Source organism: Curtobacterium sp. MEB011, from assembly GCF_030209655.1.
GTDB lineage: Bacteria > Actinomycetota > Actinomycetes > Actinomycetales > Microbacteriaceae > Curtobacterium > Curtobacterium poinsettiae.
Window position 1 is genome coordinate 223,903 of record NZ_JARVRN010000007.1, and the last position, 57,671, is coordinate 281,573.

Sequence of the window (57,671 nt, forward strand, 5' to 3'; positions counted from 1 at the left end):
GCCCTTCGCGAGAAGCAGGAGTCCGCGGCCTGATCAGGCTCGCGTTCATCAACCACACGTACTAGCTAGTAGTAGGAGAAAATCATGGCGAAGCTTTCGCAGGACGAGCTCATCGAGGCCTTCAAGGAGCTCACGCTCATCGAGCTCTCGGACTTCGTGAAGAAGTTCGAAGAGGTCTTCGAGGTCACCGCTGCTGCCCCGGCCGCTGCTGCCGCTCCGGCCGCCGCTGCCCCGGCCGAGGCCGCTGAGGAGAAGACCGAGTTCGACGTCATCCTCAAGTCCGCTGGTGACAAGAAGATCCAGGTCATCAAGGAGGTCCGTGGCCTGACGTCGCTCGGCCTCGGTGAGGCCAAGGCGCTCGTCGAGACCGCCGACGCCAAGATCCTCGAGGGTGCGAACAAGGAGACCGCCGACAAGGCGAAGGCGACCCTCGAGGCCGCTGGCGCCACGATCGAGCTCGCGTAGTCTCGACCGTTCCGGTCACGAAGGCCGCTGCCCCTCGGGGTGGCGGCCTTCGTCGTGTGCGGGGTGGGGGCTGTGTGCGGCACCTTTCGCCGAGACTCGGCTGAGCGGACACTTTGCCAGCCGCTGGAGCGGGAAGTTGTCCGTTGAGCCGAGACTCGATTTTCGCCGATGCTGCTCACGGAGTGATCAACACCCCGTGCGAACGGAGCAGCGCACGGAACCGGTCGAGGCTCTCGAGGTGCCACCAGGTCACTCGGATGACGGACCGAACTTCTCGGTGGGTACGGATGCGGTCCTCCCGGCGCTTCTCCTGCCAGAGGACCTCGCTGGGATCGCGACCTGCGAGCATCTCGCGGTCGACGTACTTCTGCTTGCCATCGAACTCGACGACGACTCCGGCGTCGGGCAACCAGAAGTCGACTCGGTCACGGAACCCGTTCGTGATGAACTCATGCTGCGGGTGGATGTTGGTCACTCCCAGTTGCACGAGTCGGATCGAAGAGTAGGACTCACCGGGTGACTCGTGTGCCGGATCGAGCGCGGTGGCGACGAGCCGAGCCCTCCGGCCACCGCGCGATGCGGGCGGCGGCAGGTGCTCCTCGAACACTTTCCTGTCGATCGCCTTCATGCGCACTGCATGGTCGATGGCCACGGCGGCGACCGCCGGGTCGCACGTTCGCGCGACGGCCACCGCCGTTCCGAGCGCATCGACCACAGGGACGCCGTCGAATCGACTGGGGCCGAGGCACAGGCCAGCGGGGTCGATGCCGTGTCGAATGAGCCCGACCCGGTGTTCGACACCGACCAGCTTCCAGTCGACGACGTGGATCCGCTCCGGAGCCGGTCCGATCAACGGCCAGCCATGGATGAGTGCAGCCGTGACGTGGGAGAACGCGCTGGTCGGACTCAGGTCAGGAGCGAGAGCCCAAGCCATGGCGAGGTGCTTGTCCGACGTGTCGAGTGCATCCCACACCCGCTTGTCGAGGTAGACACCCGCACGGAGCCGGATGACTCGCCCAGCGGCATGGAGCCGTCGGAGTTGTCGTGCTCGCGATGGATCCGACCGCTCGGCGCGGAGGAGATCGGGGCGTGTCCGGTGAAGCTGCATGATGCGAGTGTGCGGACTCGGATGTGCGCTGTGTGCCCTCCGGCGGGATCTGTGGAGAGCGCAGGTGCACGACTGTCCCGAGGGATGTGCCGAGTCTCGTCTGGGCAGACACTCTCGCGCTCTCGTGAGCCGTAGAGAGTCCGCTTGGCCGAGACTCGCGGGCGGGCGGGCGGGGCGCGGCCGCGGCGGCGTTGCGCGGGGCGCGTCAGCGCAGCGTGCTGTGGCGGCGGCCGTAGGCCAGGTAGAGCAGGGCGCCGGCGACCATCCAGATGCCGAACGCGATCCAGGTGGTGGCGCCGAGGAACACCGCGAGCAGCACGCAGCTCAGGGCGCCGAGGATCGGGACGACGGGGAACAGCGGCACCCGGTACGAGCGCTCCAGGTCGGGCTGCGAGCGACGGAGCACGATGACGGAGACGTTCACCAGGGCGAAGGCGACCAGGGTCCCGATGCTCGTGGCGTCGGCGAGCTCCCCGAGGGGCACGAGCGCGGCGACGATCGTCACGGCGATGCCGATGATCAGCGTGTTCGCGATCGGGGTGCCGGTGCGGCGGGAGACCCGGCCGAAGACCTTCGGAACCAGGCCGTCGCGGGACATCGTGAGCAGGATGCGGGTCTGGCCGTACAGGACGGTGAGCACGACACTGGCGATGGCGACGACCGCCCCGATCGAGAACACGAGGGCGACGAGCGGCTGCCCCGTGACGTCGACCACGATGCGGACGAGCGACGCCTCGGACGACGAGAACGCCGTCCACGAGCGGGCCCCGATGGCGGCGATCGCGACCAGGATGTACAGCGCCGTGATGAGCGCGATGGAGCCGATGATCGCCCGGGGAAGGTCGCGGCGGGGGTTCTTCGCCTCTTCACCTGCGGTCGAGGCCGCGTCGAAGCCGATGTACGAGAAGAACAGCCGTGACGCCGCTGCGGTGACCCCGGCGGCGCCCATCGGTGCGAGCGGCGCGAAGTTCTGCGCCCGGAACGCCGTGAACGCCACGACGACGAAGAAGACCAGCAGGGCGATCTTCACGACCACCATGACCGTGTTCACCCAGGCGCTCTCGCGGGCTCCTGGCAGCAGCACGACGGTGGCGAGCAGGACCAGGACCGCGGCGGGCAGGTTGACCACGCCGCCGTCGACCGGGGGAGCGGCGAGCGCGGTGGGCAGGTGCAGCCCGAACACGCGGAGGGTCTCGTCGACGTACTCGCTGGCACCCACGGCGACCGCGGCCACCGAGACGGCGTACTCGAGCACCAGGCACCAGCCGCAGATCCAGGCGATGCCCTCGCCCATCGTGGCGTAGGTGTACGAGTAGCTGGACCCCGAGGTCGGGACGGCACCGGCCATCTCGGCGTACGACAGCGCCGAGAGCAGCGCGGCGATCCCCGCGACGACGAACGAGATCCAGACCGCGGGACCGGCGAGCGGGACCGCGGTACCGAGGACGACCAGGATGCCGGTGCCGAGCGTGGCCCCGACGCTGATCATCGTCAGCTGCCAGACCCCGAGCGACCGACGGAGCGGTTCGCCGTTCACCCCGCGGGAGGCTTCGGCCTGCAGCTGCTCGATCGGCTTGCGGCGGGCGAGCTGCGCCCCCAGGGACGTGGGACGTGACGGCGCGGACGACATGGGACCTCGGTGGTGCGGGGACGGGGACGGCACATGCTCGCACGCCCCCTGAACGGGGTCAAATACTGCGGTGCTGTGGAGAGGACGGTCGATGTCCGAGCGCGGGGCTACGGTGGCTCCATGAGCATGGGACACAGCGGGCGGGGTGGTGGTCCGCGCGGGAGCGGACGCATCTCGAGCGGTGACTTCCGCGCGCAGAAGGCCGCCAACGCCGAGGCGCCGAAGATCCCGCACCTGGTCCGTCGCATTGCCGCGCTCTTCGAGCCGCACCGCCGGGCGATCGGGCTCACGATCGTCCTCGTGCTGGTCGGCGCGGCCATCTCGGTCGTGCCGCCGCTGCTCACCCAGCAGGCGTTCGACCGCGGGCTGTTCCCGCCGTCCGGCCGCCCCGACGTCCCGGTGCTGGTCGAGCTCGTGTCCGCCATGGTCCTGCTCTGGATCGCGAGCGCCGGGGTCGGCGTGTGGCAGACGTACCTGACCGCGACCGTCGGCAACAAGGTCATGGGTGCGATGCGGATGCGCCTGTTCGCGCACCTGCAGCGGATGGAACTCGCGTTCTTCACCCGAACCAAGACCGGCGTCATCCAGTCGCGCCTGCAGAACGACGTCGGTGGTGTGGCGAGCGTGCTGAACAACACGATCTCGTCGGTGCTCGGCAACACCGTGACCGTGATCGCCGCCGTGGTCGCGATGCTGCTGCTGAGCTGGCAGATGACGCTCGTCGCGGTCGTCCTGCTCCCGCTGCTCGTCATCGCGCAGCGCCGGGTCGGGCAGGTGCGAGCGCGGATCGCCGGGCAGACGCAGGAATCGCTGTCCGACATGACGGCCATCACGCAAGAGGCCCTGAGCGTCTCCGGCATCCTGCTCGCGAAGAGCTTCAACCAGCAGGCCAGCGAGACCCGCCGCTACGGGGACGAGAACCGCAACCAGATCACCCTGCAGGTTCGGCAGCAGATGTCGGGGCAGTGGTTCTTCGCCATCGTGCAGATCTTTCTGTCGATCATCCCGGCGATCATCTACGTCGTCGCCGCGTACCTGATCATCGGCGACGTCCCGATCACGGCCGGCACGATCGTCGCGTTCACGACGGTGCAGTCCCGCCTGCTGTTCCCGACGGTCGGGCTGCTGCGCGTGGTCCTCGACCTGCAGACCTCCGGTGCGCTCTTCGCCCGCATCTTCGAGTACTTCGACCTCGAGCCGGCCATCACGGACTCGCCGACCGCGCAGCCCGTGGACGAGTCGAAGGTCGGCCACGTCGCCTTCGAGGACGTCGTCTTCACCTACCCCGACGGTGAAGCCGACAAGCCGACCCTGCGCGGGGTGTCGTTCGAGCTCCACCCCGGGCAGTTCGCCGCCTTCGTCGGGCCCTCCGGCGCCGGCAAGACGACGGTGTCCTACCTGGTGCCCCGGCTGTACGAGGCCACCGAGGGGTCCGTGCGGTTCGCCGGCCAGGACGTCCGCGACCTGGTGCACGAGGACCTCATGCGGCACGTCGGCATCGTCAGCCAGGAGACGTACCTGTTCCACGCCACGATCGGCGAGAACCTGCGGTACGCCAAGCCCGACGCCACCGACGACGAGCTCGAGCGAGCGGCCCGCGCGGCGAACATCCACGACACGATCGCGTCGTTCCCGGACGGCTACGACACCGTCGTGGGGGAGCGCGGCTACCGGCTGTCCGGTGGCGAGAAGCAGCGCATCGCCATCGCCCGGGTCATGCTCAAGGACCCGCCGGTGCTCGTCCTCGACGAGGCCACCAGTGCGCTCGACTCCATCTCCGAACACGTCGTGCAGACGGCCCTCGACACCGCGGCGGCCGGTCGGACCACCATCTCGATCGCGCACCGGCTCTCCACGATCCGCGACGCCGACGTCATCTTCGTCCTCGACCACGGCCGGATCGTCGAGCAGGGCACACACGACGAACTCCTGGCCCTCGACGGCACGTACGCGCAGCTGCACCGGCAGCAGAACACGACGGCAGACGTCGTCCGCCCCTGACGGCGGTGGTCCGGACCGGGGGCCGGACAGGAGGCCCGTGGCGGCGTCCGCACGGGCCTCCCGTCCGCCGCGCAGCGCGACCAGGCCGGGCGACCGGCGAGGCGATCAGGATGCGTTGTCCGCGCACGACACATCCCAGCGCGACGCGGGGACCGCGTCCTAGACTCCATGCCGTGCGTTACGCGAACTCCGTCGTCGACCTGGTCGGCGACACCCCGCTCGTCAAGCTCAACCGGGTGACCGAGGGGGTGCGGGCGACCATCCTGGTGAAGGTCGAGTACCTGAACCCCGGTGGGTCGTCGAAGGACCGCATCGCCACCCGGATCATCGACGCGGCCGAGGCCTCCGGCGACCTGCGTCCCGGCGGCACCATCGTCGAACCGACCTCCGGCAACACCGGCGTCGGCCTGGCCCTGGTCGCACAGCAGCGCGGCTACCGGTGCGTGTTCGTGCTGCCCGACAAGGTCGGCGAGGACAAGCGCAACGTCCTGACGGCGTACGGCGCCGAGATCGTCGTCACCCCGACCGCGGTCGCGCCCGAGGACCCCGAGTCCTACTACTCGGTGTCGGACCGGCTCGTGCAGGAGATCCCGGGCGCCTACAAGCCGAACCAGTACGCCAACCCGAACGGCCCCCGCAGCCACTACGAGACCACCGGTCCGGAGATCTGGCGCGACACCGAGGGGCAGATCACCCACTTCGTCGCGGGCGTCGGCACCGGCGGCACGATCTCGGGCACCGGACGGTACCTGAAGGAGGCGTCCGGCGGCGGCGTCCGCATCGTCGGGGCCGACCCCGAGGGCTCCGTGTACTCCGGCGGTACCGGTCGTCCGTACCTGGTCGAGGGCGTCGGCGAGGACTTCTGGCCGAGCGCCTACGACGCCGGCGTGCCGGACGAGATCATCGCCGTGTCGGACGCCGACTCCTTCGCGATGACCCGTCGTCTGGCGCGTGAAGAAGGACTGCTCGTCGGCGGGTCGAGCGGCATGGCCGTCGTCGCGGCGCTCCGCGCGGCCCGTGACCTGACCGAGGACGACGTCGTGGTGGTGCTGCTGCCGGACGGCGGACGTGGGTACCTCGGCAAGATCTTCAACGACCGGTGGATGCGCTCGTACGGGTTCGCCGAGACCGACGACGAGCGCACCGTCGGCTCGCTCATCGCCGGCAAGGACGGCCGCCTGCCCGACCTGGTGCACGCGCACCCGACGGACACCGTGCGCGACGTCGTCGACATCATGACCACGTACGGCGTCTCGCAGATGCCCGTGCTCAACGCGGAGCCGCCCGTCGTCATCGGCGAGGTCGTCGGTGCCGTCGAGGAGAAGGCACTGCTCGAGCAGGTCTTCACCGGTACCGCGAAGATGTCGGACGCCCTGTCGGACTTCGTCGGCGACCCACTGCCGCTCATCGGCGTCGGCGAGTCGGTGTCAGCGGCTCGCCGTGCGCTCGAGTCGGCCGACGCGCTCCTCGTCGTCGCGGACGGCAAACCCGTCACCGTGCTGACCCGGCACGACCTCCTCACCTACCTCTCCGAGTAAGGAACCACCGAGCATGACCGAGTTCAGCACCCGGGCCGTCCACGCCGGCCAGGAGCCCGACGAGACCACCGGCGCCGTCATCCCGCCGATCCACCTGACGTCGACCTACGTGCAGGACGGCGTCGGTGGCATGCGCAACGGCTACGAGTACTCCCGCGCCGGCAACCCGACGCGTGACTCGCTGCAGGTGCTCCTGGCCGATCTGGACGGTGGCGTCGCGGCGTCGTCGTTCGCGTCCGGACTCGCCGCCGAGGACGCCCTGCTCCGCGCCGCGCTGGTCCCCGGTGGCCGCGTCGTGATGGGCAACGACGTGTACGGCGGCACCCACCGCCTGGTGAGCCGGCTGCACGTGCCGTGGGGCGTCGAACTCGTCGTCGTCGACATGAGCGACCTCGACCAGGTCCGGGCAGCGCTGCAGGGCGCACCGGCCACCACCGTGCTCTGGGTCGAGACGCCGACGAACCCGCTCATGAAGATCGCCGACATCGCCGCGCTCGCGACCCTCGGGCACGAGTCGGGCGCGCTGGTGGTCGTCGACAACACCTTCGCGTCGCCGTACCTGCAGCAGCCGCTGTCGCTCGGCGCCGACGTCGTCGTGTACTCGACCACGAAGTACCTCGGCGGACACTCCGACGTCGTCGGCGGCGCCGTCGTGCTCGCGGACGAGGAGCTTGCAGCGAAGGTGCAGTTCCTGCAGTTCGGCGCCGGTGCGATCTCGTCGCCGTTCGACGCCTACCTGACCACCCGTGGCATCAAGACGCTCGCCGTGCGGATGGAGCGGCACTCGCGGAACGCGCAGGCCGTCGCCGAGGCCCTCGTCGTCGCGCCGGGTGTCGAGCGCGTCTACTACCCGGGCCTGCCCGACCACCCGGGGCACGACGTCGCCGCCCGTCAGATGCGCGGGTTCGGCGGCATGCTCTCGGTCGCCCTGTCCGGTGGGGCCGAGGCCGCGAAGCGGTTCGCGGAGTCGACGGAGCTGTTCGCCCTGGCCGAGTCGCTCGGTGGGGTGGAGTCGCTCATCGGGTACCCGAGCGAGATGACCCACGCGTCGGTGAAGGGCACCGAACTGGCCGTGCCGGAGAACGTCGTGCGGCTGTCGGTGGGCATCGAGGACGCCGGTGACCTGGTGGCGGACCTGGAGCAGGCGCTGACGCGCTGACGCGGGACCTGCTGCCGCGCTGACGCGCGCCCGCGGGACCTGCTGCCCGGCTGACGCGCGCCCGCGGGACACGCTGACGCGTCGTCGGCGGCCGCCCCTACGATGATCGGGTGAGCACGACGGCGTCGCGGACCAGCCTGTTGAGCGGGCCGTACGCCCTGGCGACGATCGGCATGGTCGCGATCGTCGGCGTCGCGGCGTTCCAGAACCTGGCGATGACGACGATCATGCCGGTGATCAGCCGCGACCTGGACGGCGAGACCCTGTACGCGCTCGCCTTCGCCGCCCCGCTCGCCGCCGGGGTGCCCGGCATGGTGCTCGCCGGCAACTGGAGCGACCGCGCGGGCGGCCGGATCGTGGCCTGGGTGTCGGCGGTGTTCTTCGCGGTGGGGACCGCCGTGGTGATGCTCGCGCCGACCATGGAGGTGTTCCTGGCCGGGCGGCTCATCGAGGGCTTCGGCGCCGGGGCCATCGACGTGGTGCTGTACGTGCTGGTCGCCCGGATCTTCCCCGCGGAGCTGCACGGACCGGTGTTCGCCGGGTTCGCCGCCGCCTGGGTGGTACCGGCACTGATCGGCCCTGCCCTGGCCGGCATCGTCACCGACACCTGGAACTGGCACTGGGTGTTCGCCGGGGCCCTGGTGATCGCGCTCGCCGCGTTCGTCCTGCTCGTGCCGACGCTCGGCCGGCTGCACCCTCCGGCGGCGGCGCTCCGCCCACCGTGGCAGCGGGTCCGGATCGGCTGGTCGGTGGCCGCGGCCGTGTCGATCCTGCTGCTCAACGTCGCGCCCGACCTGACCCCGTGGGGCATGGTCGCGGCCGTCGTCGTCGGGCTGGTCGGCACCTGGTTCGCCTTGCGGCCGCTGCTGCCGACCGGCACGTTCCGGGCCGCGGCCGGGTTGCCGTCGGTCGTGCTGCTGCGGGGGCTCGTCGCCGCGTCCTTCTTCGGGAGCGAGGCGTACGTGCCGTTCCTGCTGCAGGCCGAACACGGGCTGTCACCGTCGGCTGCCGGACTCGCCCTGACGGTGGCGGCGATCAGCTGGGCCGCGTCGAGCTGGGCGCACGGCCGCCTGGGGGAGCAGCGGCTCACCGCTCGTCGGACCTTCGGGGTCGGACTCGCACTCGTGCTCGTGAGCCTGGTCGCAGCGCTCGCGGTGGCCACGTTCGACCTGTCGTGGTGGGTGCTGGTCGCCGGCTGGTTCGTCGGCGGCGCGGGCATGGGAGCGATCTACCCCCGCGCGTCGATGCTGACCCTGCGCTTCTCGGGCGAGGGCGACGACGGGTTCGCGAGCTCGGCCCTGACGATCGCGGACGCCGCGGGCAGCGTGATCGGGCTCGCGGTGACCGGCCTGCTCTTCACCGCGACCGGCGGAGCCGACGGGACGGTGTCGTTCCCGCTGGTGTTCGCGGCGATGATCGGCTTCGCAGGCGTCGCGATCGCGGCCGTCCGAAGGCTCGGTCCCGTGCCGGCACCAGCGACGACGGCCTCGGCGGGCCCGGGCGGAGCCGTGTCGTCGTCGCAGGGCCCGGCCGCCGGGTAGCGTGGCAGACCGGACCGAAGAGGAGACACCGTGCTGCGCATCGTCGCCGTGACCGTCGCCCTGGCGACGGCCCTGACCCTGGCCGGGTGCCAGGGGACGACGTCGGCTGCCCCCACGCCGGTGCAGAGCACCGACCTGACGAGCTCCGACGGGGGCTTCGACCAGCAGGCAGTGATCGGTGTCGTCCTGGTCCACGACGACGCGGCCCTGGCCGACCGGCTCCGCACCGACCTGGCCGACGCCGGGTTCCGGCCCGACGTCCGCGTCGCTCCGGCATCGGGTGCCGCTGCATCCCAGCGGACCGCGGTCGCCCAGCTCGTCCGCAAGGGCGCCAAGGCCCTGCTCGTGCACCCCGCCCGGGCCTCTGCACTGACCGGCGTGGTCCAGACCGCCCACGACGCCGGGGTCGTGGTGGTGTCCCTGGGGGATCCGCTGCCCGCGACCGGCACCGGTGGCGACGGGGTGTCCGCCGACTACCGCGTGCCGTCAGAGGGCGACGACGCGGCCACCGCGGCGGCGGCGGTCCAGGTCGTGCAGTCCCTGCAGCGTGGTGAGAAGCCGGAGAGCGAGCCCACCGACGGCGAGACGGCCGACGCCGAGTAGGAGCAGTCCGCTCAGCTCCACCACGCCGGGAACGACAGCGTGATCGTCTCCACCAGCGCCTTCCGCGACCGTCGGGGCCCGGCGAGCCAGGCCTCGATCGCCCCGACGAACCCCTGCGCCACGAACCCCGCGGCGACGTCGTCGAGCAGGTCGGGCCGACGGGCGGGGTCGAGCTCGCGGATGTGCAGGGCGCTCGACACCGTGAAGTGCTCGACGAGCAGCCGGTGCAGCGAGGCGTCGTTCGGGTCGGGGAGGGCCTTGCCGTAGATGTCGCGGTGCGTCATCACGTGCTCGACGACGGCGTTGATGCCGCGCCGGGTGATGGTCGCGAGTTCGTCGGCTCCGGCGCCGCGGTCGGCGGCGGCCCGGCGGTCGTCGGCGTCCTCCTGCCGGATGCGGTCGAGCTCCGGCGTCAGGACGTCGGCGAGCAACGACCCGGGGGAGACCGCGTGCGAGTAGAACGTGGCGCGGTTGATCCCTGCGGCACGTGTGACGTCGGCGACGGTGATCTCCGAGACCGGTCGGTCTGCGGCGAGACGCAGGATCGCCTCGCGCAGTGCTGCTGTGGTGTGCAGGATCCGGGCATCCACCATGACGCCCACCCCCTTCTGATCCGCTTCACCCGGAAGGCCCCCGAGCAGTCCGACGCTACCGCATGGTCCGCGCGCGGCAGCGGGACAGCACGAGCCGCTTCACGCGGGCGGCCGGCACCGGCGGCGCCGAGCACACACGGGCGACCGTAGGATGGTTCCGCGGACGAATCGATTCGATCGGCCCGCGATCACCCTCCGCCCCCTCATCGTCGAAGGACTCCTGTCTCGTGACCGCGCCCGCCACCACCGGTTCGCTCCGGGTCGTCCTGCACCCGGGAGACTCGCTCTCCCGCAGGCAGCGGCTCGTCTACGTCTTCGTCCTGGGCGCCCTGACGGCGCTCGGCCCGTTCACGATCGACCTCTACCTGCCGGCGTTCCCGGCGATCAAGGACCAGTTCGGCGTCACCGACGGCGCGGTCCAGCTGACGCTCACCGCGACGACGCTCGGCTTCGCCATCGGGCAGCTCCTGGTCGGCCCGTGGAGCGACAAGGTGGGCCGCCGCCTGCCGCTGATCATCGCGACGACGGTGCACATCGCCGCCTCGATCGGTGCGGCGACCGCACCGGACATCGAGCTGCTCGCGGTGTTCCGCGTGCTGCAGGGCATGGGTGCCGCGGCCGGTGGTGTGGTGGCGATGGCGACGGTGCGCGACCTGTTCGGCGGCAAGCCGCTCGTGCGCATGTTGTCCCGGCTGGCGATGGTGAACGGCCTCGCGCCGATCCTCGCGCCGCTCATCGGTTCGCAGATGCTGCAGTTCACCAGCTGGCGCGGCATCTTCGTCTTCCTCGCCTGCTACGGCCTCGCCGTGGTGATCGCCTCGGTCCTGCTCATCGTCGAGACCCTGCCGCCGGCCCGCCGGCACGAGGCCGGGCACTCCACCATCGGCCAGCGCTACAAGGCGCTGTTCTCCGACCGGATCTTCGTCGGCGTCGCGCTCATCGGCGCGATGGTGTTCAGCGGCCTGTTCTCGTACCTCAGCGCGTCGCCGTTCCTGTTCCAGCAGGTCTACGGTCTCGACGCGCAACAGTACGGACTGCTCTTCGCGGTCAACTCGGTCGGGGTCGTCCTCGGTGTGCAGATCTCGTCGCGGCTCGCCCAGCGTGTCGGTCCGCAGTGGATCCTGGCGTGCTCGACCGCGACCCTGCTGCTGGCGTCGCTCGCGATCATCGTCCTCGACCAGCTCGGTGCCGGTCTGGTCGGCGTGCTCGTGCCGCTCTGGTTCTTCATCGCCGCGTGCGGGTTCTCGTTCCCGCTCGTCCAGGTCATCGGTCTCGCCGCCCACGGGAAAGAGGCGGGGACCGCCGCCTCGGTACTCGGCGCCCTGAACTTCGGCGTCGCCGGGCTCATCTCGCCGGTGGTCGGCTGGCTCGGCATCACGACGGCCAGCCCGATGGCGATCGTGATGGCGTCGACCGCCGCCGTCGCGATCCTCGTGCTCTGGTTCGTGGTCCGCCCCAGGACGGTCCCCGCGCTCACGCACTGACCCCGAACCGCCGCGGGTCAGACTCCCTAGGCTGTGCCCATGAGCGACGCGACGGAGCGGGCACGGGCGGCTGCCGAGGCAGCGAGGCAGGCTGCCGACGAGGCACGTCGGCTCGCCGACGAAGCGGTGCTGCGCGCCGAGGAGCTCGCCGCCGCCCTGACGGCGGAGGAACAGGCGAGCCTGACCGCCGACGCGGAACCCGCGGTCGTCGGGTCCCCGCCACCCACCGGCCAGGAGGCGCGGCTCGCGCCCGACGCGGAGCCCACCGCTCCGCTCGCACCGGTTCCCACCACCCCTGGCGCGCGGGTCGACGCGACCGCCCCTGCCGTGGCGGTCGACGCGACCGCCCCGGATCCGGTGGCGACGACGGCGACCGGCACCGTGCCTCCCGTCCGTGCCGAAGCCGGCCCGCTCGGACCGGACGCGGTCGCCGCGATCCGCGACGGCTACGCCGTCGACGGCGGCGCGATCGAACTCGGCGCCCTGGTCAACGGCGCAGCGGTGCCCGACGTGCAGGTCCGGATCCCGCTCGCGATGCTGAACCGGCACGGGCTGGTGGCGGGGGCGACCGGCACCGGCAAGACCCGGACGCTCCAGGTGCTCGCCGAGCAGATCGCGGCGAACGGGGTGCCCGTGTTCGCCGCCGACGTCAAGGGCGACCTGTCGGGTCTGGCCGTCGCGGGGCAGGCGAACGACAAGCTCCTCGACCGCACCGCGGGCATCGGTCAGCAGTGGCAGGGCGTCGCGAGCCAGGCCGAACTGTTCTCGCTGGGCGGGCAGGGCACCGGCGTGCCGATCCGTGCCACCGTGTCGGGCTTCGGACCGCTGCTGCTGTCGAAGGTGCTCGGGCTGAACGACACGCAGGAGTCCTCGCTCGGCCTGGTGTTCCACTACGCCGCGCAGCAGGGCCTCGCGCTGGTGGACCTCGACGACCTGCGGAGCGTGCTGACGTTCCTGGTGAGCAACCAGGGCAAGGGGGAACTCGCCGAGCTCGGGGGCCTGTCGAAGCAGACCGCCGGGGTGATCCTGCGCGAGCTCGTCACCTTCGCCGACCAGGGTGCCGACCAGTTCTTCGGCGAGCCCGAGATCGACACACAGGTGTTCCTGCGGACGGCGGCGGACGGGCGGGGGATCGTCAGCCTGCTCGAGGTGCCCGGTGTGCAGGACCGGCCGGAGGTCTTCTCGACGTTCCTGATGTGGTTGCTGGCCGACCTGTTCAACGAGCTGCCCGAGGTCGGCGACCAGGAGAAGCCGAAGCTCGTGTTCTTCCTGGACGAGGCGCACCTGTTGTTCAGCGGTGCGTCGAAGGACTTCACCGAGCAGATCGTGCGGACCGTTCGGCTCATCCGGTCGAAGGGCGTCGGGGTCTTCTTCGTGACGCAGACCCCGAAGGACGTGCCGAACGACGTGCTCGCGCAGCTCGGATCGCGCATCCAGCACCAGCTCCGCGCGCACACGCCGGACGACGCGAAGGCGCTCCGGGCGACGGTGTCGACGTACCCGACGAGCGACTACGACCTGGGGGAGGTGCTCACGTCGCTCGCGACCGGTGAGGCGATCGTCACGGTGATGAACGAACGTGGTGCTCCGACCCCGGTCGCGTGGACCCGGCTGCGCGCACCGCAGGGGTCGATGGACCCGATGCCGGCCGACGAGATGGCCGCCCGGGTGCAGGCCTCACCGCTCCTGGCGACCTACGGCACCCGCGTCGACCCGGACTCGGCCCGCGAGGTGCTCGCGCGTCGCATGGAGGCCGCTGCTGCTGCCGAAGCCGCCGCTGCCGACACCGCCGCGGACGCGTCGGCGGTCGAGGCCCAGCGGGAGTTCGAACGGCAACAGCGGGAGTTCGAGCGTGCCGAGCGGGCGTCGGAGTCGCGGCGTTCCGGTCGGACCGGTGGTTCCGGTCGGACGACCCGGCCCGGGACGCGGCGCTCCGCGGACGACCCGCTGACCGATCTGCTCGGCGCAGGGCTCGGCGGGACCATCGCGAAAGAAGTGGTCCGGGGGATCTTCTCGACGCTGCGGCGGCGACGCTGACCGATGCCGTGCGGCCGGTTCAGCGGGCGTCGAGGCCGGCGAACTCGACGGCGAGCAGCCCGCCGACGACCAGCACGACGAGGCCGCCCACGAGCAGGAACGCCGCACGCTGCTCGTACCAGGCGCGGCTCGTCGGGTACCGCTTCGCGAAGGTGCGGACCGAGACCGGCCGAGCGTCCTCGACGACCTGCACGCCGAGCACGTCGACCACCCGGTCGAGTCCGTCGTCGCCCCAGACGTCGGCCCGGAGCCGGAACAGGTGGGTGCCGATCCGGTCGAACGCGACGAGTTCTCGCACGGTCCGGTCCACCGACGAGCCGAACGTCGTGGCGAGGACCAGGCTGTGCACGCGGTCACGGGGGATCCGGCGGTGCGCGGTGAGCACCCCGCGGATCGTCACGCCGTCGTCGTCGATCCCGATGAACGCGGTGTGCAGCCGGACGAACACGACGCCGACGGCCGCGGCCATCGCGACGACGATGCCGGCGAAGACAGCCCAGGTGCGGAACGGGAACGAGACCCAGACCAGGGCGACGGCGAGCGGCACGGCCGAGAAGGCGATGCTCAGCGCCGTGGAGCGGACGAGCGAGCGGCGCGGGCGGAGGACCGTGTCGAAGACGGACAGGCGAACGGGCACGGCCGCCGGCAGGGTGGTTTCCCCCATGGCGCGTCTCCTCGTCCCCTCGGGTGTTCCGGGCACGCTGACCAGCACGCCTTCCGAGCGACGCCCCTGCCGCTCGATGCACCGCGGTCGGCTCGTCCCGGAGCCGTTCGCTCGGCCAGCATAGGCGACCGACGGGTATCGGGGACAGCCCGTTCCACCCCTGATCAGCGTTTCCCGGCCAACGCAGGGGCACCAGGGCACGTGCTGGTCCGCCGGGTGGGGGACCACTGCGCCTGCGGAACGACGAAGGACCCACACCGAGCCGGTGCGGGTCCTTCGTTCGTGCTGCTCGTTCGCTGCGGAGAATGGGGGATTCGAACCCCCGAGGGCTTGCACCCAACACGCTTTCCAAGCGTGCGCCATAGGCCACTAGGCGAATTCTCCTGACACCGTCTCGCGACGGCGACACCCAATGGTACAGGTTCTGCGCGGTGCTCACGACCGCGTGTCGTCGGTGCCGGTGCTCCCAGATGTCGTGACACGTCCGGCGACTACCCTGGGCGTCGTGTCGACCCGCATCTACATCACGTCAGCAGAAGGGCACACGGGCAAGAGCACCGTCGCCCTCGGTGTCCTCGAGACCCTCGCCCGGTCCGTCGGCCGCGTCGGCGTGTTCCGGCCCGTCGCCCGCTCGGTGGTCGAGCCCGACTACGTCCTCGAACTGCTGCTGCAGCACACGGCCGTCGGCATCTCCTACGACGACGCCGTCGGGGTCACCTACGACGACGTGCACGCCGACCCCGAGGCGGCGCTCGGCACCATCGTCACCCGGTTCGCCCAGGTGGAGCGGCAGTGCGACGCCGTCGTGGTGCTCGGGTCCGACTACACCGACGTCGGCAGCCCAACCGAGCTGTCCTTCAACGCGAAGGTCGCCGCGAACCTCGGCGCCCCGGTGCTCCTCGTGCTGGGTGGCCGCGACGCCGCCGAGCGTGCGGCCCGCAGCCCCGAGGGCATGGCGCAGGTCGCGGACGTCACGACCAGCGAGCTGCGGGCGGCACACGCGCAGCTGTTCGGCGTCGTGGTGAACCGCGCCGACCCGGACGCCCTCGCCGCCATCGTGACGAGCGTCGAGCAGGCCGTGCACGACGACCACCCCGACGTCCCGGTGTGGGCGATCCCCGAGGACCGCGTGCTCGTCGCCCCGACGGTCCGCGCTCTGCTGCAGGCCACCGGTGCCACCCTGGTGCGCGGTGACGACGCCCTGCTCGACCGCGAGGCACTCGGCACCGTGGTCGCGGGCATGAGCATGGAGAACGTCCTGCCCCGGCTGATCGAAGGCGGCATCGTCGTGGTCCCCGGTGACCGGAGCGACGTCCTCATCGCCACGCTGCTCGCCAACCAGTCCGAGACCTTCCCGAGCCTGGCCGGCGTCATCCTGAACGGCGGGTTCGAGATCGCCCCGCAGGTGTCCCGGCTGCTCGAGGGCCTGTCGAGCTCGCTGCCGATCGCGCAGAACGACCTCGGAACGTACGACACCGCCCTGCGCATCACCCAGACCCGTGGCCGTCTGGCCGCGGACTCGCCCCGGAAGGCCGACCTGGCGCTCGCGCTGTTCGAGCAGCACGTCGACGCCGAGGCCCTGCGCGACCGCCTGCAGCTCGCCCCCTCCGGCGTCGTCACCCCGCTGATGTTCGAGCACGGTCTGCTCGACCGGGCCCGCAGCTACGGCAAGCGCATCGTCCTGCCCGAGGGCGAGGACGACCGCATCCTCCGCGCCGCCTCCACCCTGCTGCAGCGCCAGGTCTGCGACCTCACGATCCTCGGCGACCCCACCGCCATCCGCACCCGGGCGACCGAGCTCGGCCTCGACCTCGAGGCCGCGCAGCTCGTCTCGCCGTTCGACCCCGAGCTGCGCGAACGCTTCGCCGAGGAGTACACCCGGCTCCGAGCCCACAAGGGGATGTCGATCGAGCTCGCCCGCGACACCGTCACCGACGTCTCGTACTTCGGCACGATGATGGTGCAGCTCGGGCTCGCCGACGGCATGGTCTCCGGCGCGAAGCACACCACGGCGCACACCATCCGGCCGTCGTTCGAGATCATCAAGACGCGTCCGGACACCTCGATCGTGTCGAGCGTGTTCCTGATGGCGCTCGCCGACCGCGTGCTGGTCTACGGCGACTGCGCGGTGATCCCGGACCCGACGAGCGAGCAACTCGCCGACATCGCGATCTCCTCCGCCGAGACCGCGACCCAGTTCGGCATCGACCCGCGCGTCGCCATGCTCAGCTACTCCACCGGCGACAGCGGCTCCGGCGCCGACGTCGACAAGGTGCGCGCCGGCACCGCGTTCGTGCGGGAACGCCGCCCCGACCTGCTGGTGGAGGGCCCGATCCAGTACGACGCCGCAGCCGACCCCACGGTCGCGTCGACCAAGATGCCGGACTCCCCGGTGGCCGGCCGGGCGACGGTGTTCATCTTCCCGGACCTCAACACCGGCAACAACACGTACAAGGCCGTGCAGCGCTCGGCCGGTGCCGTGGCGATCGGCCCGGTCCTGCAGGGCCTGCGCAAGCCGATCAACGACCTGTCGCGCGGCGCCCTGGTGGGCGACATCGTGAACACCGTCGCGATCACCGCGATCCAGGCCGGCACCGCGACCGACGCGGCCTGACCGCCCGACCCGCACCGCGCCTCCAGGCCCGACAGAAAGTGACCACCCCGTGACCGCAGCCCTCGTCGTCAACTCCGGCTCGAGTTCGTTCAAGTACCAGCTCATCGAGCTCGAGGACGAGCGCACGCTCGCCTCCGGCCTCGTCGAGCGCATCGGCGAATCCGCCGGGGCCTGGAAGCACACCAACGCGCTGACGGGGGAGTCGTCGTCGAACGACGCCGCGTCGGTGCCCGACCACGCGGCCGGGTTCCAGGCGATGATCGACGCGTTCGCGAAGGTCGGCCCGTCGTTCGACGAGCACCCGCCCGCAGTCGTCGGCCACCGCGTCGTCCACGGCGGCACCACCTTCGACCGCGCGACGGTCGTCACCGACCAGGTCGAGCAGCAGATCGAGGACCTCAACAGCCTCGCGCCGCTGCACAACCCCGCCAACCTCGAGGGGATCCGGGCCGCGAAGCAGGTGTTCTCGGACGTCCCGCACGTCGCCGTGTTCGACACCGCGTTCCACCAGACGATGCCGCCGCACGCCTACACGTACGCGATCCCCGCCGACCTGGCCGCCGAGTACGGGATCCGCCGCTACGGCATGCACGGCACCAGCCACAAGTACGTCTCCGAGCAGGCCGCGGAGTTCCTCGACCGGCCGCTCGCCGAGCTCAAGACGATCGTGCTGCACCTGGGCAACGGCGCCTCGGTCGCAGCGATCGACGGCGGGAAGTCCATCGAGACCTCGATGGGGCTCACCCCGCTCGAGGGGCTCGTCATGGGCACCCGCTCCGGCGACCTGGACCCCGCGGTCCTCATCCACCTGCACCGCGAGGCCGGGATGACCTTCGACGAGCTCGACACCATGCTCAACAAGCGGTCCGGCCTGCTCGGCCTGACGGGCAGCGGCGACATGCGCGACGTGCAGGACGCCGCTACTAAGGGCGACGAGCAGGCGGAGGCGGCGCTCGCCGTGTACCGCCACCGCATCCGTCGCTACGTGGGCGCCTACACGGCACAGCTCGGCGGGCTCGACGCGGTCGTGTTCACCGCAGGGGTCGGCGAGAACAACGCGCTGCTGCGGCGCCGCGTGCTCGCGGGGCTCGAGCACCTGGGCATCGAGGTCGACCCGGACCGGAACGAGCTGGCGTCCCGGGACGCCCGCCGCATCTCGACGGACGGCTCGCGGGTCGCGGTGCTCGTGATCCCGACGAACGAGGAACTCGAGATCGCTCGGCAGTCGGCTGCGGTCGCGCTCTGAGGCGTGGCGTCGCGGTGTCGGGCGTCGCACGTCGCGGTGTCGCGGTGTCGCGGCGGCACGGTGCGGTGTTCGTGGGTGGGTGCGGGGTTGGCTGCTGGGTGCGCGTTTGCGGCGCGGCACGGGGCGCGGAAGTCCGCACGGGGTGAGTAGGTGCGCACGGTGCGGACGGGAGGCGCGGGGTGGGTTGGCTGCGTGCCTCCTGTCCGTCGGTGGGTTGCGTCGCGGCGGCACGGTGCGGTGTTCGTGGGCGGGTGCGGGGTTGCCTGCTGGGTGCGCGTTTGCGGCGCGGCACGGGGCGCGGAAGTCCGCACGAGGTGAGCAGGTGCGCACGGTGCGCGGCCCGGCACCTTCGGCGAGGAGCTCGCACGGGGTGACGAAGCGCGCACGGTGCGGGCCGCACCGACGGGTCAGGTGAGGGCGTTCAGCGCCGCCGGGATCGGGGTGTCGCCGCTGGTGAGCTCGAACTGCACGCCGACCGCGGCATCGTCGAGCAGCGCGTGCAGGACGACGGTCGCGACGTCCGCACGGGGGATCGAGCCCCGTGGCACCGTCCGGCCGACGTCGACGGTTCCCTGCGGGGGAGTGTCCAGCAGCCCGCCGGGACGCACGATCGTCCAGCGGAGGCGTCGAGCCCGCAGGTTCGCGTCGGCCTCGGCCTTCGCCCGCAGGTAGACCTGGAACACCGCGGCGTCGTCCTGGGCGGGCACGACCGCGAGCTGGGGGTCGTAGGTGTCGGCCGCCATCGCCGAGATCATCACGTAGCGCTCGATGCCGGCACGCTCGGCGGCGTCGGCGAGCAGGATCGCGCCGTCGCGGTCGACCGTGAGCTTCCGTTCGGCGCCGCTGTTCGGTCCGGCACCGGCGGCGAAGACCACGGCGTCCACCCCACGCAGGCGCAGCGCCAGGTCGTCGTCGCCGAGCTGCTCCAGGTCCGCGACGATCGCACGGGCCCCCTGTTGCTCGACATCGGCCACGTGCGCGGGGTTGCGGACGATGGCGACGGCGTCGTGGCCGGCGTCGGTGATCTGGCGGGCGAGGAGCAGGGCGATCTGGCCGTGTCCTCCGGCGATGGCGATCTTCATGTGTTCGAGTCTGCCCGTCGCGTCCGGTAGACTTCTCGGCGGCTCCTCACGTGACGCCATCCAGGCCAACTCCCCCAGGGCGGAAACGCAGCAAGGGTAACCAGGCTCTGGCGGGTGCGTGAGGAGTCTTCTTCGTTCCCGGAGGGTAACCAGGGCTGCGCTGATCTCGTGTGCGGGTGCGTGAGGAGTCTTCTTCGTTCCCGCCGGGCCTGTGGACGGGCACGCGGGTTGTCGGTCGTGACGGCTACCCTTGTCGCGTGGTCACCGCCCTGTATCGCCGTTACCGGCCCGAGAACTTCGCCGAGCTGATCGGGCAGTCGCAGGTCACCGACCCGCTCCGCACGGCGCTCCGCACGAACCGCGTCAACCACGCCTACCTGTTCAGCGGGCCCCGTGGCTGCGGCAAGACGACCTCGGCCCGCATCCTCGCGCGCTGCCTGAACTGTGCCGAAGGTCCGACGGACACCCCGTGCGGTGTCTGCCCGAGCTGCGTCGAACTCGCCCGCGACGGCAGCGGATCGCTCGACGTCATCGAGATCGACGCGGCGAGCCACAACGGTGTCGACGACGCACGTGACCTGCGCGACCGTGCCGTGTTCGCCCCGGCTCGCGACCGCTACAAGATCTTCATCCTCGACGAAGCGCACATGGTGACGCCGCAGGGCTTCAACGCGCTGCTCAAGCTGGTCGAGGAACCCCCGGAGCACGTCAAGTTCATCTTCGCGACGACCGAACCCGAGAAGGTCATCGGCACCATCCGGTCGCGCACCCACCACTACCCGTTCCGGCTCGTCCCGCCCGCGGTGATGCTCGAGTACATCGAGCAGCTCTGCACGCAGGAGTCCGTCTCCGTGGCACCCGGCGTCCTTCCCCTGGTGGTGCGCGCGGGTGGCGGGTCGGTCCGTGACACCCTGTCGCTGCTCGACCAGCTGATGGCCGGCAGCGAAGACGGTGCGATCGCCTACGAGCGTGCCGTCGCCCTGCTCGGCTACACCGACGCAGCCCTGCTCGACGACGTCGTCGACGCCCTGGCCGTCGCCGACCCGGCTTCCGCCTTCGCCGCGATCGACCGCGTCGTGCAGACCGGGCAGGATCCCCGCCGCTTCGTCGAGGACCTGCTCGAGCGCCTGCGCGACCTGATCGTCGTGGCGGCGACGAACGAGAGCGCCGCCGCCGTCCTGCGCGGCGTCTCGCCGGAAGAGCTCGACACCATGAGCCGCCAGGCCGGGGTCTTCGGTGCGACGGGGCTCTCCCGCTCCGCCGACATCGCGAACCGTGCCCTCACCGACATGACCGGTGCGACCTCGCCCCGGTTGCACCTCGAACTCATGACGGCCCGGATGCTCGTGCCCGAGGCCGACGACACCCAGCGCGGAGCCCTCGCCCGGGTGGAGCGCCTGGAACGTCGCGTCGGGGTCGGTGACGTCGGTGGACACGACGCCGGTGGGCACCAGGTCGTCGCCGGTGAGCAGTCCGCTCCGGCCGTCGCCGCTGCACCGCGTCGTGAGCAGCCGGCGGCCGCGGCTCCCGCAGCTCCTGCTCCCTCCCTCGCTCCGACGCCCGCTCCGGCACCGGCTGCGGCTCGCACGACGGCCCCCGAGCGCCCGGCTACACAGCAGAGCGCGCCCCAGGCCGATTCCGGGGCCGTCGCTCGTGACGCCGCGGCGTCCTGGGCCGCGGTCGCTCCGAGCGCTCCGGAAGCGCCCGCACAGACGCCGACCTCGACCGGGGCCTCGAAGCCCCAGGACGCGAAGTCGGCGGCCGAGCCGGTCAGTCCGTCGTCCACCGGTCAGGGCACGACGATCGGCGACGAGCCCGCCGTCCGGACCGTCGGTGCCGTCGGCTTCCAGCAGATGCGTGACTCCTGGCCGCAGATCGTCGAGCACGTGCAGCACGCCAAGCGTTCGGCGTGGTCGGTGGTCGTCACGGCGCAGGTCACCGCGCTCCGCGACGACGTCCTGACGCTGACGTTCCCGAGTCAGCAGGACGTCGCTTCGTTCAAGGAGATGTCCGATCCCTCGGCCAGCGTCAGCGAACTGCTGCGCGCCGCCATCGTCGACGTGCTCGGGCTCCGCGTGAAGTTCGTCGCCCGCGGGCCGGGTCAGCAGCAGCGTCCGCAGCAGCAGCAGCAGTCGGCTCCGGCCCAGCAACCGGCTCCGGCCCAGCAACCTGCTCCGGCGCAGCAGGCTGCGCCGGCCCAGCGTCCGGCTCCCGTTGCCCAGGCCCCCGCCGCCGCGGCACCGGAGTCCCCGGCGCCGAAGTCTGCTGACGCGCCTGCGCCCGCGACAACGGCTGCTCCGGCGCCGGAGTCGCAGGCAGTGCCCGCTGCAGCTGCGGAGCCGGAAGCAGCCCCTGCGGCAGCAGCGGTACCCGAGGCTGTGTCGGAACAGCAGGCGGCGAAGGCCGCGCCGTCACCGGAGGCCGCGCCGGCCCCCGGAGCACCGACCTCGCCCGCGCCGCAGCGTGACGCGGCACCCGCCGATCCCACCCCTGCTCCCTCGGGCGCACCGGTGACCGACTGGGCGGTCGCGACGATCCCCGCCAACGACCCCACCGCCGACGCCGTCCCGGAGTCCGTCGAGCCGAGCTGGGCAGCACCGTTCGGCACCGCACCGGCGTCCGCACCGGTCGCCCCCGCCGAGACCACCACGACGGAGCCGACGCAGCCAGCAGCACCCGCGCGACCTGCTGGTGCCACGGGTGGGCAGCCCGACCAGCCGACCAGCCCGGGGCAGCAGGCGGCGTCTGGAGCGGCAGCCGTGCCTCCCGGCGGTCCCGTCGTGCCGGGCGTTCCCGTCGACGACTACCCGCTCGACGACGAACCGTACGACGACGGCGCACCGTTCCCCGACCCGGGGATCGGTCGCGGCGCGGCGACCGCAGCCGCCGCGCCGGCGGCCCCGGCGCAGCAGGCCGCGCCGCAGCGCGCGTCCCAGCCGTCGGCACCTGCCGCCGCTGCTCCGCGCACCGCGCCGCCCGCGCGCCGCGCGCCGGTCGCGGGTCGGTACGGCGAGGCGGTCGTGCGTGAGATCCTCAACGCTCAGTTCATCGAGGAGACCGCCCTCCACCAGGACGGTGCCTGATGTACGACGGGATCGTCCAGGACCTCATCGACGAGTTCGGCCGCCTGCCCGGCATCGGCCCGAAGTCGGCGCAGCGCATCGCCTTCCACATCCTGCAGACCGAGTCGTTCGACCCGAGCCGACTGTCCGAGCTGCTCGCCGACGTCAAGGAGCGGGTCCGCTTCTGCGAGATCTGCGGCAACGTCACCGAGAACGTGCAGTGCAGCATCTGCCGTGACCCGCGTCGTTCGCCCGCCACCATCTGCGTGGTGGAAGAGGCGAAGGACGTCGCGGCGATCGAGCGGACCCGCGAGTTCCGTGGGCTGTACCATGTGCTCGGCGGGGCGATCAGCCCGATCGACGGCATCGGCCCGGACGACCTGCGCATCCAGCAGCTCATGACGCGCCTGGCCGACGGCACCGTGGCCGAGGTCATCATCGCGACCGACCCCAACCTCGAGGGCGAGGCGACGGCGACCTACCTCAGCCGGCTGCTCGTCCCGATGGGCATCCGCACCACGCGGCTCGCGTCGGGGTTGCCGGTCGGTGGCGACCTGGAGTACGCCGACGAGGTCACGCTCGGTCGTGCCTTCGAAGGCCGCCGCGTCGTCGGCGGCTGACCCCCACGCAGGATCCTTGCGTCGGGGCCCGCTCGCACGCAACATCCCCGAAACACCCTCTACCATTGTGAGACCGCGTGACCTCGCGGTGTCGCCGTCTCCGGGAGTACCAGCCAGTGGCCTTGATCGTGCAGAAGTTCGGTGGTTCATCCGTCGCGGACGCCGAGAGCATCAAGCGCGTGGCGAAGCGGATCGTCGAGACGAAGAAGGCCGGCAACGACGTGGTCGTGGCGGTGTCGGCGATGGGCGACACCACCGACGAACTCGTCGACCTGGCGCACTCCGTCACGCCGATCCCCGCCGGCCGTGAACTCGACATGCTCCTGACCGCGGGGGAGCGCATCTCGATGGCGCTGCTCGCGATGGCGATCAAGAGCCTCGGGGTCGAAGCGTCGTCGTACACCGGCAGCCAGGCCGGCATGCTCACCGACGCCCAGCACGGCAAGGCCCGCATCGTCGACGTCACCCCGAAGCGCGTGCGTGAGGCGCTCGACTCCGGCCACGTCGCGATCGTCGCCGGGTTCCAGGGCTTCAACCGCACCACGGGCGAGATCACCACGCTCGGTCGCGGCGGCTCCGACACCACGGCCGTCGCCCTCGCCGCAGCGCTCGACGCCGACGTCTGCGAGATCTACACCGACGTCGACGGCATCTTCACCGCCGACCCCCGTGTCGTGCCGAAGGCCCGCAAGGTCGACCGCGTCACCAGCGAGGAGATGCTCGAGCTCGCAGCCTCGGGTGCCAAGGTCCTGTACATCCGCGCCGTCGAGTACGCCCGTCGGCACGGGGTCACGCTGCACGTCCGGTCCTCGTTCAACAACAACGAGGGCACCATCGTCTACAACCCTGCCGAGGGGGAAACCGTGGAAGAACCGATCATCACCGGGATCGCCGGAGACCTCTCCGAGGGGAAGATTACCGTCGTGGGGGTCCCGGACCAGCCGGGCAAGGCCGCTGAGATCTTCACCAACGTCGCGCGCGCCGGGGCGAACATCGACATGATCGTCCAGAACGTGTCGGCTGCGTCGACCGGGCGGACGGACATCTCGTTCACCCTGCCGAAGGACCAGGGCCAGACGGTGCTGACGGCACTCGAGGTCGCGAAGGCCGACATCGGCTACGAGAGCATCCAGTACGACGACCAGATCGGCAAGCTCGCCCTGGTCGGCGCCGGGATGCGCACGAACGCCGGTGTCTCGGCGCAGCTCTTCCGCGCCCTGCACGACGCGTCGATCAACATCGAGATGATCTCCACGTCCGAGATCCGCATCTCGGTCGTGACCCGCGCCGACACCCTGAACGAGGCGATGCGGGTCGTGCACAGCGCGTTCGGCCTCGACGCCGACGCCGAGGCCGTCGTCTACGCCGGCACCGGCCGCTGACACCCGCCGGCTCGTTGATCCGCTGAACCACCAGGAGCACCGCATGACCACCCTCACCGTCGCCGTCGTCGGCGCCACCGGCCAGGTCGGCGCCGTGATGCGCCGCCTGCTCGAGGAGCGCGCGTTCCCGGCCGACCGGGTCCGCTTCTTCGCGAGCGCCCGTTCCGCCGGCACGACGCTGCCGTTCCGCGGCGAGCAGATTGTGGTCGAGGACTCCGAGCTCGCCGACCCGTCCGGCATCGACATCGCGCTGTTCTCCGCCGGGGCCACCGCCTCGCGGGCCCTCGCGCCGAAGTTCGCCGCCGCCGGGGCGCTCGTCGTCGACAACTCGAGCGCCTGGCGCATGGACCCCGACGTCCCGCTCGTCGTGAGCGAGGTGAACCCGCACGCCATCGACCAGGCGCCCAAGGGCATCATCGCGAACCCGAACTGCACCACCATGGCGATCATGCCGGTGCTCAAGGTGCTCGACACCGAGTCCGGGCTCCGTCGCCTCGTCGCCACGACCTACCAGGCGGTCTCCGGCTCCGGGCTCGCCGGCGTCGAGGAACTCCTGGGCCAGGCGAAGGCCGCCCTCGAGCAGGACACCGCTGCGCTGACGCACGACGGATCCGCCGTGACGTTCCCCGAGCCGGTCAAGTACGTCCGCCCGATCGCGTTCGACGTCGTGCCGCTCGCCGGCAGCATCGTCGAGGACGGCCTGGGCGAGACCGACGAGGAGAAGAAGCTCCGCAACGAGAGCCGGAAGATCCTCGAGCTCCCCGACCTGCTCGTCGCGGGCACGTGCGTGCGCGTCCCCGTGTTCACCGGTCACTCCATCTCGGTGCACGCCGAGTTCGAGCGTCCGCTGTCGCCCGAGCGCGCGACCGAGATCCTGTCGAGCGCGCCCGGCGTCGAGCTGTCCGACGTCCCGACCCCGCTGCAGGCCGCGGGCCAGGACCCGGCGTTCGTCGGCCGCATCCGCGCCGACCAGTCCGCGCCCGAGGGCCGCGGCCTGGTGCTGTTCGTCAGCAACGACAACCTGCGCAAGGGCGCCGCGCTCAACGCGGTGCAGATCGCCGAGACCATCGTCGCGCGTCGCTCCGTCGACGCGTAGCGCGCGCCGAGCGCGACCAGCAGACGGACGGGAGGCCCGTGGCGACACCGCCACGGGCCTCCCGTCCGTCTGTCGGGGGACGCCGGTAGGATCGACGGGTGGCAGAGAAGCAGGTGGACCCCATCGACGTCGTCCTGATCGGCGGAGGCATCATGAGTGCCACGCTCGGGGCCATCATCCACAAGCTCGAACCGAGCTGGAAGATCCGCGTGTACGAGCGGCTCGGCACGGTCGCGCAGGAGTCCTCGAACCCGTGGAACAACGCGGGGACCGGGCACTCGGCGCTGTGCGAGCTGAACTACACGCCCGAACTGCCGGACGGCCGCGTCGACATCGCGAAGGCGGTCACGGTCAACGAACAGTTCCAGGTCTCTCGACAGTTCTGGGCGCACCTGGTCGAGACCGGCGTGCTGCCGGAACCGACGAACTTCATCAACCCGACGCCGCACATCTCCTTCGTCTGGGGCGAGGCCAACGTCGCCTACATGCGTGCGCGGTACGAAGCGATGCGCGACCACCCGCTCTTCGCCGGCATCGAGTTCTCCGACGACCCCGCACAGATCCGGCAGTGGGCACCGGCGCTCATCCCCGGTCGCAAGAAGGACCAGCCGATCGCTGCGACGTACTCAGCGGCCGGCTCGGACGTCGACTTCGGGTCGCTCACCCACCAGCTCTTCGACCAGCTCGAGCTCGACGGCGTCGAGATGGAGCCCTCGCACCAGGTCACCAACCTGACCCGCTCGAAGGTGTCCGAGGGCTGGGTGCTCAACGTCCGCAACGAGATCGGTCGGTCGACGCAGCGGATCGCCGCGAAGTTCGTCTTCGTCGGCGCCGGTGGTGGCGCCCTGCACCTGCTGCAGAAGTCCGGCATCCCCGAGATCCGCGGCTACGGCGGTTTCCCGGTGTCGGGGGAGTTCCTGCGGACCGACGACCCCGAGGTGGTGCAGAAGCACTCGGCCAAGGTCTACGGCAAGGCGAGCGTCGGTGCTCCGCCGATGTCGGTGCCGCACCTCGACACCCGCATCGTCGACGGTGGTTCGTCGCTGATGTTCGGCCCGTACGCCGGGTTCAGCCCGAAGTTCCTGAAGCAGGGATCGGTGCTCGACCTGTTCCGCTCGATCCGACCGCACAACCTCCGCCCGATGCTGAGCGTGGCGTTCTCGAACTTCGACCTGGTCCGCTACCTGGTCGGTCAGCTCCTCGCCTCGAAGCGCACCAAGTTCGAGGCGCTCCGTGACTTCATGCCGAGCGCCGAGCCCGAGAACTGGCACCGCATCACGGCTGGACAGCGCGTCCAGGTGATCAAGCCCGACAAGGACAAGGGCGGCGTGCTGCAGTTCGGCACCGAGGTCATCACCGCCGCCGACGGCTCCATCGCGGGGCTGCTCGGGGCGTCACCGGGTGCGTCGACGGCCGTGCCGATCATGCTCACGATGCTGCACCGGTGCTTCCCCGACCGGTGGGACGGCTGGCAGGACGACGTCCGCGCCATGGTGCCGACGTACGGGCAGGACCTCGGTGACGACCCGGAGCTGGCCGACGCCACGCTCGAGCGCACGGCGAAGGTGCTCGGCCTGCACCACTGAGGCCTGCAGCGATCCACTCCGGCTTGCAGTCCGTTCGAACGTGTGTTCGAATGACGACATGCGGTGGAGTGGACAGGCGATCGACGCGGAGCAGAGCGACGCGCTGCCCGGGATGGAATCGAACAGCGGGTTCGTCCGGAGCGTGACGACGCCCGAGTTCGCCGGGGTGACCTTCCACGAGGTCCTGGCGAAGAGCGCCCTGAACCGGGTGCCGAGCGCAGACGGGTCCGGCACGTACGGCTGGACGATCAACCCCTACCGCGGCTGCAGCCACGCCTGCGTGTACTGCTTCGCCCGCCCGACGCACACGTACCTGGAGTTCGACGGCGGCGCCGACTTCGACCAGCAGATCGTGGTGAAGACGAACGTCGCCGACGTGCTGCGTCGTGAGCTCGGCAAGCCCACGTGGGACCGCCACCCGGTGGCCCTCGGCACGAACACCGACCCGTACCAGCGGGCCGAGGGACGCTACCGGCTGATGCCCGGGGTGATCGAAGCGCTGGCGGAGTCACGTACCCCGTTCAGCATCCTGACGAAGGGCACGCTGCTGCGGCGCGACCTGCCGCTCCTGGCCGAGGCGGCGAAGGTCGTGCCGGTGGACCTCGCGATGTCGATCGCCGTGTACGACGACTCGTTGCAGCAGTCGGTCGAGGCGGGCACCCCGACGACGTCGGCGCGGCTCGCGACCGTGCGTGCCATCCGTGACGCGGGGCTCGACTGCTCCGTGTTCCTGATGCCCGTGCTGCCGTACATCACCGACACCCGGGCGCACCTCGACGACGCCGTCGGTCGGTCGGTCGCGGCCGGAGCGACGAGCATCACGTACTCGGCGCTGCACCTGCGCCCGGGTGTGAAGCCGTGGTGGTTCGAGTGGCTCGGCCGTGAACGGCCCGACCTGGTGCAGCGGTACCGCGCGATGTACCTCGACAACACCTACGCACCCAAGGACTACCGGCGGTGGTTGTCGGAGCGCATCCGGCCGATCCTGGCGGCGCACGGGGTGGGGCTCGGGCGGGTGGACCCGGCCACGGGGTCGATGGGGTTCTCGGGGCCGCGTGCGCTGCCGCCGGGTGTGCCGGACGGCCCGCCGCAGGAGCAGTCGGTGCCGACGGTCTCGCCGCTGAAGCGTGCCGACCCCGGGTTCGACCGACGGTTGCTCCGGCCCCAGGTGTCGCAGACGCTCTTCTGATCGGTGATCCGCCGGGCGCTGGCCGGTCCACGTTCGGGGGACAGCAAGACCCGGGGTCGGGTGGCTATCATCGAGCGGGTCGCCGTACGGCCCGGGTTTCGGGGTACACGGCCGCTGCTCCGGTGGTTGGATCGTGGACGGCGCCCTCGCCACCCGGAAGGACTCACCTCGTGCTCGGCATCCCCACGCACCTCGCGCCGCGAGTGAACGCGTGGTCGACCGTGCGCGCCTTCCACGCCGGCGCCGTCGGGTCCCTGCTGGCCGCGGTGATCACGCTCGTGCTCTACGGCCTGTCCGAGCCCGGGGTGCAGGTGGTCGGCACCGCGCTGGCGGTCGTCCCCATGCTCGCCATGATCGGCGTGCACGTGCAGTTCGGCACCCGGCTCTCGGCGATCGCGTTCCTGGCGGTCGGCGGCGTCTGCGCCTGGTGGTTCGCCGTCGGGGTCCAGCAGCAGGTCCCGACCGGCTGGGTGACCTCGTACCTGATGTCCCTCGTGGTGATCCCGCTCATCCTGGTCGGGGGAGCCGGTGCCGTGCCGCGCCGCGTCGTGCTCTGGTCGTTCGTGGGCTTCCTGACCGGGCGACTCGCCACCTGGATCGCCATCGCGCAGGACGGTGCGCCGCCCCGGCCGCTCATCCTGGCCTGGATCACCCTGGGCTTCGTGGTCTCGCTCGTGCTCTTCACGACTCGCAGCACGGGACGGAGCGAACGGGTGCAGCCCGAGCTCCTGCGCTCGGCCCGCGAAGAGCACGTCTCCGCCTACCGTGCCGGGGTCGAGGCCGAGGCGTCCGCGATCCTGCACGACACGGTGCTCAACCACCTCGGTGCCATCGCGCTGGCACCGGACGGTCCGATGGACCCGCACCTCGCCGAGACCGTCGACGCGGACGTCGCGGTGCTCACCGGCAAGGGCTGGCTCGCCCCGGCCGCCCGTCCGCGCCCGGGTGCGGCGGCCGAGACGTTCGGCAGCATGGTCGACGAGCACCGTGCGCTCGGACTCGACGTCACCGTGTCCGGTGACACCTCGGCGCTCGACCGCCTCGACCAACGCGCACTGTCGGCGATCGTCCGGGCCGTCGCGCAGTGCCTGGCGAACGTGCGGAAGCACGCCGGCACCGACGCAGCCGAGGTCAGCGTGTTCGACGACAGTGCGTCCTGCACCGTCATGGTCGTGGACGACGGTCGTGGGTTCGACGAAGACGCCACCGGCGCCGACCGGATGGGGCTCCGCGGGTCGGTCCGCGACCGCATCGGACGGGTCGGGGGTGACGTCCAGATCTGGTCGTCGCCGGGTTCCGGGACGAGCGTGATGATGACGGTGCCGTACGTGCCGGTCACCGGTGCCGTCACCGTGCCGGCCGCCGCCGACGACCGAGGGGCTGTGCGGTGACCGCGGTCCGTCCGGGCCGGGCGACCCGCCCTCGTCCCCGCCGCACCGCGCAGCAGTACGACCCGCTCGGCGCGATGGGGTCCCGCCCGCTCGTCGTCGTGCTCGGGGCGGGCAGCGTCGTCTGGGCCCTGCTCGTGTCGATCTTCGACCGCGACGTCGTGGGCAGCCCCACGCTGAGCGCCCTCACGGTGCTGCTCGTCGCGGCCTCGGCGGTGGTGGTGTTCACCGCCTCGAGTCCGTTCCGCGCGCCGTTCCCCCGTTGGGCCTTCATCGCACACGTCGGGTTGCTCGGCCTGGCCTCGGTCGCGAGCATCGCCGCGCAGTGGGGGCCGGACCGCAGCGCCCTGAACGACTTCATGTCCCTGCTCACCGCGACGGGCATCGTGATGGTCGCCTCGTACCGTCCGTGGACCGACCTGACGATCGGCGGGCTCGTGCTGGCCGCGGTGAACGCCGTCGCCTGGGGGGCGGGCGCAGCGGAGTTCCCGCACGAGGTGCCGGTCGCCGTCGCGGCGTTCCTGGCCGCGGCCCCGACACTCGTGCTGACCGCTGCTGCGGCGGTGTTCGCACGGACCTTCGCGGGGCTCGCCGAGCGGGTGCAGATCCGTGCCGGGTCGTACTCCGTCGCTCGCGCCGAGCGGGACGGCATCGCGGCGAGCGTGCAGCAGGACCGTTCGACCATCCTGTCCCGTGACGTCGCCCCGTTCTTCGCCGAGCTCCGCACGCGCGACGTCATCACCGACGCCGACCGTGCCCGTGCGCGTGCGATCGCCGACGGCATCCGGGCGTCGATGGTCGCCGACGCGGACCGCACCTGGTTCGAGCTCGCCGTCCGGGTGGACGGCGGTGCAGCACCGCTGGTCGACGACCCCGACGGCCTCATCGCGACGCTCGACACCGACCAGCGGACGGTGGTCCGCACCTTCGTCCGAGCGGCCCTGCGCGCCTCGACGGTCGACCCCGCCGGGTTCCGGACGACGGTGCGACGAGCCGACGCTGCGTCAGGCTCCGCGTCAGGCCCCGCGTCAGGCCCCGCGTCGGGCCCCGCGTCGCCGGCTGGCGCGCCGACGCCGGCCACGCCACCAGCCCGCGTGGAGGTCGTGATGGAGCTCGCCGTCGCGGACTCCGACATCGGCATCCACCGCACCTTCGACCCGTACTTCGCCGTCCTCCGCGTGACGTTCCCCGACCTCGACGTCGCAGTCCGTCCTTCCGCCCTCGCACTAAGGTTCTCCTATGACCAGCACTGACCCGAACAGGCTCTCGGAGGGGTCGCCGTCCCTCCCGAACCCGGGAGCACGACGTGTTCGGTTGGCCATCCTCGACGACCACGAGGTGCTGCTGGACAGCCTGTCGAGCTGGATCGCGGTGAACGCGTTCGACTTCGACCTGGCCCTGACCGCGCACACCTGGCTCGAGATGGTCCACAGTGACAGCTTCCCGACCGACCTCGTGTTCCTCGACTTCCAGCTCAAGGAACCCGTCTCCATCGAAGCCCGCGTGCGCACCTGCCGTGCCGCCGGAGCGAAGGTGATCGTGCTCTCGAGCGTCGACAGCCGTGAGTCCCGCGACCGCGCGCTGGCCGCCGGCGCCGCGGCGTTCCTGTCGAAGTCGCTGCCGATGCGCGAGGTCATGGACGTCGCGCGCGAGATCATGGGCGTCGCCCGCGAGACCCCGCAGCCCCGCGAGTGGCGTCCGCTGCCGACGGGGGCCACCGCGCACCAGCGGCCGAAGCTCAGCGCCGGTGAGGAAGAGGCGCTGCGGCTCTACGTGTCCGGCTACTCGACGAACGAGGTCGCCGCGCAGATGAACGTGCAGTACGAGACCGCCAAGACCTACCTGCGTCGCGTGCGCGAGAAGTACAGCAAGGTGGGCCGCCCCGCCTCGAAGAAGTCCGACCTCATCCGTCGGGCCGCCGAGGACGGGTTCCTCGCGTAGTGGCGAAGCTCTACTTCCGCTACGGCGCGATGAACAGCGGCAAGAGCACGGGCTTGCTGCAGGCGGCCTACAACTACGAGGAGCGCGGGCACCGGGTGCTGCTCGCCAAGCCGGCGGTGGACACCAAGGGCGACCGTGAGATCGTCTCCCGCCTCGGCGTCACCCGGACTGTCGACATCGTGTTCTCGCCGGATGCCGACGTCCGCGACGCCGTCACCGCCGCCGGAGCCGTCGACCCCGAGTCGGACCGCCTGGACGGCATGGTGCGTCCGGTCAGCTGCGTGCTCGTCGACGAGGCGCAGTTCCTCACCCCGCGCCAGGTCGACGACCTGCTGCGCATCGCGGTCCTCGACCAGGTCCCCGTGATCACCTACGGCATCCGCACGGACTTCCGCACCGAGGCGTTCCCCGGCAGCGCCCGCCTGCTCGAGGTCGCGCACTCCCTCGAAGAACTCAAGACCATCTGCCGCTGTGGCCGCAAGGCGGTCTTCAACGCCCGCACGGTCGACGGCCGCTTCGTCTTCGACGGTTCCCAGGTCGCGATCGACGGTGTCGACGTCGCCTACGAGTCGCTCTGCGCCAACTGCTACCTGACGGAGTCCGGCGGCCGCCTCGACGGCGCCTGACCGCCCGCGCCGACTGGCGACGACACGAGGTCGGATTCGTCGAGTGGTCGCGTCCCGTCGGTGATGCGCCCTGATCGTGTCCACTCGCCGGTCACGACACCTCGCTTCGGTTCGCCGCGCGGTCACACCGCGTCGGCGGTGCGCCCGTCGAGCGACCGTCCGTGACCGGTCCGAAAGGCGCGCGCGGCACGTCGTGACCGCTCGGCGTCCGAGACGGAACCGAAGGCCGGCCGGGAGGCGCGGCGCGGCCCCGCCACGGGCCTCCCGGCCGTCGCATCGCACGTCCAGGGCACGCCGCGTGCGTCAGCCGAGTGGTCGCGGACTGTAGGTGCCGCAACCTCCAAGCGTCACCTGGTGACCGGTCGGCGGCGGTGCGGCGGCATGTCCTGACCGGTCGAGGTCCCGGTGCCGCGTGGAATGCAGGTGCGCCGGAGCGCGTTGGTGACCACATGACCGACGACACCCTGCACCTGTCCGTCCTCGACCTGGCCACCCGCGAGTACGGCCAGTCCAACACCGAGGCCCTGCAGGGGTCCATCGACATGGCCGTGCACGCCGAGCAGCTCGGGTACGAGCGGTTCTGGGTCGCCGAGCACCACGGGATGCCGGGCATCACGTCCTCGGCCCCGGCGGTGCTGCTGAGCGCCGTGGGCGCGGCCACTTCGACGATCCGCATCGGATCCGGTGGCGTCATGCTGCCGAACCACGCGCCCCTCGTCGTCGCCGAGCAGTTCGGCACCCTCCGTGCCCTGTACGGCGACCGTGTCGACCTCGGGCTCGGGCGCGCTCCCGGCACCGACGGCGCGACCGCCATGGCGCTGCGCCGAACCGACCGACTCGACGTCGACGACTTCCCGCAGCAGCTCGCCGACCTCATCGGCTTCTTCACCGGGATGGACGAGGCGAACCCGCTGTCCCGCATCCGCGCCGTGCCCGGGTACGGGGACGTGCCGGAGTTCTGGCTGCTCGGGTCCTCCGGCTACAGCGCCCAGGTCGCGGGTGCGCTCGGCATCTCGTTCGCCTTCGCCCACCACTTCGCGTCGGACAACACCGAGGCGGCGCTCGCCCTGTACCGCGACTCGTTCCGTCCGTCGCGCTTCCGGCAGACGCCGAACGCGCTGATCGGCGTGCAGGTCGTCACCGACGAGGACCCTGCCGTGATCGAGGAGCAGAGCGCGCCGGGCATGATCTCCTTCATCCGGATGCGCTCCGGCCGGAAGCCCGAGCCGGTGTCGATGGACGAGGCGCGTGCGTACGAGTTCAACGACCTCGAGCGTCGGTTCATCGCGGCTCGCACCGAGCGTCAGGCCTACGGCAACGCCGAACAGGTCGCGGAGAAGATCAACGCGCTCGTGGCTTCGACGGGGGCGAACGGCGTGATCGTGTCGCCCGGCGCTGCGCAGGCGCGGTACCGGCACCAGGCGCTCGACGTCGTGGCGGGGCTGCACGCTGCCGGCAAGCTCGTGCCCGCGGGTGCGTCAGCTGGCGCCGGGGCGTCGTCCGTCGGCTAGTCCGGGTTCGTTCGCCGAGTGAGCAGAAGATGTCGGGCCACCGCTCGTGACTCGACTTCTTCTGCTCACTCGTTCGTGTGGTGCCTCAGGTGAGCAGGCCCAGGCGCGTGGCTGCAGCGACCGCCCCGACGCGGGACCCGACGTCGAGCTTGCGGAAGACGTTGTAGACGTGCCGCTTGACGGTGCCGATCGCGAGTTGCAGGTCGGCGGCGATCTCGGCGTTGGTGCGCGCGGCGGCGAGGAGTCGCAGGACCTCGAGCTCGCGGTCGCTCAACGGTGAGCCGGCACGGGCCTCGGTGACCAGGTCGACGGGGAACGTGACGGGTGCCGCATCGGCCTGGGCTGCCCGGGCGATGCGGTCGACGAGTTCGCGGCTCGGGGTGTCCTTCGTGACGAAGTCGACCGCACCGGCGTCGAGCAGGGTACGACGGAGAACGGCGTCGCGGTGCATCGTGAGCACCACGACGCGGATGTCCGGGCGGGTGCGGCGCACGGTGGCGATCGTGGTGCGCGCCGACGGGCCGTCGAGCTCGACGTCGAGGAGCAGGACGTCGATGGCGGCGGCCTCGGGGGAGTCGAGGACGTCGGACGGTCGTTCGCCGTGTGCGACGACGCGGATCGTGGGGACGGCGGCCAGGATCGTGGCGAGTCCTTCGCGGAACAGCCGGTGGTCGTCGACGATGGCGACGTGGGTGACGGTCACAGGGTGCCCTTCGGGATCGTCAGGCGGACGGTGGTGCCGGTGCCCGGGGAGCTCTCGACGGCGAGCCGAGCGCCGATCACCGCGGCGCGCTCGCGCATCGTCTGCTGCCCGAGGCGACCGCCGGCGTCGCCCTGCACGTCGAAGCCCGGGCCGTCGTCGGCGACCGTCACGACCACGGCGGCGGCGGACCACGCGAAGCGCACCGAGGTCGTCGAGCCCGGGGCGTGCTTGCTGCGGTTCGTGAGCGCCTCGAGCAGGATCGTCAGCGCTTCCTCGGCCTGCCAGTTCGGCAGCGCAGCGGGCGTCCCCGTCGACTCGATGGACAGCCGGTCGTCGTCGGGGAACAGGTCGCGCACGTGCCGTCGGAGCGCGTCGTCGAGCAGCGCGTCACCGACCCGGGCGTGCAGGCTCACCGCGAGGTCCTGCACGTCGCCGAGGGCGCTCCGGAGCAGCCGTGCGGCGTCCTCGAGCTGGTCGGCGCGCTCGTCGGACGGCGGGTCCGTCAGCAGGACGAGGTCGAGGCGCTGCAACCCGGCGAGGATGCCGTGGGCGACGCGGTCGTGCAGGTCCCGCGCGATCTGGGTGCGGGAGTCCAGGTGCGCCGTGGTGAGGCGTTGGCGCAGTGCCTCCGTGTACGCGACTGCCCCGGCCGGGAACCGGCTCCAGATGCCGGCGTGCAAGGCCCTCGTGGCCCGCAGGACCTCGGCGGTGGACGTCGCACCGACCTCGTCGACGAAGACCGGCAGGTAGGCGTCGAACAGCATCTCCGCCGCGAGCATGGCACCGGCCGGGTGCTGCGCCTGCTCGGCGTGCAGACTGCCGGTCGCCAGGTGGTCCGGATCGAGGTAGGCGTTGCTCACCACGCTGGCCTCGGCTCCAGCTGCGTAGCGCTCGTGCGCCTCGGCGATCATCGACGTCACGTTCTCGACCAGGTTCTGCGTCAGCACCGGGTCGTCGGCGATGTCGGGGAACTGCGCGGCGATCTGCGCGAGGAGGGCAGTGAGTCGATCGGGGATGTCCATGACGGTCGCGAGCGTATCGGCCGTGGTGCCGCGCGGATGTGTCGCACGCCGCACGATGGGCCACCGGACACATCGCCGCACTGCATGCCCGAGGCGTTGACGGACTCGTCGCCGAACGAACCCGTACCCGCCGCTCGAGGTCCGCCGCCGCACTCGCGGCGACCCGACGTCGGGACCTGGAGTGGTTCTTCGATGTCGAGGGTGTCCGGGGAAAGCAGAAGGCCCTGGTTCCGGAGAACCAGGGCCTTCTTCGTACTGTCTCAACACAGTGTCGGGGTGACAGGATTTGAACCTGCGACCTCCTCGTCCCGAACGAGGCGCGCTACCAAGCTGCGCCACACCCCGCGGTGTGATCACTCCGTACCGGAGCAACCAGACAATACTATCCGATGATCCAGGGTGCTCACGACCATCCGGCGAACTCCCGGGCGCGTCGGTTCAGGAAGCCCGTGCGGTGAGGGTGACCACGACGGCCTCGGGTCGGCAGGCGAACCGGACGGGCGCGTAGATCGAGGTGCCGAGGCCGGCCGAGACCTCGAGCCACGACCAGTGGTTGCGGTGCTCCCACTTGTGCAGCCCGCTGGCGTACCGGCGGGGGAGGTCACAGTTCGTGACGAGCGCACCGACCCCGGGGACCGCGACCTGGCCGCCGTGGGTGTGCCCGGCGAAGATGATGTCGGCGCCCTGCGTCACGAAGGCGTCGAGCACGCGACGGTAGGGGGCGTGCGTGACACCGATCGCGACGGGCGCGGGGCCGTCCTCGTCCTCGGACCACGGCACGTCGCTGCGCATCTCGTCGACGTTGGTGGGGAGCAGGTCGAGGCGGTCCCAGTCGCGGTGCGCGTCCGAGGTGCCGAACAGCTCGAACCGAGAGCCGCGGAGCTCGATCGCGTGCGCCTGGTCGTTCAGGTCGAGCCAGCCGAGCGACTCGAAGAACGCCGTCTGCCGATCGATGTCGAGACCGACCGGCTCCGCCGCCTTGTGCATCCGGCTCGGGCCCGAGAAGTACTTGAGCGGGTTGCGCGGGGACGGCCCGAAGAAGTCGTTCGACCCGTAGACGAACACCCCGGGGACCCCGCGGAACGGCTCGAGCGCGTACTCCACGGCAGCGTTCGCGGTCGCGTGGCCGAGGTTGTCGCCGGTGTTCACGATGAAGTCCGGCTCGACCAGGCTCAGGTCGCGCAGCCACTGCTGCTTGTCGGCCTGCCACGGGGCCATGTGGATGTCGGACAGGTGCAGGACGGTCACGTCACGGGAACCCGGCGGGAGCACCGGGACGGTCTCCCACCGGATCCCGAAGCGGCGACGTTCGACGAGCGAGCCCCACGCTGCCGAAGCAGCCCCGACGGCCGCGCCTGCAGCGAGGACGCCGAGTGCGGCGCGGCTGCGGGTCACTTGCAGTCCTTGGGCGCCTTGCCGTCCTTGTCGCCGTAGAGCTTGATCCGCACCTGGTCGTCCTTGTTCGCCGTGGAGCTGATCGCCGGGTCGACCGCGGCGACCTTGCAGGTCTTGCCGCCGCCGCCCTTGGCGTAGTCATCGGTGATGCTGACGTTGGTGAAGCCGGCGTCGTTCAGGGCCGAGCGGGCATCCCCGAGGGAGTTGCCGCCGATCTCCGGAACGGTCGCCTGGGTGCCGTCCGACGTGTAGACGGTGACGCTCGAGCCCGAGGACAAGAGCGCACCCGCCGCCGGGGAGGTGGAGGTCACGGAACCGGGGTTCCCCGGGCCGGGGCGCGCACCGCCGTCGACGTAGGTGAACCCGGCGCCCGAGATCGCCGCGCGGGCCTCGTCAGCCGTCTTGCCCTGCAGGTTCGGCAGGGCCTTGGCGTTGCCGCGGATCGCGGTCTGCTGTGGGTCCGTGAACGGGCCAGCGGGGTAGATCGCGTTGATCGGGGTCATCGCCTCGCGCCAGACCTTGGCTCGGTCTCCCGCGTACGTGCCACCCACTCCGTTGCTGAAGTGACGGAGGTTGATCTTGCGACCGTCGGTGTTGCCCTGCCAGTAGGCGGTGGCGACCCGCGAGCTCGCGCCGACGAGCCAGATCTGATCGGCATAGTCTGTGGTACCGGTCTTGGCGAACAACTGCGTCCCGTCAGGGGTCTGGGCACCTTGGGCGGTGCCGCTCCTGATCGTGCCCTTCATCGCATAGATGGCCGCCTGCGCGAACGCCGGGTCGACCGCTTGCTGGCAGTCCTTCGTCTGGCCGCCGAGCTTCTTGCCGGACGGCGAGGTGATCTCGTCGATGGCGATCGGCTTGCAGTAGATGCCGTTGTTCGCGACGGCCGCATAGGCCGCGGCCATCGTCATCGGAGCGATCTCGTTCGTGCCCAGGATCGCGGAGGGGTTCTGGTACTGCAGCTCTCCGCCGTCCGCGCGGTGGACACCGAGCGACTGCGCGATGTCACGGATGTCGCAGAGATCGAGCTTCTGCGCCATCGAGGCGAACGCACCGTTGATCGAGCCGGCGGTGGCGCCCAGCACACTCCAGTTGCCGCCTTCACCGGGAGCGTCGTTCGAGACGTCGAACTTCGTGTAGTCGGTCTGACCGCAGATCGTCCACGGCGTGACCACTCGTTCAGCTCCGCTGACGGTCTCGTTCAGGCCGTGTCCGGCCTTGACCCAGTCGAGCAGCGTGAACAACTTGTAGGTCGAGCCGGTCTGGAAGCCCTTCGAGCTGCCGTACTTCTCGTCGACGCTGTAGTTCAGCGAGGTCGATGTCGGCGCCGACTTCAAGGACTCGTCGAAGTCCTTGTTCTGTGCCATCGTGATGATTCGGCCGGAGCCAGCCTCGATCGAGTTGAGCGTCGAACCCAGGGCCAGGTTCGTCTCGGCTTTGTTGTCGTAGGTGTTCAGCAGGCGCTTCTGCTCGGCGTTCAGGTCGATGTTCAGCGTCGTCTGGATCTTGTACCCGCCGTTGCGCCACGCGGTGTCGCGAGCCTTCTGCGACGAGCCGAGCTGCGACATCTCGAGCACGACCTTCTTGGCGTAGTCGCAGAAGAACTGCGAGCCGTCGCCGACCGAGGCGCGGCAGCCCTGCGATGGCTGCGTCAGGTGCACGTAGTCCGCCGGCTTTGACAGGCGGGCCTTGCGGTACTCGGCCTCGGTGAGGTTCTTCTGGGCGTACATCGATCGGAGCACGACGTTGCGTCTGGCGACGTTGGCGTCGTACTTCTTCGGGTTCGACAGGTTGCGCGCCTCGGGGTACTGCACGATCGCGATGAGCGACGCGGCCTCGGCCGGGGTCAGGTCGGTGGCGCTCTTGTTGTAGTAGTGCTGCGCCGCGGCCTGGACGCCGTACGTCTGGTCGCCGAAGTAGGCGATGTTCAGGTAGGCGGTGAGGATCTCCTTCTTGGAGTACTTCTTCGCCAGCCCGATCGCGAGCTTCATCTCCTCGAGCTTGCGGGGGATGGTCTGCTCGACGGCCTCGTTGTAGGCCTTCTCCTGCTCCTTCTTGGTGGGGAGGTTCAGGGCTTCGTTCATCTTGATGTTGCGGACGAGCTGCATGGTCAGCGTCGACCCACCGCCCGAGTCGCCGAGGCCGCCCGCGATGCTGCCCACACCGGCGCGGATGAGCGACGTCATGTCGACGCCGCCGTGGTCGTAGAAGCGCTTGTCCTCGCCGTCGATCGCCGCGTTCTTCAGCTGGTCGCTGATCTGGTCGAACTTCAGCTCTTGGCGGTTCTGGTCGTACAGGGTCGCGAAGTGCACGGACTTGCCGCCCGAGTACGCGTACAGCTCGTTGCGCTGCGGCAGGTCACCGATCTCGATGTACTCCGGCAGGGACTCGAACACGCCGATCGTGGACGTCGTCGTGACACCGGCGACGGCGATGGCCGGCGTGACGCCGATCGTGACGAGCAGGCCGGCGAGGGCACTGAACCCGACGAATCCGATGAAGGCGCCGACTGCTGAGACGGGCTTGGTCCGCGATGCAGACGTCTTCTGGGCAGACATAGGATGCAGCCTAAACGACACCCCCGACTGAAAGGCTGGCAAGGAACCGCATGACTCGCTGGGAGTACTTCACCACGCCGCTGATGATCCACAACACCACCGCGATCCTCAACAACTACGGGGACGAGGGTTGGGAGCTGGTCCAGATCGTCACCGGACCCGAGGGTGGCCTCGTCGCCTACCTGAAGCGCCCCAAGGCCGACGCATGAGCGTCTCGGACCGACTCGCCGAACTCGGCCTGACGATCCCTGCGGTCGCCGCGCCCGTCGCCGCCTACGTGCCCGCCGTCGTGACGGGCCAGTACGTCTACACGGCGGGCCAGCTGCCCTTCGTCGACGGCACCCTGCCCGTGACCGGCAAGGTCGGTACCGACGTCGACGCGGAGACCGCTGCCGCCCAGGCACGCGTCGCCGCGCTGAACGCCCTGGCCGCCGTGCAGTCGGTCGCCGGTTCGCTCGACCGCGTGGCCCGTGTCGTCAAGGTCACCGTCTTCGTCGCGTCGGACCCGTCGTTCACCGGTCAGCCCGGCGTCGCCAACGGCGCGTCGACCCTGGTCGGCGAGGTCTTCGGTGACGCCGGCGTCCACGCGCGGAGCGCGGTGGGCGTCGCGGTGCTCCCGCTGGACGCACCGGTCGAGGTCGAGCTGGTGGTGGAACTGACGTCCTGATGGACCGTCAGCAGTGAAGCGAACGCAGGTGGGGCCTCCCGTCCGACATGGACTGGAGGCCCCACCTGCGTGACACGGACTACATGAGTTCCGCGATGGTCGCCATGATCGTCGGGTCGGCCAGCGTCGTCGTGTCGCCGATGCGACGGCCCTCGGCTGCGTCGCGGAGCAGCCGCCGCATGATCTTGCCGGAACGTGTCTTCGGCAGTTCCGGCACGATGACGACCTGGCGCGGCTTCGCGATCGCACCGATCCGCTTGCCGACCCAGTTGCGGAGCTCTGCGGCGGCGGTCTCGCGGTCGACGTCTGCGGCGGCCTCGGCCGTCAGGATGACGAAGGCGACGACTGCCTGCCCGGTGGTCTCGTCGGCGGCCCCGACCACGGCGGCCTCGGCGACGCCCTCGTGGCCGACCAGGGCGGACTCGATCTCAGCCGTCGACAGGCGGTGTCCGGAGACGTTCATGACGTCGTCGACGCGCCCCTGCACCCAGATGTCGCCCTGCCCGTCGAGCCGCGCACCGTCGCCGGCGAAGTAGCGGCCGGGGAACCGCGACCAGTACGTCTCGACGAACCGGTCCGGATCGTTCCAGATCCCGCGCGCCATCGACGGCCACGGCTCGGTGATCGTGAGGTAGCCGCTCTCGCCGGGATCGGCACGGTTGCCGTCGTCGTCGACGATCTCGGCGACGATGCCCGGTAGGGGCGTCTGCGCGGCGCCGGGCTTGAGCTTCGTGACGCCGGGCAGCGCGGAGATCATGATGGCGCCGGTCTCGGTCTGCCACCACGTGTCGACGATCGGCGTGCGGTCGTGGCCGATGACCTGGCGGTACCACTGCCACGCCTCGGGGTTGATCGGTTCGCCGACGCTGCCGAGCAGGCGGAGGGTCTCGAGGCTGCGCGCCTCCGGGATCTCGCGGCCGGCCTTCATCGCGGCGCGGACCGCCGTGGGTGCGGTGTACAGGACGGTGACGCCGTACGCGTCGACCAGGTCCCACCAGCGGCCGGGCTTCGGCTCGTCCGGCGTGCCTTCGTAGAGCACCTGGGTGACGCCGTTGGCGAGCGGGCCGTAGACGACGTAGGAGTGACCGGTGATCCAGCCGATGTCGGCGGTGCACCAGTACACGTCCTTCTCCGGGTGCATGTCGAAGACGTTCTTGTGCGTGTACGCCGCCTGGGTCAGGTAGCCGCCGGAGGTGTGCACGATGCCCTTCGGCTTCCCGGTCGTGCCCGAGGTGTACAGGATGAACAGCGGCGTCTCGGCGGGGAACGCCTGTGCCTCGTGGGTCGGTGCCGCCTTCGCCAGCTCCTCGTGCCACCACACGTCGCGGTCGTTCCACGCGATGTCGTTGCCGCCGCGCTTGACGACCAGGACGTGCTCGACCGTGTCGGTGCCCTCGCCGGTCAGCGCCTCGTCGACTGCGGGCTTGAGCGGAGAGACGGCGCCGCGCCGCCAGCCACCGTCGGCGGTGACGACGAGCTTCGCGCCGGCGTCCTCGATCCGGGCACGGAGGCTCTCGGCGCTGAACCCACCGAAGACGACCGAGTGCACGGCGCCGATGCGGGCGACGGCGAGCATCGTCACGACGGCCTCGGGGATGAGCGGCAGGTAGACGACCACGCGGTCGCCCTGGCCGACACCGAGGTCGGTGAGCATGTTCGCGGCGCGCTGCACCTCGGCGGTGAGCTCGGCGTAGGTGATCCGGCGCGTGTCGCCCGGGGCACCCTCGAAGTGGATCGCGACACGGTCGCCGTTGCCCGCCCGCACGTGCCGGTCGAGGCAGTTCTCGGCGACGTTGAGCGTGCCGTCGGCGAACCACTTCGCGAACGGGGCGCCGGACCAGTCCAGGGTCTGCGTGAACGGGGTGCGCCAGTCGAGCAGGGAGCGGGACTGTTCGGCCCAGAACGCCTCGCGGTCGGCCGATGCTGCGTGGTGGAGGTCCTCGCCGGCGACCGCGTCGGCCACGAACTCGGGTGGCGGCGCGAACGTCGCTCCGTCGTCGCCTCGGGGGTCGGTCTGGGTCGGAGTGGACATCGATGTCCTTTCGCGTCGTTGCGGCCTCTGGTGGCATCCGTCGCCGGTGCCTGCGTGCATCCGGAGACTACCCCTCGGCCGGGTCGGGGTGCGGCACGCCCGGAGGTCGTGTCCGGGGTTGCCCCGGAGGGGTGATCGTGGGGTACAGTAGTTCTCGCTGGACTCGTTTCCGGCGGCATCGAATCGGATTCCCCCCAATCCCTCGATGTCAAGGCGGCACCTGTTCCCCCCAACCGGTGCCGCCTCTTCTGTTTCCCGGGGTCTGACTCGAGCATCGGCCGCTCGTCGGGCTCTGGCATGTGCCCCGATCCGCACAGGGACGCCGGTCGCGTGGACAGACCGGTCCATGCTCGTGCATGCATTCTGCATGTTCTTGCGTAGCAGGTGCTACGTCCAGTCCGGACGCCGGGAGCAGGGGTGGTGGGTGATCCCGGTGGCATCCGTGTCCGATCATCGACCGGGGTACGGCTTTCCGTTTCGGGGGACAAACCGGTCCGTTGGTAGGGCAGCTCGGTGTTGTCCACAGAAGTGGGGACCGGCCGATCGGCGCCCTCGAGCGTTCCTTACCGTCGGCGGTATGCCACTCCACCGTGCTCCTCCGCTTTCTCCGCTTGCTCGTGGTTCGTCCGCGTCCACGTCGGCGTCGCACGCGCTGACGTCGTCTGCGTCTGCGTCTGCGTCTGCGTCCGCGTCCGCGTCGGCAGCGCTCGCGCCACCGCCCCCTCCTTCCGCCCCGTTCCTGCCCGGCGCCGCACCGCCGGCACGTCGCCGTGCGGCCGTGGTCGTCGAGTTCGAGGAACTCGCGGCCCTGGTGGCGGACGCCGCTGTGACGGACGTCCTGGTGCTCGGCGGCGTGGGGACGTGGGTCGACCGCGGCACCGGACTCGAAGCCGTCCAGCCTCGGCTGACCGAGACGCGTGCCCGCGAACTCGCGACCCGCCTCGTCGCGCTCGGTGGTCGTCACGTCGACGAGACCACGCCGTGCGCGGACGTCCGGCACGGTGACGGTGTCCGGGTCCACGTCGTCCTGGCCCCGGTGTCGGTCGGGGGCACCGCGGTGTCGATCCGACTGCCACAGGTCCACCGGCCATCGCTCGCCGCCCTCGAACGCGGCGGGACCTTCGCGTTCGTTCCGCGGTCGGTCGTCGAGGACGCCGTCGCCGCGCGCCGGAACGTCCTGGTCACCGGTGCGACCGGCAGCGGCAAGACCACCCTGCTCGCGGCGATGCTCGGGAGCGTCCCCGTCGACGAGCGCATCGTGACGGTGGAGGACGTCGCAGAGCTCCGGATCGCCCACCCGCACGTCGTCGCGCTCGAGGCGCGGCAGGCGAACGCCGAGGGGGTAGGCGCGCTCGGTCTCGACCGACTCGTGCGGGAAGCGCTCCGGATGCGACCCGACCGGATCGTCGTGGGGGAGTGCCGTGGCGCCGAGGTCCGCGAACTCCTCTCCGCCCTGAACACCGGGCACGACGGCGGAGCGGGCACGGTGCACGCCAACGGCATCGCCGACGTCGCTGCGCGCCTCGAAGCACTCGGAGCGCTCGCCGGCCTCGGTGCCGAGGTGCTGGCCCGGCAGGCCGTCAGCGCCTTCGACCTGGTCCTGCACGTGGAGCGACGAGCCGGACAGCGGCGGCTCGGCGGCGTGGGCACGTTGCACGTCGGTCCGGACGGGAGGCTCGAGGTGCGCCCGGTGGACGGGCTGCGGTGAGCCGACACACCGCTGACGGCCCCGCTCGGGTGGCGGGGGTGCTCGACCGGGTGGCGACGCTGGTCGCGGCGGGTGTCCCGCCGCCGCGAGCGTGGCAGCTCGTCGGCGGGCTGCCCGGCGCCGGCGGACCGGCCCAGCAGGACGTCGCCGTCGTCCTGCGCGTCGCGGACCGGACGGGAGCACCCGTCGCCGAGACCCTCCGCGGGCTCGCCGGCGCGCTCCGGCGCGCCGCCGCCTCGGACCGCGCGATCCGGGTCGCCCTGGCCGGTCCGCGGACGAGCGCCCGCGTCGTCCTCGCGCTGCCGCTCTTCGGGTTGGGCCTCGGGGCGGCCTGGGGTGCGGGCGCCGTCGAGGTCCTGGTCGGTTCGCCGGCCGGCTGGGTGTGCTCGGGCACAGCCGCAGCCCTCGTCCTCGCCGGACGACGGTGGACGGCGCGGCTGGTCCGTTCCGCGACGCCCGACGGCCACGTCCCCGGGGTGCTCCTCGACGCCTGGGCCGTGGCGGTGGCCGGAGGCGGATCGTGGACCACCGCCGGGCAGGCCGTCGCCGAGGCGTCCGCCGCAGCCGTCCCACCCGCGGGGGACGTCGATCGTCTGCGGGAGGTGCTCGACCTCGCCCGGCGCGCTGGGGTCCCCGCCGCGGGGCTGCTCCGACGCGCTGCCGAGGACGTCCGCGACGAAGCCGCTGCCGACGGGCTCGTGGCGGCGGAACGCCTGGCCGTGCGCCTGGTGCTGCCGCTCGGGGTGTGCGTCCTGCCGGCGTTCGTGCTCGTGGGGGTCGTGCCCGTGGTGGTGGGGGTCCTCTCCTCCACGGTGGGCGGACCGGGGTGACCTCTCCACAGATGCGGTCGGGACACCGTCGTCGCCACCGCAGCCCGGACAGGCTGGTCCCACCGAACAGAAAGGACGGACTCCATGAGCACCACGTCACCTCCCGACCACCGCATCCGTCGGGCCATCCGCCACCGTCGCCACCGTTCCCTCGTCGCACGGTGGCGCGCCCGACTGCGCGACGACCGGGGATCGGCCACCGCCGAGTACGCGGTCGTCATCCTCGCCGCCGTGGCCTTCGCCGGAGTGCTCGTCGCGGTGATGCGCTCGGGCGAGGTCCAGACCATCCTCACCGACCTCGTCCGTGGCGCGCTCTCGCTGTGAGCGTGGCTCGGTGACGGTCGAGTTCGCGGTCGCGCTGCCCGTGGTGGCCCTCGTGCTGACCGCGCTCGTCGCGGCGGTGCTCGTCGTCGATGCGCAGGGTCGGCTGCAACTCGCCGCCGCCACCGCAGCGCGGGCGATCGGTCGCGACGACGACTCCCAGGGGCGGTCCGCGGCCGAACGGATCGCCCCGGGGGCCTCGATCGTCGTCCGGGCCGACGGCGACCTGGTGTGCGTCGACGCCACGCGCGGCGGGACCGGTCCCTTCGCGGCGCTCCCGCTGACCGCGACGGGGTGCGCCGTGGCCCGAGGGGGCTGACGTGGTGCGTCCCGACGGTCAACGGGGCTCGGCGACCGTGCTGCTCGTGGCGGTCCTCGGCGTGGGGGTCCTCGTCGGGTCGACGGCGCTCGCCGCAGCCGGCCACCGCACGCAGGCCCTCCGCGCACAGGGTGCCGCCGACGCCGCGGCCGTCGGGACCGCTGCGGCCGCCTCCGGGCTGGTCCCGGGGGAGCCGTGCGCGGTCGCCACCCGGATCGCGACGGCGAACGGGGCCACCCTCGACACCTGCGAACTCCTCGCCACCACGGCCCGGGTCCGCGTGGTCGTGGGCACCGGTCCGTTCGTCACCGGCGCGCTCGCGGTGGCCGGTCCGGCAGGCAACCCGCCCGAACACTATGTGTATGGTGTGCCTGTCGGCCCGCGGTCACCGATGTCCCGGTCGCCCCGGACACGCTCGTGGACAGGGCCGATCAGCACCATCGATCAAGGAGACACGTGCCAGGCACGAAGAAGCTCGTGATCGTCGAGAGCCCTGCGAAGGCGAAGACGATCGCGCAATACCTCGGTGACGGATACGAAGTCCAGGCCTCTGTCGGACACATCCGCGACCTCGTCGAGCCGAAGAACCTGCCGCCCGAGCTCAAGAAGGGCTCCCTCGGCAAGTTCTCGGTGGACGTCGACAACGGCTTCGAGCCGTACTACGTCGTGTCCGACGCCAAGAAGAAGACCGTCTCCGAGCTGAAGCGCGCCCTGAAGGACGCCGACGAGCTCTACCTCGCAACAGATGAAGACCGCGAGGGCGAAGCCATCGCATGGCACCTGCTGCAGGTCCTGAAGCCGAAGGTCCCCGTCAAGCGGATGGTCTTCCACGAGATCACGAAGGAGGCGATCCAGCGCGCGCAGGAAGCCACCCGTGAGCTCGACACCGCCCTCGTCGACGCACAGGAGACCCGCCGCATCCTCGACCGTCTCTACGGGTACGAGGTCTCGCCGGTCCTGTGGCGCAAGGTCGCCCCCGGACTGTCCGCCGGCCGTGTGCAGTCCGCCGCCACCCGTCTCGTGGTCGACCGTGAGCGCGAGCGCCTGGCGTTCGTGTCCGCCAACTACTGGGACCTGTCCGCCCGGTTCGAGAAGGCCGGAGAGTCCTCCTTCTCCGCGCGACTCGCCCGGATCCACGGCACCCGCGTCGCCTCCGGCCGTGACTTCGACGACCGCGGCGCGCTCAGCGGCGACGTCGTCCGCCTCGACGAGGCCGCTGCCGCGTCGCTGACGACCGTCCTCGAGCGCGCCGGTGACGCCACCGTCCGCAGCGTCGACTCGAAGCCCTACACGCGACGCCCGGCCGCTCCGTTCACCACGTCGACGCTCCAGCAGGAAGCCGCGCGCAAGCTCCGTCTATCGCCGCGACAGACCGCCCGTGCCGCGCAGACGCTGTACGAGAACGGGTACATCACCTACATCCGTACCGACTCGGTCTCGCTCTCGAAGCAGGCGATCGACGCGGCCCGCAAGCAGGCGGCCGACCTGTACGGCTCGGCCACCGTCCCCGACAAGCCCCGCCTGTACGCGAGCAAGAGCAAGAACGCGCAAGAGGCGCACGAGGCGATCCGTCCCGCAGGCGACTCCTTCCGCACCCCGCAGGACCTCCAGGGCACCCTGACCGGTGTCGAGTGGCGTCTCTACGACCTCATCTGGAAGCGCACCATCGCGTCGCAGATGGCCGATGCCAAGGGTTCGACCGCGTCGATCGTGCTCGGCATCGCCTCCACCGAGTCGGTGGAGGGCATCGCGTCGACCGCGAACGGCACCGACGCCGAGTTCACCGCCTCCGGCACCGTCATCACCTTCCGCGGCTTCCTCAGCGCGTACGAAGAAGGCCGCGACGAGGACCGCCACGAGTCCAGCGATCGCGCCGGCCAGGACGTCGCCCTGCCGAACGTGGCCAAGGGCGAGCACCTCGCGGTCACCGACGTCGAGGCGAAGGGGCACGACACCACCCCGCCGCCGCGCTTCACCGAGGCGAGCCTCATCAAGACGCTGGAAGAGCTGGGGATCGGACGCCCGTCGACCTACCCCACGATCAGCCCGACGATCATCGACCGCGGCTACGTCTCGCTCCGCGGCACGCAACTCGTGCCGAACTGGATCGCCTTCAGCGTGGTGCGCCTGCTCGAGGAGTACTTCGGCGAGCTCGTGGAGTACGACTTCACCGCCGAGATGGAAGAAGACCTCGACCGCATCGCCCGCGGCGACGCCGACCGGGTGGACTGGCTCAAGGGCTTCTACTTCGGTGGCGGCGACGACGACCAGCGCGGCCTGCGGACGGTCATCGACAACCTCGGTGAGATCGACGCCCGCGAGATCAACTCGGTCGAGCTCGCTCCGGGCCTCACGCTCCGGATCGGTCGGTACGGTCCCTACATCGAGGTGCCGAGCGACGACCCCGAGAAGCCCCGGCGCGTCAACGTCCCCGAGGACCTCGCCCCCGACGAACTGACCGTCGCGAAGGCGAAGGAACTCGTCGACGCTCCGGTGATCGGCGACCGCGTCGTCGGGATCAACCCGGAGACCGGCAAGGAAGTCCTGGCGAAGGACGGCCGCTTCGGTCCGTACGTCACCGAGCGCACCCCGGAGCCCGAGCCCACCGTGGACCCGAAGACCGGCGAGGTCGTCGAGTCGCCTGCACCGGCAGAGGCCCCGGCGACCGAGGCGGCTGCTGCGACCGCGACGAGCGAGACGGCGACGGCGAAGAAGGCCCCCGCGAAGAAGGCCCCCGCGAAGAAGACGACGAAGAAGGCCGCGGCTCCGAAGGAACGCACCGCTTCGCTCTTCAAGTCGATGGACCCGCAGACGGTCGACCTCGAGACCGCGCTGAAGCTCCTCGACCTGCCCCGCGTCGTCGGTCAGGACCCGGAGACCGGCAACGACATCACGGCGCAGAACGGCCGGTACGGTCCGTACCTGAAGAAGGGGACCGACACCCGGACCCTGCCCGGCGAGGACGCGATCTTCGACATCGACCTGCCCGGCGCACTCGAGCTGTTCGCACAGCCGAAGTACGGCGGCCGCACCGCCAGTGCCGCGCTCAAGGAGTTCGACGCCGACCCGGTGTCCGGCAAGGCGATCAAGATGAAGGACGGCCGGTTCGGTCCGTACGTCACCGACGGCGAGACGAACGCGACCATCCCGAAGGGCGAGGACGTCGAGGCCGTCGACCACGCCCGCGCCGTCCAGCTCATCGCGGACAAGCGCGCCAAGGGGCCCGTCAAGAAGAAGACCCCGGCTCGTCGGACGGCGGCCAAGAAGAAGTGACCGGTCGCTTCATCACGCTCGAGGGCGGCGACGGCGCGGGCAAGACGACCCAGGCGGAGCTGCTCTCGGCGTGGCTCGGTGCGCACGGCCGGACGGTGGTGCGCACCCGCGAGCCCGGTGGCACCGACCTCGGCGTCCGGATCCGCCAGATGGTCCTGCACGAGCGGGGCCACATCGCGCCCCGGGCCGAGGCGCTGCTGTACGCGGCTGATCGCGCCCAGCACGTCGAGACCGTCGTCCGTCCGGCGATCGCACGCGGTGACGTCGTGCTGCAGGACCGCTACATCGACTCGTCCGTCGCCTACCAGGGTGTCGCGCGGGGGCTCGGCGCCGAGCAGGTCCGCTCGGTCTCGGAATGGGCCGCCGACGGCCTGGCACCGGACCTCACGATCCTGCTCGACCTCGACGTCACGCTCGGGCGTGCCCGGGTAGCCGCGGCACGGGGGGACACCTTCGACCGCCTCGAGTCCGAGGCCGCGGCGTTCCACGAGTCCGTCCGGCAGGCGTTCCTCGCCATGGCGGCCGCGGAGCCCGCACGCTTCCTCGTGGTCGACGCCGCAGCTCCGACCGATGCCGTGCAGGACGCAGTCCGTCGCGCGGTCGCCCCGCTCGTCGGGATCGACGCAGCGTGACGGTGGTCACTGACAGGATGGTCCCGTGAGCGTGTGGGACGGCCTGACCGGGCAGGAAGAAGCGGTCGCATCGCTGCGCAATGCGGCCGAGTCGACCGACGGTACCGGCGGCATGACCCACTCGTGGCTCATCACCGGCCCGCCCGGGTCCGGTCGGTCGAACGTGGCGACCGCCTTCGCGGCTGCGCTCGTGGGCAACGGCCCCGACGACGACCACACCCTGCGGCAGATCACCGCGAAGACCCACCCCGACGTCTCGGTGCTCACGACCCAGCGCGTGATCATCACGATCGACGAGATCCGGCAGCTCGTCACCTCGTCGTACTACTCGCCGTCGGTCGGGCGCTACCGCGTCGTCATCATCGAGGACGCCGACCGCATGACCGAGCGGACCTCGAACCTGCTGCTCAAGGCGCTCGAGGAACCACCGGAGCGCACGGTGTGGATCCTCTGCGCGCCCAGTGAAGCCGACCTGCTGCCGACGATCCGGTCGCGCGTCCGTTCGGTCCGCCTGCGTGTGCCCGGCATCGAGTCCGTCGCCGACCTGCTCGTGGCCCGGACCGGTGTCGACCGTGCTCTCGCGATGGACGCCGCACGTCAGGCGCAGAGCCACATCGGCATGGCGCAGCGCCTGGCCACGAGCGAGCCGGCCCGTGATCGTCGACGCCGGACCCTGACCACCGTGCTCGGTGTGCGGAGCGTCGGTGACGCCGTCATGGCTGCCGCCGAGCTCCTCGCCGTCGCCGACGAAGACGCCAAGTCCATCACCGAGCAGCGCGACTCGGAAGAACGCGATGCGGCCCTGCGCTCGCTCGGTGTCGAGCCGGGCGGGACGATCCCGCCGGCACTCCGGTCGCAGCTCCGTGCGCTCGAGGACGACCAGAAACGCCGAGCGACCCGGAGCCTGCGCGACGGGCTCGACCGGATCCTGGTGGACGTCTCGTCCCTGTACCGCGACCTGCTCCTGATGGGGCTCGGTGCTCCGGCGGAACCGGTCAACCTGGCCATGCGTGAGCAGCTCGAGCACGCACTGCCGACGACCCCGCCCGCCGCCGCGCTCCAGGTGCTGGACGCCGTGGCCCTGGCGCGTCAGCGCATCGCTGCGAACGTCGCGGCACTGCTGGCCCTCGAAGCGCTGCTCGTCACGATCGCACGCGCCCGCCGCTGAGGCCGGGCATGCGAGAATCACGGCATGCCCGACGCTGAACCCGGCCTGCGCGAACGGAAGCGCCGCGCCACCCGGCGCGCCATCCAGCAGGCTGCGCTCCGGATCGCCATCGAGGACGGCCTCGGCGCGGTGACGGTGGACGAGATCTCCCGCCGTGCCGACGTCTCGCCCCGGACGTTCTTCAACTACTTCCCGAGCAAGGAACAGGCGATCCTCGGCGACGACCCGCAGCTGCCGGACGACCAGGCGTTGCAGACGTTCGTCGCCGGGGGGCCGAACGGTGAACTGCTCGCTGACATCGGCACCCTGCTCGTGCACTCCACGCGCGAACTGATCGAGGAACGTGGACTCATCGAGGAGCGGCAGCAGGTCCTCCGCGCCAACCCGGAGCTGTTCAGCCGGCGCATGGCGTCGATGAAGGAGTTCCAGGCGGAACTGCAGGCTGCCGTCGCACGTCGTCTCGAGCGCGCCGACCCCGAGCTCGCCGCGGACGCCGATGCGCTCCGTCGCCGCGCCGGTCTCGCGGCCATCGTCGCCCTCGCCGCCCTGCGCCACGCGTGGTGGGAGTGGTCGGGTTCCGAGGCCGGAACCCACCTGGTCGACGAACTCGAACGGTCCTTCTCCGAGCTCGGCGTGCTGGTTTCGCGTTCACTCGTCTGAACCTGTATAGTCATTGCTCGTGCCACTCCGGACATGGAGTGTGCGCCGCCTTAGCTCAGTCGGTAGAGCGATTCACTCGTAATGAATAGGTCGTCGGTTCGATTCCGACAGGCGGCTCCGTGAACACCCCGGTCAGGCCTGCTCGAAGTGGCTCTGACCGGGGTTTTCGTATTCCGGACGAAATCCGTGTCCCTCACCCGAGGGACAGACCCCTGGCGTTCGCGCGGACTAGCCTTGTCCGCGATACGGGGGACACCATGACCGAGCGCCAGCTCATCGCACCGACGGCAGTGACGCCGTGTTGAAGCGTGTGCTGGTCGTCGTCCTGGTCGCCGCCACCGCCGGAGCGCTCGCGATGACCGCAGCGGCCGTGCCCGAGTCGCGGGCGACATCTGCGTCGACCGCGTCGCCGGGTGCCCCATCGTCCGCGACGCCGACGGGGTCCTCGACCGGGCCGGCGTACTTGGCCGACCGTGAGCCGACCTTCTCGGAAGACTTCGACACCCCCGCTGCGGCCGGTGGTCCCTTCGCCGAGACGTACCGGAACTCGTGGCAGCCCTACCCCGACGGCGCCGGCGGCAAGTACTACTCGGACGAGCTCATCAGCGCGCACGACGGCTACCTGGACGTCGCGTTGGACGGTGAGCGGGGCGCCGCCGGCACCTTCGGCACCCCCACCGGCGCCTGGTCGCACGTCGGCGGCACCTTCAGCATCCGTGCGCGGGCGACCGGGGGCGACGGCAACGGGATCGCGGTGATGCTCTGGCCGACGTCCAACGCCTGGGCGGACGGCGAGCTGAACTACCCGGAAGGCCAGTTCGACGGCTCCCCGCGGGTCTTCCACCACTCGATGCTCCAGGGACTCGAACGCCGCACCGAGCACTACAACACCCGGGTGTCCTGGAACGACTGGCACACCTACACGACGGAGTGGGTGCCGGGGAAGATCATCCGGTACTACCTCGACGGCAAGCTCGTGTTCACGGTGCCGCGCAACGTGCCCACCACCCCGCACCGCTACATGTTCCAGATCGGCAACTGGGGCGCCCCGGGGCACGTCCAGATCGACTGGGTCCGCACTTACGACGCGGAGTGACCAAACCCCCCGGACGGGGGCTCCGAATCAGTCCGGTCGTACGACCCGACACCCGTGTGCTCGCGTCGATGACCCGAACCTCGACGCGGGTGCGCGGGTGGGGCCGTTCCCCGTTCTGGGGCTGCCCGTCGTCGTCGGGGCGGTCCACGATGAGTGGGAACCCGTTCCGTCGTCACCGAGAGGTCGTCATGCTGCTGTCCCTGGTCTACATGAGCGCGGCGAACCAGGTGTTCGACCAGGAGCTGCTCGACGCGTTGCTCGAGCACGCGCGGGAGCACAACACCGCGTCCGACCTGTCCGGCCTGCTCGTCTACAAGGACGGCCGGTTCATGCAGCTGCTCGAGGGTCCCGAAGCGGCCGTGCTCGAGACCTACCGGCGGATCACCGACGACCCGCGGCACACCGAGATCGGCCTGCTGGTCGAGGAGCGCATCCACACCCGACGCTTCGGCGAGTGGAAGATGGCGTTCCACCGCGAGGCCGATGGCGACCTGCCCGACGGCTTCGACACGTTCCTCGCCCAGGGCGACGCGAGTGCGGACACCAGCCGCGCGCGCGAGCTGCTGCGCTGGTTCCGGAACCACCCGCTGGCCGCTCCCGACGCCGCGCTCGGCAAACACCGCCGCTGACGCACGGCACCGGCCGCACCGCGCAGCAGCCCAGCACCGCACAGCACCGGCAGCCCCGCGCAGCAGCCCAGCACCGCGAGGCGCCACCGCCGCGGCGCTGGTAGACAGGACCCATGACGGTTCGCTGGGGAGTCATCGGTACAGGCGGCATCGCGCGCTCCTTCGTGGGTGACTGCGCCGCGGCAGGCGTCGTGTTCACGGCTGTGGGCAGTCGCACCGGCGCGCGCGCCGAGGCCTTCGCCGCCGAGTTCGGCGTCGAGCGGGCGCACGGGTCGTACGAGGACCTCGTCGCGGACGACCAGGTCGACGCGGTCTACGTCGCGACCCCGCACGTCCGGCACGCCGAGGACGCCCTGCTCGCGATCCGCGCGGGCAAGCACGTCCTGGTCGAGAAGGCCTTCACGATGACCGCGGCCGAGGCCCGGACGGTCGTCGACGCCGCGAGGCAGGCGGGTGTCGCGGTGATGGAGGCGATGTGGACGCGGTTCCTGCCCCAGATGGCGATGATCCGCGAGGTCGTCGCCGAGGGCCGCATCGGCCGCCCGATGGTCGTCGAGGCGACCCACCACCAGGCCCTGCCGACGGACCCCGACCACCGGCTGCGCGACCCGGCACTCGGTGGGGGAGCGATGCTCGACCTCGGGATCTACCCGGTGTCCTTCGCGGTGGACGTGCTCGGGGTGCCGACAGCGCTGGTCGCGGCGGGCACGCTGAGCGAGCAGGGCGTCGACGAGCAGATGGGCCTGGTGATGACGCACGAGGGCGGCGCACAGTCGATGATCCACTTCGGCATGGACCTCCGCAGCCCGAACACGGCGTCGGTCATCGGTGAGTCCGGCCGCATCGACATCGACTCCACCTGGTACACGCCGACCACCTGGCGGATCCGCGATCGTGACGGCGTCGTGGTCGAGGAGTTCGACGGTCGCGAGGAGCTCGCCGGCTACGCGCACGAGGCGCGCGCCTTCGAGTCGATGATCACGTCCGGCCGCCACGACGGCGGCCCGATGGACCCGGCCGAGACGGTCGCGATCATGGCCGTGCTGGACGAGGCACGTCGCCAGGTCGGGGTCCGCTACCCGGCCGACGGTCCCGTCTCGGCTCCCTGATCCGGCTCCCGTCCGCCACGGATCCCGCATCCGGCCTGGAGGCTCCTGCCGCAGTTCCGTAGGATCGGTCGCGATGTCCGAGCAGCAGCCCACCCCGCTTTCCGTCCCGGAGCGGTTCCACGCCGCCGTCGCCGCGGTGCGTGCCTCCGCGGCGCGACGCCCGGTGCCCTGGATCGCGGGTGGGCTCGCGGCGCTCCTCGTGGTCGGTTCCGGTGGGGCCGTCGCCGTCGCGGCGGCCACGACCTCGGACTCCCGGTCGGCCGCCGCGCCGAGCCCGACCCGGAGCGGGTCCTCGGCGCCGGACTCGACGACCACCACGAAGCGCCCGGCGACGAAGCCGTCCCCGACCCCGCCCGCGGCCGCCCGTGCCGTGCCGAAGGACCTGGCCGGCCCGTCCGCACTCCGGACCTGTTCGATCGCCACCGCCGCGTCGGCGAGCGGCCTCGGTGACTTCGAGGGGTACGTGATGGACGCGAAGACGGGCAAGGTCCTGTTCTCGAAGAACGGGGAGCGGGCTGCCCAGACCGGCAGCGTCATGAAGACCCTCACCTCGGCGACCGCGCTCTCGGTGCTCGGGGGCGACCACCGCATCCCGACGACCGTCGCACGGGAGTCCGCGAACACCGTTGCCCTGGTCGGCCACGGGGACGCCACCCTGTCCGCCGGTGGCGGCACCGTCTACCCGGGCGCCCCGACCCTCGCGCAGCTCGCGCAGCAGGTGAAGGCCGAGGTCGGCGACACCCCGATCACCACCATCGTCACCGACGACTCCTACTGGAGCGACGCCGACGCCTGGGACCCCACGTGGCCGGTGTCCGAGCGCACCATCGGGTACCAGCCGGAGGTCACCGCGCTGATGGTCGACGGTGACCGGGCGAACCCCGCCGCGGCGACCTCGCCCCGGTCGGAGGACCCCGTCGGTCGTGCCGGCGCCGCGTTCCGGACAGCACTGGCCAACGCGGGCGTCGCGGGCGCGGGTTCCGCGCAGATCGTCAAGCGTGCGACCACGGGTACCGAGACGATCGCGACGGTGAACTCGCAGCCGGTGTCGACGCTCATCGGGCAGATGATCCCGAACTCGGACAACACCCTGGCCGAGATGCTCGCCCGGATCTCGTCGAAGGAGTCGGGGTCGAACGGCTCGGCGGCCTCACTGACATCGGTGTACCAGTCGGCGCTCCGCTCGTACGGCCTCGACCCGGCCGGCATCACGATCAAGGACGGCTCGGGCGAGAGCGCCTCGAACGCCGTGTCGCCGGAGTTCGTCGCGCACCTCATGGTGCAGGTCGCCTCGGGCGCGAAGGGCCTCGGGACGCTCGCGAACGCCCTGCCGGTGTCCGGGCAGTCCGGCACCCTCGCCAGCCGGTTCACCGGGGCGAACGCCGTCGCGCGCGGCAAGGTGCACGCGAAGACCGGCTGGATCGACAGCGCGAACACCCTCGGCGGCTACATCGACGCTGCTGACGGCTCCCGGTTGACCTTCGCCTTCTACGCCATCGGTTCACCACGCGCGGCCGCCCTGCCGGCACTGGACGCGGTGACGGCCGCCACCTACTCGTGCGGGAGCAAGCTCACCGGCTCCTGAGCCGACGGGTGTTGGATGGATCCATGGCAAGAGCACTGCTCGTCGTGGACGTCCAGAACGACTTCACCGAGGGCGGTGCGCTCGCGGTCACCGGGGGAGCGGCGCTCGCGGAGCGCATCACCGCGTTCCTCGGTCGGCACGGGGACGAGTACGACCTGATCGTGGCGTCCCGCGACTGGCACCACGGCGACGACGACAACGGCGGGCACTTCGCCGGACCCGAGGGACCCGACTTCGTGGACACCTGGCCGGTGCACTGCGTCGCGGGCTCGCCGGGCGCCGACTACCATCCCGATCTCGACACCGCCCTGATCGACGTCGAGGTCTTCAAGGGCCAGGGCACGCCGGACTACTCGGCGTTCCAGGCCCGGACCGAGGCGGGCGTCCCGCTCGCCGCAGTACTCGCCGAACGCCGCGTGCACACGGTCGACGTCGTCGGGATGGCGACCGACCACTGTGTCCGGGCATCGGCACTCGACGCCCGTGCCGCGGGCCTCGACGTCGCCGTGTACCAGGACCTGGTGGCCGGCGTCGACGCTGAGCGCAGTGCCCGGGCGCTGGACGAGATCCGGGCGGCCGGCGGACACGTCGACCGCAGCGACATGGACGAGGGCCTCGCGAACCCAGGAGGAGCACGACTGTGACCGAAACCACCACGAACGACACCCCCACCACCGACGCCGCGGACGACGCGCGTCTCGTGACGACCGTCGCGGACGAACACGTCCGCGTCCAGGGCGTCCCCACCGGCCTGTTCATCGGCGGCACCTGGCGTGCCTCGTCGAGCGGGTCCACCTTCGCCGTGCACGACCCGTCGACCGGCGCCGTGCTGGCCGAGGTCGCCGACGCCAGCGCCGAGGACGGCATCGCCGCGCTCGACGCCGCGGCCGCAGCGCAGGAGTCCTGGGCGGCAACGGCCCCGCGCACGCGTTCCGACATCCTCCGCCGGACCTTCGACCTGGTGCACGAGCACACCGACGACCTGGCGGCCCTCATGTCGCTCGAGATGGGCAAGCCCCTGGCCGAGGCCCGGGGTGAGGTCGTCTACGGCGGCGAGTTCCTGCGCTGGTTCTCGGAGGAGGCCGTCCGCATCACCGGCGACTACCGCACGAACCCCGAGGGCACCGGCCGGGCGATCGTGCTGAAGCGTCCGGTCGGCCCCGTCTACGCCATCACGCCGTGGAACTTCCCGCTCGCGATGGCGACCCGGAAGATCGGCCCGGCGCTGGCCGCCGGTTGCACCGTGGTCGCGAAGCCTGCCGACCTGACCCCGCTGACGACCCTGTTCCTGGTCGAGCTGTTCCGCCGCGCGGGGCTGCCGGACGGTGTGCTCAACGTGATCCCGTCGAGCGACGCCAAGGGACTGTCCGGACCGATCATCGCCGACCCGCGCCTGCGCAAGCTCACGTTCACGGGCTCGACCCCGGTCGGGTCGGCACTGCTCAAGCAGGCGGCCGACAACGTGCTCAAGACGAGCATGGAGCTCGGCGGCAACGCCCCGTTGCTCGTGTTCGACGACGCCGACCTCGACACGGCTGTGGACGCCGCGATGCTCGCGAAGTTCCGGAACACGGGCGAGGCCTGCACCGCTGCGAACCGGTTCTTCGTGCAGGACGGCATCGCCGACGCGTTCGTCGCAGCCCTCACCGCGAAGGTCGACGCACTGCGCGTCGGCCGGGGCACCGAGGACGGGACGACGCTCGGACCGCTCATCGACGACCGCGCCGTGGACAAGGCCGCCGGGCTCGTCGACGACGCCGTCGGCCGGGGTGCGCGGCTCGTCACCGGCGGACACCGG

The 57,671-nt window shown here is 71.2% G+C and carries 49 protein-coding genes, 3 tRNA genes and 1 other RNA gene (2 of these 53 only partly in view); 41 read left to right on the plus strand and 12 right to left on the minus strand.

The genetic code is table 11. The annotated features are described in order from the left end of the window. Together rplJ and rplL are read left to right on the plus strand one after the other, a co-directional pair. Nucleotides 1–33, plus strand: partial view of a 50S ribosomal protein L10 gene (gene rplJ / locus QRN30_RS10535; protein ID WP_017888663.1) — the final stretch only. It extends 483 nt beyond the left edge of the window; the window shows 33 of its 516 coding nt (coding positions 484–516); the start codon falls outside the window, past its left edge; it ends in the stop codon at nucleotides 31–33. Nucleotides 34–84: 51 nt separating this feature from the next. Continuing rightward, nucleotides 85–465, plus strand: a complete 381-nt coding sequence (rplL, locus tag QRN30_RS10540; RefSeq protein WP_017888664.1) for a 50S ribosomal protein L7/L12 — start codon at nucleotides 85–87, stop codon at nucleotides 463–465. Between the two features lie 175 nt (nucleotides 466–640). Here the strand turns inward: rplL and QRN30_RS10545 are convergent, their stop codons facing one another. Next, the gene (locus QRN30_RS10545) at nucleotides 641–1,399 is read right to left on the minus strand and encodes a hypothetical protein (protein ID WP_156155404.1); all 759 of its coding nucleotides are present in this window, start codon (nucleotides 1,397–1,399) and stop codon (nucleotides 641–643) included. A 379-nt stretch (nucleotides 1,400–1,778) separates the two neighbouring features. Next, the gene (locus QRN30_RS10550) at nucleotides 1,779–3,203 is read right to left on the minus strand and encodes an amino acid permease (RefSeq protein WP_284761060.1); all 1,425 of its coding nucleotides are present in this window, start codon (nucleotides 3,201–3,203) and stop codon (nucleotides 1,779–1,781) included. A 126-nt stretch (nucleotides 3,204–3,329) separates the two neighbouring features. Between QRN30_RS10550 and QRN30_RS10555 the strand changes: the two genes are divergently transcribed. The 5 genes from QRN30_RS10555 (at nucleotide 3,330) to QRN30_RS10575 (ending at nucleotide 10,045) form a co-directional block, all read left to right on the plus strand. After that, complete coding sequence (locus tag QRN30_RS10555; RefSeq protein WP_017888667.1) at nucleotides 3,330–5,204, plus strand: ABC transporter ATP-binding protein; 1,875 nt, start codon at nucleotides 3,330–3,332, stop codon at nucleotides 5,202–5,204. Nucleotides 5,205–5,377: 173 nt separating this feature from the next. Further along, the gene (locus QRN30_RS10560) at nucleotides 5,378–6,742 is read left to right on the plus strand and encodes a cystathionine beta-synthase (protein ID WP_071251868.1); all 1,365 of its coding nucleotides are present in this window, start codon (nucleotides 5,378–5,380) and stop codon (nucleotides 6,740–6,742) included. A gap of 13 nt (nucleotides 6,743–6,755) precedes the next feature. After that, nucleotides 6,756–7,901, plus strand: coding sequence for a cystathionine gamma-synthase (locus QRN30_RS10565; protein WP_017888669.1), 1,146 nt, complete (start codon nucleotides 6,756–6,758; stop codon nucleotides 7,899–7,901). Nucleotides 7,902–8,011: 110 nt separating this feature from the next. Beyond that, nucleotides 8,012–9,442: an MFS transporter gene (locus tag QRN30_RS10570; RefSeq protein ID WP_284761061.1), complete on the plus strand. Its 1,431-nt coding sequence runs from the start codon at nucleotides 8,012–8,014 to the stop codon at nucleotides 9,440–9,442. 30 nt (nucleotides 9,443–9,472) lie between these two features. Then, on the plus strand, nucleotides 9,473–10,045 hold the full coding sequence (locus QRN30_RS10575; RefSeq protein WP_284761062.1) for a substrate-binding domain-containing protein: 573 nt from the start codon (nucleotides 9,473–9,475) through the stop codon (nucleotides 10,043–10,045). Between the two features lie 11 nt (nucleotides 10,046–10,056). On the opposite strand, the gene QRN30_RS10580 is transcribed toward QRN30_RS10575, so the two are convergent. Continuing rightward, nucleotides 10,057–10,638, minus strand: coding sequence for a TetR/AcrR family transcriptional regulator (locus QRN30_RS10580; RefSeq protein WP_152427349.1), 582 nt, complete (start codon nucleotides 10,636–10,638; stop codon nucleotides 10,057–10,059). 227 nt (nucleotides 10,639–10,865) lie between these two features. Between QRN30_RS10580 and QRN30_RS10585 the strand changes: the two genes are divergently transcribed. Both QRN30_RS10585 and QRN30_RS10590 read left to right on the plus strand, forming a co-directional pair. Continuing rightward, nucleotides 10,866–12,122, plus strand: a complete 1,257-nt coding sequence (locus tag QRN30_RS10585) for a multidrug effflux MFS transporter (protein WP_017888673.1) — start codon at nucleotides 10,866–10,868, stop codon at nucleotides 12,120–12,122. A 39-nt stretch (nucleotides 12,123–12,161) separates the two neighbouring features. Continuing rightward, a complete protein-coding gene (locus QRN30_RS10590; protein WP_284761063.1) occupies nucleotides 12,162–14,159 on the plus strand; it encodes a helicase HerA-like domain-containing protein in 1,998 nt (665 codons plus the stop codon). A gap of 19 nt (nucleotides 14,160–14,178) precedes the next feature. Here the strand turns inward: QRN30_RS10590 and QRN30_RS10595 are convergent, their stop codons facing one another. Together QRN30_RS10595 and QRN30_RS10600 are read right to left on the minus strand one after the other, a co-directional pair. Continuing rightward, nucleotides 14,179–14,823 carry a hypothetical protein gene (locus tag QRN30_RS10595; RefSeq protein ID WP_284761064.1) on the minus strand — a complete coding sequence of 215 codons (645 nt, stop codon included), beginning with the start codon at nucleotides 14,821–14,823 and terminating at the stop codon, nucleotides 14,179–14,181. Between the two features lie 299 nt (nucleotides 14,824–15,122). Continuing rightward, nucleotides 15,123–15,207, minus strand: a tRNA-Ser gene (locus tag QRN30_RS10600). 121 nt (nucleotides 15,208–15,328) lie between these two features. On the opposite strand from QRN30_RS10600, the gene pta reads away from it, so the two are divergent. Further along, nucleotides 15,329–17,437, plus strand: a complete 2,109-nt coding sequence (pta, locus tag QRN30_RS10605) for a phosphate acetyltransferase (protein ID WP_017888676.1) — start codon at nucleotides 15,329–15,331, stop codon at nucleotides 17,435–17,437. Nucleotides 17,438–17,486: 49 nt separating this feature from the next. Continuing rightward, nucleotides 17,487–18,683, plus strand: coding sequence for an acetate/propionate family kinase (locus QRN30_RS10610; protein WP_017888677.1), 1,197 nt, complete (start codon nucleotides 17,487–17,489; stop codon nucleotides 18,681–18,683). A gap of 407 nt (nucleotides 18,684–19,090) precedes the next feature. Here QRN30_RS10610 and QRN30_RS10615 read toward each other — a convergent pair whose 3' ends face one another. Continuing rightward, on the minus strand, nucleotides 19,091–19,765 hold the full coding sequence (locus QRN30_RS10615) for an SDR family oxidoreductase (RefSeq protein WP_017888678.1): 675 nt from the start codon (nucleotides 19,763–19,765) through the stop codon (nucleotides 19,091–19,093). 37 nt (nucleotides 19,766–19,802) lie between these two features. Between QRN30_RS10615 and ffs the strand changes: the two genes are divergently transcribed. From ffs to QRN30_RS10675, 12 genes are all read left to right on the plus strand, one after another. Further along, nucleotides 19,803–19,899: signal recognition particle sRNA small type (gene ffs, locus QRN30_RS10620), an RNA gene on the plus strand. A gap of 123 nt (nucleotides 19,900–20,022) precedes the next feature. Continuing rightward, nucleotides 20,023–22,848, plus strand: coding sequence for a DNA polymerase III subunit gamma and tau (locus QRN30_RS10625; protein WP_284761065.1), 2,826 nt, complete (start codon nucleotides 20,023–20,025; stop codon nucleotides 22,846–22,848). Further along, complete coding sequence (gene recR, locus QRN30_RS10630) at nucleotides 22,848–23,447, plus strand: recombination mediator RecR (protein WP_017888680.1); 600 nt, start codon at nucleotides 22,848–22,850, stop codon at nucleotides 23,445–23,447. The genes QRN30_RS10625 and recR overlap by 1 nt, the downstream gene beginning before the upstream one ends. Before the next feature lie 116 nt (nucleotides 23,448–23,563). Beyond that, on the plus strand, nucleotides 23,564–24,829 hold the full coding sequence (locus tag QRN30_RS10635; RefSeq protein WP_017888681.1) for an aspartate kinase: 1,266 nt from the start codon (nucleotides 23,564–23,566) through the stop codon (nucleotides 24,827–24,829). Between the two features lie 43 nt (nucleotides 24,830–24,872). Next, a complete protein-coding gene (locus QRN30_RS10640; protein WP_017888682.1) occupies nucleotides 24,873–25,925 on the plus strand; it encodes an aspartate-semialdehyde dehydrogenase in 1,053 nt (350 codons plus the stop codon). Between the two features lie 98 nt (nucleotides 25,926–26,023). Then, nucleotides 26,024–27,511: a malate:quinone oxidoreductase gene (locus QRN30_RS10645; RefSeq protein ID WP_017888683.1), complete on the plus strand. Its 1,488-nt coding sequence runs from the start codon at nucleotides 26,024–26,026 to the stop codon at nucleotides 27,509–27,511. Nucleotides 27,512–27,569: 58 nt separating this feature from the next. Further along, a complete protein-coding gene (locus QRN30_RS10650; protein WP_262117773.1) occupies nucleotides 27,570–28,700 on the plus strand; it encodes an Rv2578c family radical SAM protein in 1,131 nt (376 codons plus the stop codon). A gap of 170 nt (nucleotides 28,701–28,870) precedes the next feature. Then, nucleotides 28,871–30,091, plus strand: a complete 1,221-nt coding sequence (locus QRN30_RS10655) for a sensor histidine kinase (RefSeq protein WP_214561972.1) — start codon at nucleotides 28,871–28,873, stop codon at nucleotides 30,089–30,091. Beyond that, complete coding sequence (locus QRN30_RS10660; protein WP_284761066.1) at nucleotides 30,088–31,341, plus strand: hypothetical protein; 1,254 nt, start codon at nucleotides 30,088–30,090, stop codon at nucleotides 31,339–31,341. The genes QRN30_RS10655 and QRN30_RS10660 overlap by 4 nt, the downstream gene beginning before the upstream one ends. Before the next feature lie 61 nt (nucleotides 31,342–31,402). Further along, nucleotides 31,403–32,029 carry a response regulator gene (locus tag QRN30_RS10665; RefSeq protein ID WP_017888687.1) on the plus strand — a complete coding sequence of 209 codons (627 nt, stop codon included), beginning with the start codon at nucleotides 31,403–31,405 and terminating at the stop codon, nucleotides 32,027–32,029. Further along, nucleotides 32,029–32,655, plus strand: a complete 627-nt coding sequence (locus QRN30_RS10670; protein ID WP_017888688.1) for a thymidine kinase — start codon at nucleotides 32,029–32,031, stop codon at nucleotides 32,653–32,655. The genes QRN30_RS10665 and QRN30_RS10670 overlap by 1 nt, the downstream gene beginning before the upstream one ends. 449 nt (nucleotides 32,656–33,104) lie before the next feature. Continuing rightward, nucleotides 33,105–34,166 (plus strand): LLM class flavin-dependent oxidoreductase, encoded by a 1,062-nt coding sequence (locus QRN30_RS10675; protein ID WP_017888689.1) that lies wholly within the window; start codon nucleotides 33,105–33,107, stop codon nucleotides 34,164–34,166. A gap of 85 nt (nucleotides 34,167–34,251) precedes the next feature. Here the strand turns inward: QRN30_RS10675 and QRN30_RS10680 are convergent, their stop codons facing one another. The 5 genes from QRN30_RS10680 to QRN30_RS10700 all read right to left on the minus strand — a co-directional run bounded on the left by QRN30_RS10680 (nucleotide 34,252) and on the right by QRN30_RS10700 (nucleotide 39,844). Beyond that, a complete protein-coding gene (locus tag QRN30_RS10680; RefSeq protein WP_284761067.1) occupies nucleotides 34,252–34,869 on the minus strand; it encodes a response regulator transcription factor in 618 nt (205 codons plus the stop codon). Further along, on the minus strand, nucleotides 34,866–35,891 hold the full coding sequence (locus QRN30_RS10685; RefSeq protein ID WP_194589751.1) for a sensor histidine kinase: 1,026 nt from the start codon (nucleotides 35,889–35,891) through the stop codon (nucleotides 34,866–34,868). The genes QRN30_RS10680 and QRN30_RS10685 overlap by 4 nt, the downstream gene beginning before the upstream one ends. Before the next feature lie 271 nt (nucleotides 35,892–36,162). Further along, nucleotides 36,163–36,236: transfer RNA gene (locus QRN30_RS10690), tRNA-Pro, on the minus strand. Between the two features lie 93 nt (nucleotides 36,237–36,329). Then, nucleotides 36,330–37,286 (minus strand): metallophosphoesterase, encoded by a 957-nt coding sequence (locus QRN30_RS10695; protein ID WP_284761068.1) that lies wholly within the window; start codon nucleotides 37,284–37,286, stop codon nucleotides 36,330–36,332. Continuing rightward, nucleotides 37,283–39,844: a transglycosylase domain-containing protein gene (locus QRN30_RS10700; protein ID WP_284761069.1), complete on the minus strand. Its 2,562-nt coding sequence runs from the start codon at nucleotides 39,842–39,844 to the stop codon at nucleotides 37,283–37,285. Before QRN30_RS10700 ends, QRN30_RS10695 begins: the two co-directional genes overlap by 4 nt. Before the next feature lie 50 nt (nucleotides 39,845–39,894). Here QRN30_RS10700 and sp36 point away from each other — a divergent pair, with 50 nt between their 5' ends. Beyond that, entirely contained in the window at nucleotides 39,895–40,053 is a 159-nt protein-coding gene (gene sp36 / locus QRN30_RS10705) for a Sp36 family protein (protein ID WP_017888699.1), read from the plus strand. Further along, a complete protein-coding gene (locus QRN30_RS10710) occupies nucleotides 40,050–40,511 on the plus strand; it encodes a RidA family protein (RefSeq protein WP_071251852.1) in 462 nt (153 codons plus the stop codon). Before sp36 ends, QRN30_RS10710 begins: the two co-directional genes overlap by 4 nt. A 79-nt stretch (nucleotides 40,512–40,590) precedes the next feature. Here QRN30_RS10710 and acs read toward each other — a convergent pair whose 3' ends face one another. Beyond that, nucleotides 40,591–42,543: an acetate--CoA ligase gene (gene acs / locus QRN30_RS10715; protein ID WP_284761070.1), complete on the minus strand. Its 1,953-nt coding sequence runs from the start codon at nucleotides 42,541–42,543 to the stop codon at nucleotides 40,591–40,593. A 778-nt stretch (nucleotides 42,544–43,321) separates the two neighbouring features. Between acs and QRN30_RS10720 the strand changes: the two genes are divergently transcribed. The 16 genes from QRN30_RS10720 to QRN30_RS10795 all read left to right on the plus strand — a co-directional run. Continuing rightward, nucleotides 43,322–44,251: a TadA family conjugal transfer-associated ATPase gene (locus QRN30_RS10720; protein WP_194589748.1), complete on the plus strand. Its 930-nt coding sequence runs from the start codon at nucleotides 43,322–43,324 to the stop codon at nucleotides 44,249–44,251. Further along, nucleotides 44,248–45,081 (plus strand): type II secretion system F family protein, encoded by an 834-nt coding sequence (locus tag QRN30_RS10725; RefSeq protein WP_042538868.1) that lies wholly within the window; start codon nucleotides 44,248–44,250, stop codon nucleotides 45,079–45,081. The genes QRN30_RS10720 and QRN30_RS10725 overlap by 4 nt, the downstream gene beginning before the upstream one ends. 84 nt (nucleotides 45,082–45,165) lie before the next feature. After that, complete coding sequence (locus tag QRN30_RS10730) at nucleotides 45,166–45,405, plus strand: DUF4244 domain-containing protein (RefSeq protein ID WP_071251849.1); 240 nt, start codon at nucleotides 45,166–45,168, stop codon at nucleotides 45,403–45,405. Nucleotides 45,406–45,415: 10 nt separating this feature from the next. Next, nucleotides 45,416–45,721 (plus strand): TadE family type IV pilus minor pilin, encoded by a 306-nt coding sequence (locus QRN30_RS10735; RefSeq protein ID WP_161598126.1) that lies wholly within the window; start codon nucleotides 45,416–45,418, stop codon nucleotides 45,719–45,721. A gap of 1 nt (nucleotide 45,722) precedes the next feature. Next, nucleotides 45,723–46,202, plus strand: a complete 480-nt coding sequence (locus QRN30_RS10740; RefSeq protein WP_284761071.1) for an Rv3654c family TadE-like protein — start codon at nucleotides 45,723–45,725, stop codon at nucleotides 46,200–46,202. Continuing rightward, nucleotides 46,178–48,994 carry a type I DNA topoisomerase gene (gene topA / locus QRN30_RS10745; protein WP_140448967.1) on the plus strand — a complete coding sequence of 939 codons (2,817 nt, stop codon included), beginning with the start codon at nucleotides 46,178–46,180 and terminating at the stop codon, nucleotides 48,992–48,994. Before QRN30_RS10740 ends, topA begins: the two co-directional genes overlap by 25 nt. After that, nucleotides 48,991–49,626: a dTMP kinase gene (gene tmk, locus QRN30_RS10750; RefSeq protein ID WP_042538862.1), complete on the plus strand. Its 636-nt coding sequence runs from the start codon at nucleotides 48,991–48,993 to the stop codon at nucleotides 49,624–49,626. The genes topA and tmk overlap by 4 nt, the downstream gene beginning before the upstream one ends. 25 nt (nucleotides 49,627–49,651) lie before the next feature. Beyond that, nucleotides 49,652–50,794 (plus strand): DNA polymerase III subunit delta', encoded by a 1,143-nt coding sequence (locus tag QRN30_RS10755; RefSeq protein WP_017888709.1) that lies wholly within the window; start codon nucleotides 49,652–49,654, stop codon nucleotides 50,792–50,794. A 24-nt stretch (nucleotides 50,795–50,818) separates the two neighbouring features. Then, nucleotides 50,819–51,454 carry a TetR/AcrR family transcriptional regulator gene (locus tag QRN30_RS10760; protein ID WP_017888710.1) on the plus strand — a complete coding sequence of 212 codons (636 nt, stop codon included), beginning with the start codon at nucleotides 50,819–50,821 and terminating at the stop codon, nucleotides 51,452–51,454. Nucleotides 51,455–51,498: 44 nt separating this feature from the next. Then, nucleotides 51,499–51,571: transfer RNA gene (locus QRN30_RS10765), tRNA-Thr, on the plus strand. A 181-nt stretch (nucleotides 51,572–51,752) separates the two neighbouring features. Continuing rightward, the gene (locus tag QRN30_RS10770; RefSeq protein ID WP_071251846.1) at nucleotides 51,753–52,550 is read left to right on the plus strand and encodes a glycoside hydrolase family 16 protein; all 798 of its coding nucleotides are present in this window, start codon (nucleotides 51,753–51,755) and stop codon (nucleotides 52,548–52,550) included. Nucleotides 52,551–52,738: 188 nt separating this feature from the next. Next, nucleotides 52,739–53,179 (plus strand): BLUF domain-containing protein, encoded by a 441-nt coding sequence (locus tag QRN30_RS10775; RefSeq protein WP_042538933.1) that lies wholly within the window; start codon nucleotides 52,739–52,741, stop codon nucleotides 53,177–53,179. 113 nt (nucleotides 53,180–53,292) lie between these two features. Next, complete coding sequence (locus QRN30_RS10780) at nucleotides 53,293–54,288, plus strand: Gfo/Idh/MocA family protein (RefSeq protein ID WP_284761072.1); 996 nt, start codon at nucleotides 53,293–53,295, stop codon at nucleotides 54,286–54,288. Between the two features lie 73 nt (nucleotides 54,289–54,361). After that, nucleotides 54,362–55,873, plus strand: a complete 1,512-nt coding sequence (gene dacB / locus QRN30_RS10785; RefSeq protein WP_284761073.1) for a D-alanyl-D-alanine carboxypeptidase/D-alanyl-D-alanine endopeptidase — start codon at nucleotides 54,362–54,364, stop codon at nucleotides 55,871–55,873. A 23-nt stretch (nucleotides 55,874–55,896) separates the two neighbouring features. Further along, entirely contained in the window at nucleotides 55,897–56,517 is a 621-nt protein-coding gene (locus QRN30_RS10790; RefSeq protein WP_214532468.1) for an isochorismatase family protein, read from the plus strand. 56 nt (nucleotides 56,518–56,573) lie between these two features. Then, nucleotides 56,574–57,671 carry the 5' portion of an NAD-dependent succinate-semialdehyde dehydrogenase gene (locus QRN30_RS10795; RefSeq protein ID WP_263137448.1) on the plus strand. It continues 381 nt past the right edge of the window, so 1,098 of the gene's 1,479 nt are visible here — the first part of the coding sequence; its start codon is at nucleotides 56,574–56,576; its stop codon lies beyond the right edge, outside the window.

What these genes read in the sequence shown, in the direction of transcription:
- recR (WP_017888680.1), top strand. Translation starts at nt 22,848, where the DNA reads ATGTACGACGGGATCGTCCAGGACCTCATCGACGAGTTCGGCCGCCTG.
- QRN30_RS10685 (WP_194589751.1), bottom strand. Translation starts at nt 35,891, where the DNA reads ATGGACATCCCCGATCGACTCACTGCCCTCCTCGCGCAGATCGCCGCG.
- QRN30_RS10545 (WP_156155404.1), bottom strand. Translation starts at nt 1,399, where the DNA reads ATGGCTTGGGCTCTCGCTCCTGACCTGAGTCCGACCAGCGCGTTCTCC.
- QRN30_RS10710 (WP_071251852.1), top strand. Translation starts at nt 40,050, where the DNA reads ATGAGCGTCTCGGACCGACTCGCCGAACTCGGCCTGACGATCCCTGCG.
- QRN30_RS10760 (WP_017888710.1), top strand. Translation starts at nt 50,819, where the DNA reads ATGCCCGACGCTGAACCCGGCCTGCGCGAACGGAAGCGCCGCGCCACC.
- QRN30_RS10780 (WP_284761072.1), top strand. Translation starts at nt 53,293, where the DNA reads ATGACGGTTCGCTGGGGAGTCATCGGTACAGGCGGCATCGCGCGCTCC.
- QRN30_RS10580 (WP_152427349.1), bottom strand. Translation starts at nt 10,638, where the DNA reads ATGGTGGATGCCCGGATCCTGCACACCACAGCAGCACTGCGCGAGGCG.
- QRN30_RS10640 (WP_017888682.1), top strand. Translation starts at nt 24,873, where the DNA reads ATGACCACCCTCACCGTCGCCGTCGTCGGCGCCACCGGCCAGGTCGGC.
- QRN30_RS10565 (WP_017888669.1), top strand. Translation starts at nt 6,756, where the DNA reads ATGACCGAGTTCAGCACCCGGGCCGTCCACGCCGGCCAGGAGCCCGAC.
- QRN30_RS10590 (WP_284761063.1), top strand. Translation starts at nt 12,162, where the DNA reads ATGAGCGACGCGACGGAGCGGGCACGGGCGGCTGCCGAGGCAGCGAGG.
- QRN30_RS10650 (WP_262117773.1), top strand. Translation starts at nt 27,570, where the DNA reads ATGCGGTGGAGTGGACAGGCGATCGACGCGGAGCAGAGCGACGCGCTG.
- acs (WP_284761070.1), bottom strand. Translation starts at nt 42,543, where the DNA reads ATGTCCACTCCGACCCAGACCGACCCCCGAGGCGACGACGGAGCGACG.
- sp36 (WP_017888699.1), top strand. Translation starts at nt 39,895, where the DNA reads ATGACTCGCTGGGAGTACTTCACCACGCCGCTGATGATCCACAACACC.
- QRN30_RS10595 (WP_284761064.1), bottom strand. Translation starts at nt 14,823, where the DNA reads ATGGGGGAAACCACCCTGCCGGCGGCCGTGCCCGTTCGCCTGTCCGTC.
- dacB (WP_284761073.1), top strand. Translation starts at nt 54,362, where the DNA reads ATGTCCGAGCAGCAGCCCACCCCGCTTTCCGTCCCGGAGCGGTTCCAC.
- QRN30_RS10775 (WP_042538933.1), top strand. Translation starts at nt 52,739, where the DNA reads ATGCTGCTGTCCCTGGTCTACATGAGCGCGGCGAACCAGGTGTTCGAC.
- QRN30_RS10675 (WP_017888689.1), top strand. Translation starts at nt 33,105, where the DNA reads ATGACCGACGACACCCTGCACCTGTCCGTCCTCGACCTGGCCACCCGC.
- QRN30_RS10790 (WP_214532468.1), top strand. Translation starts at nt 55,897, where the DNA reads ATGGCAAGAGCACTGCTCGTCGTGGACGTCCAGAACGACTTCACCGAG.
- QRN30_RS10730 (WP_071251849.1), top strand. Translation starts at nt 45,166, where the DNA reads ATGAGCACCACGTCACCTCCCGACCACCGCATCCGTCGGGCCATCCGC.
- QRN30_RS10615 (WP_017888678.1), bottom strand. Translation starts at nt 19,765, where the DNA reads ATGAAGATCGCCATCGCCGGAGGACACGGCCAGATCGCCCTGCTCCTC.
- QRN30_RS10555 (WP_017888667.1), top strand. Translation starts at nt 3,330, where the DNA reads ATGGGACACAGCGGGCGGGGTGGTGGTCCGCGCGGGAGCGGACGCATC.
- QRN30_RS10700 (WP_284761069.1), bottom strand. Translation starts at nt 39,844, where the DNA reads ATGTCTGCCCAGAAGACGTCTGCATCGCGGACCAAGCCCGTCTCAGCA.
- QRN30_RS10550 (WP_284761060.1), bottom strand. Translation starts at nt 3,203, where the DNA reads ATGTCGTCCGCGCCGTCACGTCCCACGTCCCTGGGGGCGCAGCTCGCC.
- rplL (WP_017888664.1), top strand. Translation starts at nt 85, where the DNA reads ATGGCGAAGCTTTCGCAGGACGAGCTCATCGAGGCCTTCAAGGAGCTC.